Genomic DNA, 49,102 nt, shown 5'->3' with positions numbered 1-49,102 from the left:
CGGCCGCCGCCCCCGACCACCCCGGATACCCCAGCAGGCATGGATCAACGACCCGGCCAAGCGCAGGGAACCCGCACCACAAACCTCATAGCGTCACGACCGTCTCACTGGACTTGAAATCTTCCGGTCCGGCTTCTTCGACAGTCGTGTCTTCTGGCGCAGTGTGGTGCGGCCCGCTGCAGCGTACTCGTAGCGGACCCGGCTGGTGGTCAGGACTCGGGTGCCTTCGTAGGCTCGTTCTCCACGGCCCTCCGCGCGTGCGGCCTGGTCAGGCCACTCGGCGGTGGCCTCGTTGCCGGCGCTGGCTTCTGAACACGGTCCAGGCGGCCGGGAGGGCGTGGGCCGGCGCAGGGATCCGCCAACGGGTCGCGAGCGAGTCATGTCCTACGGGCCGCTCGACCGTTCTCCGCCGGGCCGCAGCGGGGATTGTCGGCCAATGAGCGCGCCGGCCCGCCACGCACGTGGACGTTCGGGGAGGCCGCTGCGGTCCCGGTCGACGACGAGGCCGGCGCCCCGTCACTGTCGTCGGTGCGCCGCCGAGTTCAGTGACGCAACCGTTGCTCGGACCGAGCCTGGCCGGCGCCGGACCGCGACGCCCGGAGCGATGAACAGGAACATGTACCGCATCATGCGCCGTTCTCTCGGCGCTGCCCTGCACCTCGACCACACCGCTCCACTGTGCGATTGTGAAGTGAAACGGACGGGCTTCGGTAACGCCGCCGTGTCGGCACCCCGTGTCCGGCCCGTGGCCACCCGCACGCTCCTGGCCAGTCGGTCCTCGGCCATATGTCGCCCTGTCGGGCAGGGATTGCGCGCTGTGTACCACTTGTCGCCGGCGTCGAGTGCTGACTAGGCTCCCGCTCGACTTCACGCTTCAAGCACATTTTCGACACACGGGGGTTCGCCGTACCCGCCGTACGGCGTGGCCTCCCAGCCGTACGGGGGGTGGGAAGCGTCGACGCGTCATCGATCCGCCGGCCTTTCGGCCGGCCCGCGCCGTCACAGGACGAGCACGCCCCCGGCGCCGAGCCGCAGCGCAGCGCGGACCGGCCGGACCGGCACGGCGATCCGCCCGGCCGGGCACACCGGGACCTCAGGGTCCTTTGGTGGGTCAACGCGATCGACGGGCTCGGCAGCCAGGCGTCCGGGCTGGTCCTTCCGCTGCTGCTCCTGGAACTCGGGCACAGCCCCGGTACGGCCGGTTCGCTGGCCAGCGCGGCCGCGCTGACCGGGGTCGTCCTCGGACCGCTCGTCGCGATACCGGCGGACCAGGGACGGCGGCGGCGACTGATGACGGCTTCATCGGCGCTCGCGGCTCTGGGAATGGGGGTGCTGGCCTTGACCTGTCTGGGCCGCCCCGCGTTATGGGTCGTGGTGACGCTGGCCCTGACGGAACGCTTGTGCGCCGTGGCCTACGAGGCCGCGTCACGCGGCGCCCTGGTCCACCTGACCACCACCGACGAACTGCCCCGGGCGGCAGCCGGGATGCAGGTGGGCGACCAGGTCTCGCTCATCGTGGGCCCGGCGCTCGGCGGTGCCCTCTTCCAGCTCGCCCGGCCCGTGCCCTTCCTGGCCGACGCGCTCTCCTACGCGGCGGCCGCAGTGGGTGTGCGGGCCATCCGCACCCCCCTGGACACACCGGCCGCCGGCCAAGGAGCAACGCCCGGCACCGGTCCCCGCCCGCGTGGGAAGCGGTCCGAACTGCTCGGCTCCGCGAGAGACGGGGTCGTCACCCTCGCCGGATCACCGGTCCTGAGACTCGTCCTGGTCTGGACCTCGACGGCCGGGGGCGCGCTGACGCTGCTGTTCTACACCGCCTTGTTCCGGCTGGGCTCCGACGCGCGGGGCGCGGCGGCCGGTCTGGTCCTCGCCGCGTCCGGAGCGGCCGGCCTGCTGGGCTCGCTGGTGGCGGCCCACGCCGTACGACGGCTCGGTGCGACACGGCTGCTGACCCTGGCTGCCTGGCTGCTGCCCGTGCCGTGCGGTTCACTGCTGTGGGTGGACGGCGCGCTCGGCTGGGGAGCGGCGTTCGCCGGGCTGTCCTTGCTGGTGCCGCTGATCACCGTGGTCCTGTCCAGCGTCGCCATCGCGTGCACACCGGCAGCTCTGCAGTCGCGGACCGCGAGCGTGCTCGGCTCGGTGTCCGCGCTGGCCGCGGCCGGTGCGCCGGCGCTCGCCGCGGCCCTGGTGACGGCCTGGAGTCTTCGCACTCCGGCGCTGCTGTGCACCGTACTGTTCGGCCTGCTGGCCGTGTACACACAGGTGAGAGCCCCCGGTGTCCTGCGTGCGGGCGCCGCGGCTGTCGCCGGGCGAGGGAACGCCGATGAGTGACGGCTTCCAGGTCTTCCTCGGCGTCCTGCCGGAGGTGTGCCCGCGCGACGGGCGCCGCATGGTGCTGACGGCTGACGCCGACGGCCGCTGCGAGGTGTTCGCGTGGGACGCGGCCACCCGCACGGCGCGGCAGGTCACCGAAAGCTCCGAGGGCACGGTGCACTGTGCGATCGACGCCGAGTCGTACGTGTGGTGGTTCGACGAGGACGCCGACGGCCGAGGGCACTGGTGGTTCCAGCCGTTCGACGGAGGCCCCCGGCTGCCCGGCCTGCCGGGAGCACCGGCCGGGCGGCCGCGCGGCCTGGCCGTGACGGACGACGGGACGGTCGCCGCGGCGCTGGCACTCCCGGGCGGTGGCACGAGTCTGCTCCTGGGCCGACGGAGCCATGTCCCTCACGAGGTGTTCCGCGTCGCCGGGGAGGGGAGTCTCGGCGGCATCACCCCGGAAGGCGATCTGGTGGCTCTCGCGACGGTGTCCGACGGCGCGGTGACCGTCACCGTGGTCACTTCCGGCGGCCGGGTCGTCGCGACGCTGCCGCACCCGGACGGCCCCGGCGGCAGATTCTGGTGCCGGGGCTTCTCGCCACGGCCGGGCCGATCGGAACTGCTGCTGGTGCACGAGTTCGACGACCGCTACGAGTTGGCGACGTGGACGGCACGCCGCGGTCTGGTCACACACTCCTGGTGCCGCTTCGACACCGAGATCACGGCACGCTGGTACCCCGACAGCGACGAGGTGCTGGTGCGTCAGGAACGCCACGGCCGGTCGCTGCTGCACCGGGTGTCCCTGCGCGGCCGCACCCGCCGTGCCGTCCCCACTCCGGCCGGGAGCCTGCTGGACGCGGCCGCGCGTCCGGGCGGCGGTCTGCACTACCTGTGGACCGACACCGCCCACCCGCCCGTCCTGCGCGCGACCGACGGCGTCGCCCTCCCGGCCCCCGGACCGCTGCCGCAGGTGCCCGGGCACCACACCGACCTGTGGACCCCGACGCCCGACGGCCCCGTCCACACCCTGCTCAGCCTGCCGCGCCCCCTCCACAGCCGGCTCACCGAAGCCGAACGCGGTACCGGCCCCCCTACCGAAGCCGGTGCCGCTCCACCGCCCGCCGTGTTCCTGGTGCACGGTGGGCCCGCCGACCACGACCGGGACGCCTACGACGCCACGCTGCACACCCTGGTGGCCTCCGGCTATGCCGTGGCACGCGTCAACTACCGCGGTTCGACCGGCTACGGCCCCCGCTGGCGGCGGGCCCTGGAGGCAGGTGTCGGCCACCCCCAGGTGGCCGATCTGGCCGCGGTCCGAGCCGATCTCGTCCGGCGCGGACTCGTCGACGACCGGGCCACGGCCCTGTGGGGGGTGTCCTGGGGCGCCTATCTCGTCCTGCTCGCCCTCGGTACCCGCCCGAAACTGTGGCAGGCCGGTGTCGCGGTGAAACCCGTCGCCGACTGGGTGACCGCCCACCGGATGACCACACCGACGCTGCGTGCGCTGGACGTCCGCTGGTTCGGCGGCACTCCGGAACAGGTGCCGGAACGTTACGCCGACAGCTCGCCCCTCACCTTCGCGGCGCAGGTGAGGGCACCCCTGCTCGTGGTCGGCGCGGACCGGGACGTCAAGTGCCCACCCGAGCAGATCCGCAGCTATCTCACCGCGCTGTCCGCCGCGGACGTCGCCCACGAGCAGATGTGGCTCGACACCGGACACGACGGCTACGACGGCGCGGCACACGTCGCGGTACTGCGCCGCTCCCTGTCCTTCCTCCAGACGCACCTGCCCGCACCGCGGCCCGCCACCCCCTCACGTCCCCCGGCACGTCCGGGAGGACCCCGGTCCCGCTGACAGACACAGCGGGACCGGGTCGTGCACAGCACAACCCGCTCGAAGACAAGCCCTGAATCCGAGAAGGAGGACGACCGTGCAGAAGGACATCATCCACAACGACCCGCTCGCCGGCGACGAGGAGAACCGCAAGCCCGGCATCGGGATCACCATCACCATACCGTTCCGCAACGCCGCCGAGAGCGACGACGAGGAGTGACCCACAGCCCGGCCGACCCGACCTGATACGGGCCGGCCGGGCCCCTCCACCGCGCCTCCCACCCCGTCGGCCGCCCGCGCGCAAGGAGCCCACCGTGCGTGTTCTTCTCGTCAACATGCCCTGGTCACCGATCGACCTGCCCTCACTGGCGCTCGGCATCCTGAAACGAAGCGTCGACGAACACGTCCGAGACGCCACGTGCGAGGTGCTGCACGCCAATCTGGAGTTCACCGACTGGATCACCAGCCGCACCGAGTTCACCGCCGAGGACTACGACTACTACGCCCTCTCCTCCTACTTCCTCGGCTGCGGTGACTGGGTCTTCTCCTCGGCCCTCTACGACGACCCCGAGTGGCGGGAGCCGGAGTTCGTCGAGGTGATGACGCCGAAGCTGCGCCGGTCCCGGATGCGGATGACCCGGGAACTGCACCGCCTCGTACCGGAGTTCGTCACCGAAGTGGCCTGCCGCGTCGTCGACCAGCAGCCCGACGTGGTCGGGTTCACCTCCACCTTCCAGCAGAACACCGCTGCCCTGGCGGCGGCCCGGCACATCAAGCGCCTCGCCCCCCACGTCGTGACCGTCATGGGCGGTGCCAACTGCGACGCCGAGCAGGGCGCCGCGGTCCACCGGAACTTCCCCTTCGTGGACTACGTGGTCCGCGGCGAGGGCGAGGACGCCTTCCCGCGGCTGCTGACCGCACTGCGGGACGGCGACCCGGCAGCCGCAGCCTCGATCCCGGGCCTGTGCCACCGCACAACGGACTCCGCGCACACCGCCAACCCCATGCCGGCCGGACCGTTGCCGCCCGCGGCGATCCTGCCCCCCGACTACAGCGGCTACTTCGAACGTCTCGCGGCGTCCGTGGCACGCAACTGGGTCGAGCCGAAGCTGGTCGTCGAAGGCGCGCGCGGCTGCTGGTGGGGAGAGAAGCACCACTGCACCTTCTGCGGACTGAACGGTTCCTTCATGGAGTTCCGCAGCAAGAGCCCGGACACCTTCTACCGCGAGATCATGGATCTGGCCGAGCGCCACCAGGTGCTCGACATGTACGTCGTCGACAACATCCTCGACATGCGCTACCTGTCCACCGTCCTGCCCCGCATCATCGACAGCGGCTACGACCTGCGCATGCACATCGAGATCAAGGCCAACATGCGGCGCCCGCAGCTCCAGGTCCTGGCGGACGCCGGACTCATCTACGTCCAGCCCGGCATCGAAAGCCTCAACAGCCGCGTCCTCGACCTCATGGACAAGGGCGTCAGCGGCTGCCAGAACGTCCGCATGCTCCGCGACGCGGCGGAGACAGGGCTGTCGGTGTCGTGGAACTACCTGCACGGCTTCCCCGGCGAGACCGCCGAGGACTACGAACCCGTGATCCGCCAACTCCCCGCCCTGGAGCACCTCAACCCACCGGTCGATTTGTCCGCGCGCATCGCCATCGAACGGTTCAGCCCGTACTTCAAGCGCCCCGAACTGGGCTTCACCGGACTGCGGCCCGAGGAGCACTACCTGTTCACCTACGAACTGTCCGAGGCGGAACTGCACGATCTGGCCTACGTCTTCCAGGCCCCGGAGCGTGGCATCGCCGAGCCCACGGTGACCGTCCTCAACGACGCTATCGCCGCGTGGAAGAAGCACCACGCCGACGCCCGCCTGACCCACACCGACCTGCGGGACCGGATCGTGCTGGTCAGCCGGCGGCCGTCCTTCGGCTGGCGGACCATGGAGCTAGCCGACCCGCTGGCGACCGCGCTCTTCCGTCTCCTGGACCAGCCGCACACCGTCGTGGCGATGCACCGCAAGCTGACGGCGGCCGCCGAGTCGTCCGGGGGCGCCCGATGCACGCCGCAGGACATCGAGGCCCTGCTGGAGGAGTGGGTCGCGCACGGCGTGGTGTTCACCGACGCGGGCCAGTACGTGCACATCGCCCCCGCCGCCGTGAACCAGGACCTGCTGCGTCTGGACTACATGCGGCACACCCACGCCCGCGACGAGACCACGGCCGGAACCGAGCCCGCACCCGCGCCCGCCTTGACCTGAGGGCCGGTCTCAGCGCCTCCCAGCCACGCGACTCCCCGACCCGGAACGAAGGACGGCAGATGACAGCCACCACACCGGACCTCGCGATACGTGCCTGGCGCGACCTCGACCCGCAGGCCCGTGACCTGCCGGGCATGTCACTGGGCCGCCTGCCGGTGACTCCGGTGCCCCAGGACGCCGACCGCCTCTGGGCCCTCGGCGTACGTCACGCCGAACTGGACACGGCCGTCGACCTGTCCACCGACGATCCCATGGCCCATCGGCGGGCCGTCGACCGCCTGTGCCTGGTCCGCGACCTCACCGCACGGGCAGTCTCCGTCGATTGGGATCTTCGTCTGTCGCCCCAGCAGTCGGATCACCAGTGGAAGGTCTTGTCCCACCTGCAGCCGCCCCGCTCGATCGCCGGTCTCGAGGAGGCCGGGGAGGCCCTGCACGCCTGGCGGACCCGGCACTACCTGTGCAAGCTGGTCTGGCGCCAGGGACCTGGGTTCGTCCAGATCCGTGACCGGCGCTGGGGGGACCTGCGCCGCTTCACCGCCGACGAACCCCGTTACCGGGAGGCCATCGCCGTTCTCGACCCGGGTGTGCACCACGCCGAGGTACCCGCCGACGTACTGGAGGAGTTCACGGCCGAACACCTCGTCCTGCGCGTCGGTGACCTCGCGTGGTGGCTGCCCTACCGCGTCTCCCGCTGGCTCCAGGAGGCCATGGCCGTGTGAGGTCGCGGCCCTCTCGCACCGGTCCGTCCGAGGCCGGGATCCATGGGCGGGCGTGCACAGCGGGGTCGACGGCCCGTTGCGGGTACGGGACGCGGCCCCGGGGCTCCAGCGTCCGAAGGCGGGGGAGTCATTCCCACGGACGGCTCCGGCTGCTCCTGCCAGTGCTCGGGGCGGGGGCGACGCCGGCATGAAGTGCGTCTACATGGCCCTGATGCCCCTGGCCCCCACCGGTACGGGCCACAAGCGATGGACCCTCCGTACGGGGTGCCCGACATCCCGCACGTACCCGCCACCTTCTCGGCGGTCAGCTGCAAGGTGCCCCCACCCCGGTCGGATCGATCTCGATGCGCGCTGCGGTGGTGTTGGTGACCCGGACCGCGCTCCGGCGCCTCCAGCCGCCACTGCCACCATCTCGGCCGTGATGCCGTCCGGGTGTGCGGCTGGAGCCCGGCCGTCGCGCTCGTGCCGTGAACCGACCGCCCAACGTGTAGGTCACGCCCGCCGGTTCCCTCCTCACAGCCGACCCAGGCCATACTGCGGTTTGGTCTCGGTTGGATCAGTACGTCTGTCGATGAGGGCGGCGAGGCCGTCGAGGACACGGCTGAGGCCGAATTCCCAGGCGTGTTCGGAGCTGTAGGCGGCACCATGGGCGGTGCCCACTGCCGTGCCGACGCGGGCGGCGGTGGGGTAGGCGCGTGGATCGAGGACCTTTTCGAGCAGGGGGCATTGGCGGCCCACCACTGCTCATCGTCCATCGCGCTGTCCTGCCGGGCGGCGTGCGCCTCGGCCGCGGAACGGGCGTTGGCCTGGACGAAGGCGACCAGGTAGGTCAAGGCGGCATCCATCTCGATGTCGTCGAGCCCGAGTCCGTCCAGTGCCGCCAGTTCGTGCTCGTACTTGGCCATCGTCCCCGGCCCCAATGGTGGCCGGCTCGTGGAGATCGCCGCTGCCCACGGGTGCGCCTCGAAGAGCGCCTTGTTCTCTTCGGCCACGGCGGTCAGCCGGGCCCGCCAGGGCTGACCAGTGGTGTCGACCCGGGGCATCTGGGCGTAGGCGGCATCCAGCATGAGATCCAGCAGCTCGGCCTTGCCCGGCACGTAGGTGTACAGCGTCATCGGTGCCACCTCGAGTCGCTGCGCGACGTGGCGCATGGTGGCCGCGTCCAGGCCGTCGGCGTCCGCCACGCTGATCGCGACGGCCACGACCGTGTCGATACTCAGCCGCTTTCCAACTATCCCTCCGGTCAAGGTCTCCACAGGAGGAGGGGAGATGCCGTTGGCGTGCCGCCGGGACGGCGGCGCAGCATGTGGTCTCTCCGGCCTCGGATGTTCCAGGGGGCGGTCAGATGGTGTCGCTCGCCGGGCCGAGGTGGACGTGGGACGCCCACAGGAGTGGCGCGCGGAACGAGGCCCAAAGTCGCCGGGTCGCCGTGTGCACGGCCTGGGCGACCTCGAAGGGGGGTTCGGCAAGCGCTGTGTAGGCGTGGTCGGCGAACGCGTAGGCCGCCTCGTCCGACACCGGCCACAAGGTGGGGCGAAATGCCCTCCGAGCTGGGAATTGAGGCTGGCCGAAGGTCTCTGTCATCCCAGCAGGAAGGCATCGTCGGTCGTGTACACGACCGGCCGGGTCCGGCTGGTCGTCCGGCCGCTTCCGCCCTCGCAATGGCTCGGGCCGGAGCGGACGGACGACCTCCCACTCGGCATCGGAGGTTCATGACGGCGTTCGCCGACTGTGTTCCACCAGCCGAGATCACTTGACAGCGCCTACCGGTTCCCGGCGGGTCAGGCCAGCGGGCGGCACAGCAGGGCGTCGGGGGCGCCGTGGTGCAGCCACTTCCAGGTGTAGGCGACGCCAGCGAGGTATTCGTTGTCGGCGCACTGGCCCTTGTAGTGGCCGGGTGCCCAATCGCTGCCTGTGGATCCACCGGTGGCGGGCCGGTTGTCGCCGCTGTCGAACCATATGTTGTGGCCGTTGGTCGTCAGCTGTCTCGAAGAGGGTGCGCAGAGCAGAGCTGACATTGCGTTGTCATGAACGCTGTACCCCACGGCGAAGGTGTTGTCGGGGCATTGGAGCTTGTTGTATCCGTCGGCCCAGTCGCCGTGGCTGACATAGCGTTCATCGGTGACGGTCACCCAGTCGCCGACTCCGATGGTGGGCTCTGCGGCGTCGGTGCACAGGCCTCGGCTGTTGCCGCGTCCGAGCCCCACCAGGCGCTGGCCGTCAGGACAGTTGCCCTTACGGCTGCCGGGGGACCAGTCAGGTTTGGCCAGCATGGTCCTGGAGACGTTCTGGTCGCCGAAGTCGAGGTCGAGCATGTTCCAGTGGTCGACCTGAGGTGTGGGGCCGGTCTTGGCGGGGGCATCGATCAGTTTGTTCCAGTCGGTGGCGCGCCAGTCGCCGGGATCGCTGAGGCTCAGCCTCGTGCCCCTGGCATCGTAGGAAATCAGGGCCCAGTTGTCGTTCGGCACTCCCTTGGCGTCGCTCCAGCCGACCAAGGGCCAGATTGCGAAGTCGGTGTCGTTCTTGGCCAGGATGTCGGTGAACCGGTGGAACCAGCCCATTTCCCTGTTCTCGGTCTGGCCGCGTCCGGCTGCGCCGAACTCGCTGATCCAGACGGGGGCGGTGAAGTGCTGGCCGGACCGGGTGACGAACAGGGCCTCGTCGTTGACGGCCTGGATGAGCTGGTCAGGGGTGAGGTCCCGGTAGCGGGGGTCGTTGGTTTCTCCGTTCTGCCAGCCGCCACTTGCGCCAGTGTGGTTGGGGCCGGTGAAGCCGTAGAAGTGCGCGGAGTAGACAAGTTTTCCGGAGCTGATCAGGGTGTTGGAGAGGTCGCGAACCGGAGTGAGCATCGGACGGCCGTGGCTGAACGGGCCGAACGGGATGCCCTGCCAGTTGATACCCTCCATGATGATCAGCATGTCGGGGTCTGCCTGGAGGATCTTGTTACCCGCCTCCTGGAAGGCGGCGTATTCGTCCTGGGCGTTGCCCCATCCCCAGTTGGGGTCGTCCCAGGTGTCGCGGCGGACCTCGTTGCGCAGGTCCGCGCCGACGACGCGCTTGTTGTGCTTGTACCGGTTGACCAGGAACAGCCAGTCGTCCTCCCACTGCTGGGTGGACTGGCCACTGTTCCATCGTTCGTTGCCGTCCAGGCCGCAACAGAAGCGGTAGCTGGTGGTGTGGTTGTTGAGGATGACCGCGAACCCGTCCGCGGTCAGTGCGGCGACCACCTCGTCGTAGACCTGCAGCGGGGTCTTGCTGCGCAGCTGTGGGTTGGCGGCCACCGCCGAGACCGGCACCGTAGTGGTGTCATGGATCATGGCGTTGGCGAACGGCAATCGGACGCTGTTGATCCCCAGCGCGTGAAAGTCGGACATGATCTTGTCGATCGGGGCGCGGTCCAGGCCGAGCGGGATGTTGTTCGATTTCTGCTTTGCCTGGTGGTTGTTCACGTCGTTGACGTCGCCGCTGCCCTCCCATGTGCCTTGGGCGCCGGACCAGTTGCCGGCCTTCAGCTTGAAGCGGTTGCCCGTGGCGTCGACGATGTACCGGTCGCGGGTACTGAGTGGTCCGGTCCAGGTCGCGGCAAGCTGCGGCCCGGTCAGCGCTGCCGGGGCAGTGGGGCTGGCTGCGGTGCCGGTGAGGGGTGTTGCGTCAGACTGGAGGGCCAGTCCGAGGTTGAACCAGGTCAGGGCCGTCGCGAAGGCCGAGACCCGCACGAGCAGCCTGCGGCCGGCGTGGGTCGGTCTGTTGGATCTCATGAAGGTTGCCTCCAATAGGGTTGAGGGGGGTGGGCAACTATCCGGTCCAGGACTCACAGTGAGGTTTCCGGGGATCCTGGTCGTGGCCGTGGTGTTGCAGGGCCGCGTGAGGGGATCCCCCTTTCCTGTACCAGGGCCCCTCAATGCGACCGCAGCTTTCGTACGCCACCCGCCGGAGCGAGGCTTCGTACGGGGCCGCGGCGGCTTCAGTCTGCCGGCCGCGCCGCCCGCGGCACGGCTCGGGGCGCAGCCCTGCCGGACCAGGGAGACAGATGCCTGCGCACCGTCTCCCGACGATGTCCGGAGACAGCTGGTCTGGAACAAGGAGCCGCCGCCCGGTGGGCCCGGCGCGACCTGCTGTCGCTGACGCGCTCCACCGCCTGACCGCTGCTTCGGGGAGCCGGGGCCCGAAGGCGGGGGCTGGCCCGCCCCGCCGGGGTCGTCGGCGGGGCGGGCCAGCTATCGGTCAGGACGCCGCGCGCACCAGGCCGGCCATGACCCGGACGTCCTCGCCCATCTCGGGGTGCCACTGGACGCCCAGCACCCAGGACGTGCCGGGTAGCTCGACGGCCTCCACCGTCCCGTCCCCGGCGTGCGCCGACACCACGAGCCCCTCGCCGAGACGGTCGACGGCCTGGTGGTGGTACGTCGGCACGGACGACTCCTCCGGCACCAAGGAGGCGTACAGCGTCCCGGGCACCGGGGTCACCGCGTGCTCCCCGAAGACCCCGACGGCCTTCGCATGCCCGTCGAGGTGCTGGACGAGGGTCCCGCCGAGGGCCACGTTCAGCAGCTGCATGCCCCGGCAGATGCCGAGCAGCGGCGTCCCCGACTCCAGCGCGGTGTCTATCAGGGCGAGTTCCCAGCCGTCCCGCTCGCGGGCCGCGGGACCGGTGCGCGGATCGGGCTCGGCGCCGTACCGCACGGGTTCCACGTCGGGGCCGCCCGCGACGACCAGTCCGTCCAGCCTGGCGACCACGGACGCGGCACGCGCAGGGTCGTCGGGCGGGAGCATTGCGGCGAGGCCCCCCGCCCGCTGGACCAGGCGCGGGTACCCCTCGGGGAGCAGGGCGGCAGGCAGTTGCCACACTCCCCAGGAAGCCCGGTCGAGGTAGGTGCTGACACCGATGAGCGGCTGGGTCACGGCTTGTCCGTTCCTTGGGCCGAAGGGGGAGTCAGTCGCGTTCGAGCTCGGCCTCGGCCTCGGCGAGTGCCGCGAACTCCTCCTCCGGCGCACTGGCCACGAGGTGGTGCCGACTGTAGAACGCGAAGTAGGCGAGGGCGACGCCGTACACGACGAGGGCGATGAGGGCCGCGTCCTTGTCCACCAGGAACGTCGCCACCAGGGCCGACAGGGCGAGGACGAGGGCCACGGACGAGGTGAGCACGCCGCCCGGGGTGCGGTACGGCCGCGGCAGCTCCGGCTCGCGGCGGCGCAGCACGATGTGGGACAGCGCCATCAGGGCGTAGCTGATAGTGGCGCCGAACACCGCGATGTTCAGCATCCGGGCGCCGTCCCCGGTGCCCGCGGCCAGCGCGAAGCCGATCGCCCCGGGGATCAGCAGCCCCAGGTACGGCGACTTGCGCCGACTGGTCAGGGAGAGGAAGCGGGGCAGGTACCCGGCCCTGGACAGGGCGAACAGCTGTCGCGATCCGGCGTAGATGAGCGAGAAGAACGACGCGACGAGGCCCGCGAGTCCGGCGTAGTTGACGAAGCGGCTCAGGGCGGTCGCCTCGCCGTCCCCTTGCAGGGCCACGACCAGCGGGTTCCCGGCGTCCTGGATGGCGGCGGAGCCGCGTGCCCCGGTGGACGCGAAGAACGTCAGCGCCGCCAGCAGCACCAGGATGCCCATGGAGATGGAGAGCGCCTTCGGCATGGACCGGACCGGGTCCTTCGCCTCCTCGGCGGCGAGCGGCACGCCCTCCACGCCGAGGAAGAACCACATGCCGAACGGGAAGGCCGCCCAGATGCCGAGCAGTCCGAACGGGAGCCAGGAGTTGGAGCCCAGTGCGTGCTTGTCGACCGGGATGTCGTCGAGGCCGCTCACGTGGAAGTCGGTGAACGCGCCGAACGCGAAGATGAGCAGCGCGGCGACGGCGATGGCCGTCACGACCAGGCTGAAGCGCAGTGCCTCGCCCACGCCCCACAGGTGGATGCCGATGAAGATCGCGAAGCAGGCGAGGTAGACCGGCCAGCCGGACTCCAGACCGAACAATCCCAGGGATTCGACGTAGTCCCCGATGAAGATGGAGATCGCGGCGGGCGCGAGGATGTACTCGATGAGAATCGCGGTGCCGGTGAGGAAACCGCCCCAGGTGCCGAGGGCACGGCGCGCGAAGCCGTAGCCGCCGCCCGCCGTCGGCAGGATGGCGGAGAGTTCCGCGAGCGCGAAGACGAGGCAGGCGTACATCAGCCCCATGAGCACGGTCGCCGCGGCGAGACCGCCGAAGCCGCCCTTGGACAGGCCGATGTTCCAGCCGGAGAAGTCTCCGGAGACGACGTAGGCGACGCCGAGCCCGGTGAGCAGCAGCCAGCCCGCACTGCCGCGCCGCAGGGTCCGGCGTTCGAGGTAGTTGTCCGATGGTGGGGTGTTGCTCCCGGTGGTGTCTTCCAGCGTCATGGTAGAGCTCCCGCGTCGGGCCCAATGGAATGGAGCCATACCTTTGCGGTGGGGGAGGGCAAATGCAAGACCCTTGCGTTACGTTCGGATCACGTGAGGAAGCCGCGCAGGAGCGCCGCCGTGCCCGCGCAGTGCTCGCGCATCACCTCGCGCGCCGCGTCCGCGTCCCTCTCGAGGACCGCGTCCACCAGCGCCACGTGCTGCTGCTGGGAGTGCTCCAGGTTCCGCACGAGCAGCGGGATGCAGTCCAGCAGGTCGTTCACCGTCGCCCGAACGGCCGCGTACTGCGTGGTGAGGGTCGGGGACCCGGACAGCTCGGCCAGCGTGAGGTGCAGCAGCGTGTCACACCGCCGGTAGTCGTCCAGCGGGGCGTCGCGGGTCGCCGTCAGCGCCGTGCGCAACCGTGCAGCGCCCTCCGCGGCGAGCCCGTGGGTGGCGCACACCCCGGCGGCCCCGACCTCCAACACCTCCCGGAAACGCAGGGTGTCCTCGACGTCGATCGCTGCGATGCGGCGACGCAGCTCGTCCTCGCTCCCGGTGCCCTGCCGGTGTATGACGAACGTCCCGCCGTAGCGCCCGCGACGGCTCTCCACCAGGCCCTCTTCCTGGAGGACCTTCAGCACCTCGCGCAGGGTGACCCGGCTGATCCCCATCCGCTCGGCAAGCTCGCGTTCGGCCGGCAGCCGTTCGCCGCCGGGCACCAGCCCGAGCCGCACGACCTGGAGGATCTGCTCCAATGCCTCTTCGAAGCCGTTGCCCCCGCGCACCGGCCTCAGCACGGACGTCAGCCGGTCCGCGGACTCGCTCTTCTCCGTCACGTTGTGGATTCCCCTTCCCAAGCAATGGTCTTCGGCAATACCTTATGGCTCTCCGGCTGACCTTAGGAGGCAGATCCCGTGGCAGACCGCACACCCCCGCTGACCGTCGAGGAGCTGAGGGCTCTCGTCGCGAGCGGTGAGATCGATACCGTAGTCCTGGCCTTCCCCGATATGCAGGGGCGGCTACAGGGCAAACGGTTCGCCGCGCCGTTCTTCCTCGACGAGGTCTTGGAACACGGCACGGAGGGCTGCAACTACCTCCTCGCCGTCGACACCGAGATGAACACCGTCGACGGCTACGAGATGTCCTCGTGGGACCGCGGCTACGGCGACTTCGCGATGCACCCCGACCTCGCCACCCTGCGTCGTGTCCCGTGGAACGAGGGCACCGCGATGTTGATCGCGGACCTCGCCTGGAACGACGGCAGCCCCGTCGTCGCCGCCCCCCGGCAGATCCTGCGCCGCCAGCTCGACCGCCTCGCCGCCCACGGCTACACCGCCCAGGTGGGCACGGAGCTGGAGTTCATCGTCTTCAAGGACACCTACGAGCAAGCCTGGGACCGCGACTACCGGGGCCTGACCCCCGCCAATCAGTACAATATCGACTACTCGGTGCTCGGCACCGGCCGCATCGAGCCGCTGCTGCGCCGCATCCGCAACGAGATGGCCGGTGCCGGACTGACCGTCGAGTCGGCCAAGGGCGAGTGCAACCCGGGGCAGCACGAGATCGCCTTCCGCTACGACGAGGCCCTCGTGACCTGCGACCAGCACGCGGTCTACAAGACCGGCGCCAAGGAGATCGCCGCGCAGGAAGGCGTCTCGCTCACCTTCATGGCGAAGTACAACGAGCGCGAGGGCAATTCCTGCCACATCCACCTCTCGCTCACCGACGCTGACGGCCACAACGTGATGGCCGGCGACGGCAACCACGGGATGTCCCCGGTCATGCGGCACTTCCTGGCCGGCCAGCTCGCAGCGCTGCGCGACTTCTCCCTGCTGTACGCGCCGAACATCAACTCCTACAAGCGCTTCCAGCCGGGTTCCTTCGCCCCCACCGCCGCCGCCTGGGGCTACGACAATCGCACCTGCGCGCTGCGCGTCGTCGGCCACGGACGTTCGACGCGTTTCGAGAACCGGCTCCCCGGCGGCGACGTCAATCCGCACCTCGCCGTCGCCGGTCTGGTCGCCGCCGGACTGTACGGCATCGAGAACCGGCTGGAGCTGCCGGAGGTCTGCGCCGGCAACGCCTACAGCGGTGACTACGCACACGTCCCGACCACCCTCCGGGAGGCCGCGGAGCTCTGGGAGAACAGCCCCCTTGCGAAGGCCGCCTTCGGGGACGAAGTCGTCGCCCACTACCGCAACATGGCGCGCGTCGAACAGGAAGCCTTCGACGCCGCGGTGACCGACTGGGAGCTGCGTCGCTCCTTCGAACGCATGTGAGGCACCCCTTGTCACAACCGTACGAACTCGATGTGCTGAACCCGGCCACCGAGGAAGTCATCGCCACCGTCCCCGGCGCCGTCGCACAGGACGTCGACGCCGCCGTGGCCAGGGCCGCCCGGGCCCAGCGCACCTGGGCCGCGGCGTCACCGGCGGACCGCGCCCGGCACCTGCGCCGGTTCGCCGCCGCCGTCGACGCCCACGTGGAGGAACTCGCGCAGCTGGAGGTGCGCGAGGCGGGGCACACCATCGGCAATGCCCGCTGGGAGGCAGGCAACGTCCGTGATCTCCTCGACTACTCCGCCGGGGGAGTCGAACGGCTCACCGGCCGCCAGATCCCCGTACCGGGCGGGATCGACCTCACCATCCTCGAACCGCTCGGCGTCGTCGGGGTGATCGCCCCGTGGAACTTCCCCATGCCGATCGCGGCATGGGGCACCGCCCCCGCCCTCGCCGCCGGCAACGCCGTCATCCTCAAGCCGGCCGAGACCACACCGCTGACCGCGCTGCGGCTCGCCGAGCTCGCCCTGGAGGCCGGTCTCCCCGAGGACCTCTTCCAGGTGCTGCCGGGCCGCGGCGACGTCGCGGGGGACGCCCTCGTGCGCCACCCGGGTGTCGCGAAGATCGTGTTCACCGGCTCCACCCGGATCGGCAAGCAGATCATGTCGACCTGCGCGGACCGCGTGAAACGAGTGACCCTCGAGCTCGGCGGCAAGAGCCCCAACATCGTCTTCGCCGACGCCGACCTCGAGACCGCAGCGGCGGCCGCTCCCATGTCCTTCCTCGACAACAGCGGCCAGGATTGCTGCGCCCGTACCCGCATCCTCGTGCAGGCACCGGTATACGAGCGGTTCGTCGAGCTGCTCGCCCCGGCCGTCGAGTCCGTCGTCGTCGGCGACCCGGCGGACGAGAACACCCAGATGGGCCCGCTGATCTCCAAGACCCAACTGGAAAAGGTGCGTTCGTACGTACCCGGCGACCTTCCCGGCATCCGCGGGACCGCCCCCACCGGTCCCGGCTTCTGGTTCCCGCCGACCGTCCTCACCGGCCTCGAGCCGCAGGCGCCGGCCGCTGTGGAGGAAGTCTTCGGGCCGGTCGCCGTCGTCCTGCCGTTCGACGACGAGGACGATGCCGTCCGGCTCGCCAACGCCACCGACTACGGCCTCTCCGGATCCATCTGGACCCGGGACGTCGGCCGAGCGCTACGCGTCTCCGGAGCCGTCGCCGCCGGGAACCTGTCGGTCAACTCCCACTCCAGCGTCCGCTACTGGACCCCGTTCGGCGGCTACAGGCAGTCAGGCCTCGGCCGCGAACTCGGCCCCGACGCCCTCACCGCATTCACCGAGACCAAGAACGTCTTCATCGCCACGGAGGCCTGAACGCCATGACCACCGAAACCCCTGTGTGCCGTCGCCTCGTCGGCCGTACCGCCGTCGTCACCGGCGCCGGCAGCGGCATCGGACTCGCCACCGCGCGCCGCCTCGCCTCCGAGGGGGCGAACATCGTCTGCGGCGACATCGACGAAACCGCCGGCAAGTCCGCGGCCGAGCAGGTCGGCGGTACCTTCGTGAAGGCCGACGTGACCGACGCCGACCAGGTCGACGCCCTGTTCAAGACCGCCTTCGACACCTACGGCAGCGTCGACATCGCCTTCAACAACGCGGGCATCTCGCCCTCCGACGACGACTCGATCCTGGATACCGGCCTGGAGGCGTGGAAGCGGGTCCAAGAGGTCAACCTGACCTCCGTGTACCTGTGCTGCAAGACCGCCATCCCCTACATGCAGCGGCAGGGCAGGGGGTCCATCATCAACACCGCGTCGTTCGTCGCACGGATGGGCGCCGCCACCTCCCAGATCTCGTACACCGCGTCCAAGGGCGGTGTCCTCGCGATGTCCCGCGAACTCGGTGTGCAGTTCGCCCGCGAGGGCATCCGGGTCAACGCGCTGTGCCCCGGTCCGGTCAACACCCCGCTGCTCCAGGAACTGTTCGCCAAGGACCCCGAGCGGGCCGCACGGCGCCTGGTGCACATCCCGCTCGGCCGGTTCGCGGACGCGGAGGAGATCGCCGCAGCCGTGGCGTTCCTCGCCAGCGACGACTCGTCGTTCGTCAACGCCACGGACTTCCTGGTCGACGGCGGCATCTCGGGTGCGTACGTCACCCCTCTGTAGGAGGCGCGGAGGCCGCCCCTGGGGTGCCCGGATGAGCATGACGACCCCGCCCGGCTGGTAACGCCCCGGCAACCGACCGCCGAACGCCGGTGGGACGGCACACCCGGCCCGCCCGCCCAGCCGCTCGCGGGCGGGATGAACCGCCGGGTTTGTTGATCACCTGGGGGGCTGGCCGTGGAGACCGGGGCGGTGGTGTCGTACAGGGGGTTGCGATTCCCGGCGGAGGTCATCTCCCATGCAGTGTGGCTGTATCACCGCTTCCCGCTCTCTTTCCGAGAGATCGAAGAGTTGCGGCTATGACAGTGCCGGGCGCCTCGACTGGACGTGGGACGATCTGACCGGCTACGGCATCTGGCACGACTTCGACGCGGCGGGCCGTCCGCGCCTGGAGCAGTACGTCACCGAACCCGACGGCGTCAAGGGTAAGCGCACCTATTCCTACGACAGCCTGGGCCGCCTGACCGGCGACAAGGTCACCAGCCCGGACGGTACGACGACCGTTGCATCGACCACGTACGGCTACGACCTGGACGACAACCTGACGTCGAAGAAGACGGGGGTACGGCGGGAGCCGGTGACAACACCTGCGGCTACGACGAGGCGACCCGCCTGACGTCCTGGACGAAGAACGGCACCACCACGGTGTACGAGTGGGACGCGGCGGGCAACCGCACCAAGGCGGGCTCGACGACGGCGACGTTCGACGCCCGCAACCGCCGACTGACCGACGGAACGACGAAGTTCACATCCACCCCACGAGACACGCCAGCGGCTCCAGAACGACCAAGCACTCGCAGCGTAGAAGAAGAGTGTCCAGGATCACGGGGAAACTTCAGCCGGTGGCCGGCCCCTCGCATTCGACAAGGCGCAGTACCGTCGTCGCAACGCGGTCGAGCGGTGTGTGAACAAGTGGAAGCAGTTCCGCGCGGTGGCCACCTGCTACGACAAGCGCGGCTACGTCTTCAACGGCACCCTGACCGTCACTGCGATCCTCAGGTCGGTGATCGTGCGACCTCATCCTCGGCAACACCCCCTCGCTCCGGTGACAGCGGAGTTCCACCGGCATCGCTCGTGAGCGGCCCGGTGACGGGGCCGGGGTGCTCCTCCGCCCCGTCCGGCTGGTGCGCTATCCGCGTCGTCCGGTGACAGGCGCGTCCCTCCGGCCGCGGCCGGAGGGACAGCGCGCGTGCTGCCTGGGTGCCGAGTGCGTGCGCTGAACGCACTCGGCACCGCCTCGTGTCTTCGGGGGAGTGGAGTGATCAAACGTCACGAGCTCCGGTTCATCACGAAGAAGAAACTCTCGGAGTTGTAGTAGTTGGGCAGTTGGGCGAGATACGACCCCCTCCGGGGCGGGTTCTCGCTCCACCAGTCCTCCGGTCCGAGAAGGTGCGAGGAATAGTCGCTTGCGGGGACCGGGGGCACGAAGTACAGGCGGAAGGCTCCCGCATCCGCCTGGGGCTCGATCATCCACAGCTGGGTGGACTGGCGGTCGCGGCAGTCGTTCTGGACGACCCTGACGACGTTTCCGCCGCCGCTGGTGCCGTCGAGGCATTTGTTCGTACCCACGTTGCGGATCCGGTACGCGCCGTAGCCGGCCTCCACGGTCTCCCATCGCTGCCGGGCGCCCGCGCCGCAGTCCTCCAGGCGCAACGTCGCTCCGGCGGCTTCGCTCTGCACGCCCACGCAGAGGCCGGTGCTCCTGTTGACGAGTTGGAAGCCGGCCGGTGGTCGGGTCGGTGTGCTCCCGGCGGGAGCGGCGGGCGCCTTGGCCTTGGCAGCGGTGGCCGGCCCCGAGGTGTCGGCAGGAGCGGCCGAAGTGGGAAGGGATGTCGCCGGCCCGGAGGTGGCGGCTGCCGACCGGGAAGGAGCGGCCGACACGATGGCTGACGGCTCGGCGGCTGGGAGAGCCGACCCCGGAGGCGTGACGGTCGCGAGGGCCAGGGGCCTCCTGGCGCCCTCGGGGTGGCGCGGCAGGACGACGACAGCCGCCGTGAGCGCCGTCACGGTCACTCCTGCCACGGCGGCGGCACGCAACGGCGAGGCCGCCACCAGCGCCCGCAGTCGACGGGTACGGCCCGGTGCGCGGGTCCGCTCCGCGGACGCGGTGGTGCCCGGCGCCGGCTCCCCGGGGGCCGGGCGGTCCTCGTCGCCGTCCGCCGCCTGCACGGCGACCGCGGCAGCGCTTGCGGAGTCGACCAGAATTCTGTTGAGGACGCCCGCAGCGGCGCTCTGCACGGTGGTGAGTTCGGCGCGGACGCGAGAACAGCTCCGGCACGCGTCGGCGTGGAGATCCAGGTCCTGGGAGCGGTGGGAGACGCCGCCTCGCACCGCGTCGTCCATCACGGCGGTGAGGTGACGGCAGGTTCGGCTGGGGGCCTCGGCTGCGTAGGACCTCACATACGCCTCGCTCAACTGTCGTCGAGCGGAGGCGGCGCTGATGCTCCTCGTCTCGGCCCCGGAAGCCGATGCGGCGTCTTCCGACGTCTCGGCCAGTTCGGGGCACAGGGCCGCCTGCGCGGCCGGATGCAGACTGCGGAAGGCACGCAGGAGTAGGGAGTCGTCGGCGGCCATCGGGGTTACGTGCTCCTCGTGCATGTACACAAGCGTTGGTGCTTGCCTTGCCTGTCTTGCCTGTGGGAGGGGGAGGGCACGTCAGCCGGGCCCGATGGGTTGCTCACTGAGGCGGTTGTCCTGAGGAGGAGATGACCGGGCCGATGCTGACCTCTCTGTCCCGAGCAATGACTGCGGTCTCTTCTGAGCTCTTCGGGATGGAATAGTGGAGGTCAGCCATACGTGGCGTCAAGTGCCCAGGCCTCTGCGCAGATATGAGGAGAAGCGCCCTGCGTCGTCGGCGGCCCGGACGGAGCGCGGCACGCACGGGACGGAGCCCCCGCGCGGCAGTCTTCTCGCGGGGGGCGTTGTCTGTGCGGCGAGTGGTGGTCGGTTGCCTGCGCCGAGAGGGGGCGGGTCGATGGTGTCGGTGATGGCTTCATGAAGCCGCGGTCAGGGACCTCGTGGCGGAGTACCGGTGCAGCGGAACGCTCGACCGTGGTGCGTTCGGAGTCGGAGGGGCCGACCCGGGCGCCTCAGGGATGGAGCTTCTTCCCCTCGGCGAGCATGGCGACGAACTTCTCGATGCGCGCCGCCCGGGTCTCCGCCTTCTTGGCGTCCTCCAGTCGGTGCAGGATCGCGTACCGGTTGCGGCCGTCCAGAGCGGCGAAGAAGTCGCGGGCTGCCGGTGCCGCGTCCAGGGCGGCCTGGAGGTCGTCGGGTACCGTCGCCTTGCTCTGCGCCGTGTGAGCCGCCTCCCAACGGCCGTCAGCCTTGGCTTTCTCCACCTCGCGCAGACCGGCGGGCCGCATCCGGCCCCGCTCGATCAGATCGGTGGCCTTCTCCCGGTTCACCTTGGACCACTTGCTGCCCCGTCGTCGCGGGGTGAACCGCTGCAGCCAGTGCTCTTCGTCGAGATGCTCGGCGGCCCGGCCCGCTACACCGATGAACTCGGCGGATTCATCGCGCTGCTGCGGGCCCACGTCGGGTCCGCCTCAGCGGCGCGATCGCCGAACGACTGGGCGGCCGGTGAGGTGGTCGCGACGATCAACGTGGGTGAACCCGAGGGAGGACTGGGCCGAACCCGACGGTGCCGGACTGCCGCCCACTCAGCTTGACTCTGACGCGTGAACAATTTGCAGGTAGGAGCCGCTGGGCAGGGGCGTCGGCCGGCCGATGCCATCTCCGCCGGGCTTTGCCGCATCCGTTCGTCCAACGGCATGCAGCGGGTCGAGGGGGACGCCGTAGCCGGGTTCGTTCGGTCGGGACACCGCCCGGCGTGCGGCCCGCTCGGGATCCCGCCGGGCGAAGTACCTGCCTCCGCGCTCGTGGTAGGGCATGTTGTCGTTGAGCATGTGTCAGAAGCGGTGATGATCGAGTGTTCGACCTGGAGGGCGGCCAGCCCCCGGACCGGGATGCTCAGCGGTGTCCTTGCAGGACGCCGGCCGCCGCGCCGGCTGCTTGGAGAGGCCCCGCCTCGCGGACGTTGAGCACGTGGAGTTCGACCTGTGGCCACCCCGCGCCGATCAGCCGGTGAACCCGGGTTTCCCCTTCATCGGCGCGGGCTCCGGTCCTTCGGGGTGCGAACTCGCTGACGCACAGGGGTGGTTCGGGTTCGGCATCCGGGCTGTGTCAGTCAGCGAGAAGAGCGGACAGCTGCGGCGAGTACGTCGAGTGCAGCACGAGGGCGGCACCACCCACCACCGCGGCGTCTGTGCCGAGGGGGGAGGCCTTCACCTCGGCGACCCGGATGCTGCGGGACAGCGGTCTGGTTGCCAGCGCAGAGGCGACGATGTCGACGTACCGCGACTCCACGTGCTGGATGCCGTGACCGCCGAGAACGATGAGATCCACGTCGATGAAGTTGACGACGCTGACCGCGACCGAGGCGACGTGTTCCGCGGCTTCGTCGATGACAGCGGCGGCGACGGGGTCGCCGGCCGCGGCGGCGAGCCGGATCGCGGCATGGTCGACCGAAGCCGGGTCCCGGTCGAACGCCTGCAAGAGCTCACTGTCGCCCGGGGGCCGGCCGGCGAGTCGGCGATGCACCTCGGCCACGATCGCCGAGGGATTGACCAGCCGCTCCAGGCAGCCCCGGTTGCCGCAGTAGCACTCCGGCCCGTCGGGCAGCACGGTCGAGTGGCCGAACTCTCCCGCGTTCAGCGAACCGCCCCTGTACACCTGGTGGTCGAGGATCAGGCCACCGCCGATGCCGGTGCCGAAGAAGAAGTACGCAAAGTTCGCCGCGCCCTTGCCCGCGCCGGACCAGCGTTCGCCGACCGCAGCGGCGGTGGCGTCGTTGTCCATGGTCACCGGCAGTCCGGTGGCATCGCTCAGCATCCTTTGCAGAGGCACCCGGGTCCAGTGCGCCAGTTGGGGCGGTGCGACGATCATGCCGAGCTCCAGGTCGATCGGTCCTGGGGTGGCGAGGCCCAGGCCGAGCACCTTGTCACGCGGGACGTCCGCTTCGGCCAGCACTTCGGCAACCAGCTCGGCCATGGCCGTCACCACATGGGACGGGTCGGTGCCGGGCGGGGTGGGGCGCTTCCTGACGACCAGAGGGCGTCCGCGCAGGTCGACCACGGAGCAGGTCAGCTCGATCGGGTCGAAGTGCAGTCCGACCGCACTGCCCGCCTCCGCGTTGACCCGCAGCGTGGTGCGGGGCTTCCCGCCGCTGGCGACCCGGCTGGCTCCGTCCTCCCGGACGATGCCCTCGTCCAGCAGCCGGCGCACGATGCCGGAGACCGTCTGGGGGGTGAGACCGGCCCGCTGGGCGATCTCCACCCGGCTGATGCCATCGGCAAGCTGGATCTGGTCCAGGACCACCGCCCGGTTGTACCGCCCCACTTTGGGGAGGTTCGTTCCTGCCTGCCGCACGCGCCGGTCCTCTCTGGTTGGCTGCGTGACAAATATATCGCCTGGCCATTGACTTAGTAAAACAAATTGATTTAATGTCCCGCACGCAGTCGTAGCACCACGGAAACGAGGCACCGAGCAGTGTCATCGGAGGCAAGTTGATGTCCACGAAACCCCGTATCCCCGAAGGCTCGGCCGTGAGCGCTCGACGTGGCCCGAGCACAGCGGAGCCCTGCCCATGACTGAGGCCTCGACCCTGCTGGAGATGCGATCGATCACCAAGTCCTTCCCCGGCGTCAAAGCGCTCGCCGATGTCAACCTGGTCGTCCGAGAGGGCGAGATCCACGCGATCTGCGGGGAGAACGGTGCCGGCAAGTCCACTCTCATGAAGGTGCTGAGCGGCGTTCACCCGCACGGCAGCTACACGGGCGGGATCGTCTACCGCGGCGAGCAGATGCGGTTCCATGGCATCCGGGCCAGTGAACAAGCCGGGATCGTCATCATCCACCAGGAGCTTGCGCTGGTGCCGGGCATGTCGATCGCCGAGAACATCTTCCTCGGCAACGAGCCGCGCAGGCGGGGCGGGATCGACTGGAAGGCCTCCCGGCGCCGGGCGTCGGAGCTGATGGACCAGGTCGGGCTCCGGGAGGATCCCGACACGCTGATCAAGGACATCGGCGTCGGCAAACAGCAACTCGTGGAGATCGCGAAGGCGTTCGCGAAGGATGTGAAGCTGCTCATCCTCGACGAGCCCACTGCCGCCCTCAACGAGGACGACTCCCAGCACCTGCTCGACCTGCTGCGCGGCTTCCGCGAGCGAGGCATCACCTCGATCATCATCTCGCACAAGCTCAACGAGATCGAGGCGATCGCCGACAGCATCACGATCCTGCGCGACGGCCGCACCATCGAGACCCTCGACGTCAAGGCGGACGGTGTCAACGAGGACCGCATCGTGCGTGGCATGGTCGGCCGGGAGCTCAGCAGCCGGTTCCCCGATCACACGCCCGACATCGGCGAGGTCTTCTTTGAGGTCCGTGACTGGACGGTGCAGCACCCGAGTTCCGCCGAGCGGCTCGTGTGCAAGGGGTCCACCTTCCATGTCCGGCGCGGCGAGATCGTCGGTTTCGCCGGCCTCATGGGCGCCGGACGCACCGAACTCGCGATGAGTCTGTTCGGGCGCTCCTACGGCACCTACCTGTCCGGCCGGATCTTCAAGGACGGCGAGGAGATCCAGCTGAAGTCGGTGGCGGACGCCATCCGCCACGGCCTCGCCTATGTCAGCGAGGACCGCAAGTCCATCGGCCTGAACCTGCTGGACGCGATCAAGACCTCGATGGTGGCCGCCAAACTGTCGAAGATCACCAGGCGCGGTGTCATCGATCCGGTGCGTGAGTACCGCATCGCCGAGGAATACCGCACGAGCCTGAGGATCAAGACACCCAGCGTCGACGAAGGCGTCGTCAAACTCTCCGGCGGCAACCAGCAGAAGGTCGTCCTGGCGAAGTGGATGTTCACCGACCCGGACCTGCTGATCCTTGATGAGCCGACCCGCGGCATCGACGTGGGCGCCAAGTACGAGATCTACGGCATCATCCAGCGGCTCGTGAGCCAGGGGAAGGGCGTCATCGTCATCTCCTCGGAACTACCCGAACTCATCGGACTGTGCGACCGCATCTACACGGCGTTCGAAGGCACCATCACCGGCGAGGTCACACGCCGCGACGCCGACCCCGAAGTGCTGATGAAGCAGATGACCGCGATGAAGAAGAGCCCGACCTCATGAGCCGAATCAAAGACCTGCAGAAGAACCTCTTCGGAGGCACGGCCTCCAATGCCCGCCAGTCCGGCATGATCTTCACTCTCGTGGCGATCGTCCTGCTGTTCCAGATATGGACCGGGGGACTGACGCTGACCTCCGGCAACCTCATCGCGGTCGTCAGCCAGTACTCCTACATCCTGATACTCGCCATCGGCATGCTCATGGTGATCGTGGCGGGGCACATCGATCTCTCGGTCGGCTCGGTCGCGGCGTTCACCGGCATCGTGGTCGCCAAGGCGATGGAGACCTACTCGCTCCCGTGGCCCCTCGGCATCGCCCTCGGCCTCATCGTGGGCGCATCGATCGGCGCATGGCAAGGCTTCTGGGTCGCCTACGTAGGCGTGCCCGCGTTCATCGTCACCCTGGCCGGGATGATGCTGTTCCGCGGCGGCAACCAGTACATCGGCAACGCCGACACGGTGCCGGTTCCCAGGGACTTCCGCGAGATCGGAGCAGGCTTCCTACCCGACGTCGGGCCGGACACCGGATACAACAACCCGACCCTGCTGCTCGGACTGGTGGCCTGTGCGGGCATGGTGTGGCGCGAGTGGAAGGCACGGCAGACCCGCCGCGAGATGCAGGCCGACGTGGCACCTGTGTGGATCACGGGCATCCGCCTCGCCGTGATGCTGGGCGCCATCGTCTTCGCGACGCTGCGCTTCGCGGGTGGCCGCATCGGCACCAGCCTGCCGATCTCCGGCATCATCCTGATCCTCCTGGTGCTCGCGTACTCGTACTACACCCGCAACACCATCGGCGGCCGGCACATCTACGCCGTCGGCGGCAACGCCCGCGCGGCCGAACTGTCCGGTGTGAAGCTGAGGCGGGTCAACTTCGTGGTCATGATGAACATGTCCGTACTGGCTGCCCTGGCCGGCATGATCTTCGTGGCGCGGTCCGCGGCATCCGGTCCGCAGGACGGCCTGAGCTGGGAGCTCGACGCCATCGCGGCGGTCTTCATCGGTGGCGCGGCGGTCTCCGGCGGCCTCGGCACCGTCAGCGGCTCGATCGTCGGGGGCCTGGTCATGGCGCTGCTCAACAACGGCCTGCAACTGGAGGGGGTCGGCTCCGACATGGTCCAGATCATCAAGGGGCTGGTCCTCCTCTTCGCCGTCGCCTTCGACGTCTACAACAAGCGGCAGGGCCACTTCTCGATCATTGGGTCGCTCATGCGTCCCTTCCGTCGGGAGGAACCCCCCGGCCCGGCCGGCCCGGCTTCCGACCCCGACAAGACGCTGGTCGCAGGCTGACCGCCACTTCACTCGCGGGCCGGATCCCGCGGCATAGCACCCCCCGGTAACAGCAACACCGCACGAAGGGTTCAACTCACCATGCGCAGAATCATCACCAGAGGCATCGCCTCGGTCGGCGCCGTCGCACTGCTCACCCTGGGCACGGCCTGTTCCAACGAACGCGAGGGCTCCACCGGTACCGGCGACTCCCAGGCCAAGGGCTTCGCGAAGGACTCCCTCGTCGGTGTCGCGCTGCCGTCGAAGACCTCGGAGAACTGGGTCCTCGCAGGTGACCTGTTCACCAACGGCCTGCAGGAGGCGGGATTCAAGGCCGACGTGCAGTACGCGGGTGCCTCGACCACCGTCGCGGACCAGCAGTCGCAGATATCCGCCATGATCACCAAGGGCGCCAAGGTGATCGTCGTCGGCGCCACCGACGCCTCGCAACTCGTCACGCAGGTGGCACAGGCCAAGCAGGCCGGGGTGACCGTCATCGCCTACGACCGCCTCATCACCAACACGCGCGACGTCGACTACTACATCGCCTTCGACAATTTCAAGGTCGGCCAGCTGCAGGGGCAGGCCCTCGTGGAGGGCATGAAGGCCAAGAAGCCCAAGGGCCCGTGGACGATCGAGCTGTTCTCCGGCTCGCCCGACGACAACAACTCGAAGGTCTTTTTCGACGGCGCGATGAGCGTCCTCAAGCCCTTGATGGACAAGGGTGACATCGTTGTCGGATCCAGCCAGACGGACATCAAGCAGACCGCCATCCAGGGTTGGAAGGCCGAGAACGCCCAACAGCGCATGGACTCGCTGTTGACCTCGACCTACGCCGGCGCCAAGAAGCTCGACGGCGTCCTGTCGCCGAACGACACTCTCGCCCGCGCGATCCTCACCTCGGTGAAGGGGGCCGGCAAGCCGATCCCGATCGTCACCGGCCAGGACTCCGAGGCCGAGTCGGTGAAGTCGATCATGGCCGGGCAGCAGTACTCCACCATCAACAAGGACACGCGCAAGCTCGTCGCCGAGACCATCAACATGATCAAGTCTCTGCAGAAGGGCGACAAGCCGCAGATCAACGACACGAAGTCGTACAACAACGGCTCCAAGGTCGTCCCGGCCTACCTCCTCCCGCCGATCATCGTGACCAAGAAGAACGCGGCCGAGGCATACGCCAACGACCCCAAGCTGGCCCCGCTCACCAAGTAACCCATGTGACCGCCGATTCGCAACGTCGCGCGCGCCGGGGAGTGCCCCGGGGCGCGCGACGTCGCAGAAGCCCCGTGGGCGGGCAAGAACAGATGACTCCCACCTCGGCATCGTCAGCACGGACCCGGCCGACGCCGCGACCGGGACGGGCAGCCCGATCAACATCCCGGCCCGGCACGCCTTTTCACCCGTGGACCGGATACGCGGCGCATCCTCGGGCCCTACGCGGCGTGGAGCACGGTGAGGTGGGGGACGCGGTCGTGACGGCCGCCACGGCCGCCCGCGTCGAACTCGACCGGGTCGTCGTGGCGGCGGTGGCGCCCGGGCCGACGCGCTGCTTCCCGCGCCCCTCCGCTGCCACCGCGCCGATCACGCCGTACTCGGCTTCGCCCCCGCGCCTGCCCGACGTGCTCGCCGACTGCACGACGGACACCGGCTTCATCGCAGTGGCCGCCGTCGCCGGGCTGCCGCCCCCGGGACACGGACGCCCCAACTGCCCGCCGCCCGCCCGTAGCCGACCGGAGCCAGGATCCCGTGGACCTGCTCACCACCATCCAGCCCTACGGCTGGGGTTCCACCACCGCCCTCGCGGAGTTGATGGGCGTACCGTCCACCGGCAAACCGCAGGCCGAGCTGCGGCTCGGCGCACACCCTGCCGCCCCGTCCTACGTGGACCGGGACGAGGACAACTGGCATGGCACAACTTGCTCGCCGACAGCCCGACGGCTGAACTGGGACCCGTCCTCGCGCGCCGGTTCGGCCCGCGGCTGCCGTTCCTGCTGAAGGTGCTGGCCGTCGACACCCCCCTGTCCGTCCAGGTCCACCCCGACCTCGCCCAGGCCGCAGTCGGCTTCGCGCGGGAAGACACCCTGGGGATCCCGCTCGGCTCTCCGCATCGGACCTACCGGGACGACCAGCACAAGCCCGAGATGATCGTCGCCCTGACCCGGTTCCGGGCCCTGTGCGGCTTCCGGGCTGAACGGTGCGGCGACCTCCTGGAACTCCTCGACGTCCCCGAGCTGAGGCCGTATGCCGCCGTGCTTCACACCCGCCCGGGGGAGGCCGCCCTTCGACAGGTGCTCACCGCGTTCCTGGCGCCGCCCGCCAGACTCCTCCCCGCCGTCACGGAGGCCGTGCGGCGCGCGTCCATGGGCGGCGGGCCGTACGGGGCGGACCTCGCCGCATACGCAGCCATCACTCGCGCCCACCCGCACGATCCCGGCCTGCTGCCCGCCCTGATGCTGAATCACGTGGAACTGGAACCCGGGCAGGCACTGTTCCTCGGCGCGAGCACCGGGCACGCCTACCTGTCCGGCCTCGGCGTGGAGATCACGGCGAATTCCGACAACGTGTTGCGCTGCGGGCTGACTTCGACGCACGTGGATGCGACCGAGCTGCTGGAGATCGTCCGTTTCACCATGCTCCCGGTCCGAGCGGTCGCCCCACGGCGGGACGCGGCGACCGGGGAGCACGTGTACCCGGCCCCCGTCGACGACTTCAGACTCTCGCGGTTCGACCTCGTGCGAGGAGACGCACCGCGCGCACTCACGGTCGACGCACCCCAGATCGTGCTGTGCGTCCGCGGTGAAGCGACCGTCGCCTCGGGAGGGCGCTCGGTGGAACTCGGTCCCGGCCGCGCCGAGTACGCTCCCGCAGGCAACCCGCTCCGGCTCGGCGGAGAGGGAACGGTGTTCCGCGCCACGGCCGGACTTGCTCATTAGAGGACCATCCCTTCTGCAGCCCTCACGGGTAGGGTTGTGACCTCTCGGTCCCGGCGGGTGCATGGCCTGTCTTGCGTGCCGTTCGACGGCCTGCATGAGTGACGCCGGCCCTGCCGGGCCGAGGCCGTCTGATCGGCTTCAGGGACACGCCCCGCAGAGGGCCGATCGATGAGCTCCCGGCAGACGACCTCACCACCGGGCAGGTGCTCCTGGAACGGCAGTGGAGTACGACGCACGTGTTCATCGGATGGGACTGGGCGAGCGAAACTCATGACGTGACCGTCATGGCCCCCTTCGCCAAGCGCATCGACCGGTGGGAACTGGCCCACACCGAGGAAGGGTTCGCCAGGACCCTGGCCCGCTTGCGCAGGCACGGCGACCCGGCCGACCTGCCCGTTGCCATCGAAACCACCCGGGGCCTGGCCGTCGACCGGTATCTGGCCGCCGGCCACCCGGTCGTACCGGTGCATCCCCATGCCTTCCACGCCATGCGGGCGCGCTGGGGCGCCTCGAAGGCCAGGACGGACGCCGGTGACAGCATGAAGCTCGCCGACTACCTGCGCACCGACGGCCACCTGCTGTCCCGCCTGGAGCCGACCGAGCGGGCCACTCTCGGTCTGCAGGCGCTGACCCGGCAGCGGGCAGACCACATCGAGGCCCGCATCGCCGCCGTCAATCAGCTCGCCGCGTTGCTGGACGAGCACTGGCCCGGCGGCAAGGCGGTCTTCGCCGACCTGGACAGCGACATCGCTCTCGCGTTCCTGGAGCGTCATCCCACCCCGGCCTCCGCCGCGAAGCTCACCGCCGGACGGCTTCAGGCCTGGTGCAAGCGCCGCGGCTACTCCGGCAAGAAGCCCGGCAGCGTCCTCATGGAGCGCCTGCGCGCCGCCCCGAAGGCCGCCTCCCGCCTCAGTGACGCCGTCGTCGAGCAGCTGGTACGTGTCCAGGTCCAGCTCGCGCAGGGCATACGCGCGACCCTCCGCACCCTGGACAAGACCATCGCCGAAGCCACCCGAACCCACCCCTACGCACCGCTGTTCGCCACCGTGCCCCGCATCGGCACGGTCAGCCTCGGACAGGTCATCGGCGAGATCGGCCCGATCCTGGAACGCGCCCAGACCTGCGAACAGCTCATCGCCGAAGCCGCTGTCGTCCCCGTCACCCGTGCCTCGGGCAAGTCCCGCACGGTCTCCTTCCGCTTCGCGACCAACCGTCGCGCACCCGTCGCGCTGACCACCTTCGCGGACAACAGCCGCCACGGAAGCGACTGGGCCGCCAAGATCTACAACGACGCCCGGGCCCGCAAGAAGCGACACCCACACGCCGTCCGCATCCTGGCCCGCGCCCGGCTCCGCGTGATGTGGGCCTGCTGGCGCGACGGCACCTGCTACGACCCCGCCATCCACCAAGCCAACAGCAAGATCAACACACCCGCCGACGAGCCTCTGGCGGCCTAGAGGTTGACTCAGGAAACTCATGCGATGCCCCGAGGACCCGACTGTCCGAGGTGCGGTGGGGCCGGGCCCGGTGCCGATCTCCTCCCAGAGCAAGGTCCAGCCGTAGTCCTCGGCGCTGTCGCCGAGGCGGGATCCGATACATCCGCAACCCTGCCCAAGCCCCGACTCCCGTATCCGGCGACGCGATTGCGCCGAGGCGTACTCGCAGGCACGAACGCTGCGCAAGGCGCAGCCGGGCTCCGGTCCGGTCCGGGCGTGAGCCATGTCGAGTGCGGCCACGACGAGTTCGGCGCGGTGGTGGTCGGGCCGTGGCTGGCCGACGGCCTGGTGGGCCGTCAGGTCCGGCGGACAGGCGTGGCGGTGCCGGCCTTCGGTGGTGGGCAGGTGGGTGGTCGCCGACCAGCCCGGTGCCATGCCGGGTCGGCGAGTGGCTTTCCTCACCGGGTCATGCCACGCAAGTCTCGCTCGCCTGTCAGCCGGGCGGTGCTCCTGCGGTTCACCCGCCCTGCTCGGCGACGCAGTTCGGCGCGGACGCGCGGGACGCCCTTGCGCGCCCGGTGACGTACCTGACACGCGAGACAGCGCTACGTGCCCGGTGATGTCCCTGACGTCCCACGCCTGCGCCGGGCTCCGCGGCGGGGCCGCCCGCACCGTGGAGGACGGCCCCGCCGCGGAGCGACGAAATCCTGCGCAGGCACACCGCAAAGGACGACATCGAGTTCGATCTGCGTCCTGGGGACGACGCGCGGGGCGTCGGCGTCCGCGTCAGGTCATCGACGACCGACGGTTCGTCCGAGCATGGGCTGGAGAGGACCGCGTGTGGACGGACATCGTCGACGAGTTCGGCACCCCGTCCATGCTGTTCGGCAGCAACAACCCCTACTTCGGCAAGACCCTCGGTTCCTCTTCGGGCCTGTTCGGGGTGGCGGATGGCGGCGCTCCGCGCCCAAAGCGGCGGAACCGTACACCTGGATCTCGACGAGTAGACCCTGACGGTCGAGTCGTTGCCCAAGACGCTGCCGGGTCCCGAGCCGGAGCCCTCCGTGGCGGCCGACCGCTACTCGGAGGGGAACGATCACTCTCGTCATAGGAAACGATCTTCAAGCTGCTGAGTCGTGCCTGATCCGGTCGACTCGTGAACACCCCACCGCGGCGCCGATCTTGAGCTAGCTCAGGGTCGGTTGTCGAAATCCCGCTTGATCTTCGGATCGGGCGGGATTTTCGTCGTTTGTGGGGTGTGTTCGAGGGTGTTCGGGGTGGTGGGTGGCGATGGGCCCAGGGCGTGGACGTGTACGGGAGCGCTCTATCGCCGCGTTGTGGGCGGCACGGCTGGCCCCGGCATCAGACCGGAAGCGATCGACGCAACGACGAGTGCGGCCCCGAGCAGTTGCAGCGGCGTGAGTGTCTGACCCAGGACTACGAGGCCCAGCAGGCTGGCGGTCAGCGGGTTGAGCAGACTGAGGAACGACGCGGCGGCGGCCGGGACGAGATCGAGGCCCTTGAACATGAGCGAGTACGCCAGGGCGGTTCCGAGGACGCCGATGTAGGCGTACCCCGTAATGTTCCCTGCCGTCAGGTGTGGGACTGGGCCCTCGAGGAGCAGCGAAAGGGGCAGTAGAACCAGTCCGGCCGCCATCAACTGCCAGGCGGTGAACAAGAGGACGGGAGCGGGGCGGCCCCAGCGTTTCGTCATCACCAGGCCCGCCGCAAAGGTCGCTGCTCCCCCGACAGCGGCGGCCAACCCGATCGGATCGAGCGGCGTCGATGCGTTCGCGACGAGCAGTCCGACACCGCCGAGGCCGCCGAGGCCGCCGAGAATCTGGAACCACCTGGCGCGCTCACGCAGCACCAGCCAGCCGAGCCCGATGGTGAAGACGAGGTTGATTGTGCCGATGGTTGCGGCGGTCCCGCCGGGGATGCGGTACGCGGCAACGAACATCAGCCCGAAGAACAGTCCGAAGTTCAACATCCCCAACACGGGAACCCGCCACCACCACGCCCCACGCGGCACTTGTCGATAGGCCAGCGTGATGGTGAGACCGGCAGGCAGGGCACGGAGTGCAGCCGCCAGCAACGGCCGATCCGGCGGCAGGAACTCGGTGGTGACGAGATAGTGCGACCCCCAGATCACCGGGGCGATGCCCACGAACACGAACGCGGTTGCCCGGCTGCGGCTGCGGCTGCGGGTGTCGTCTCTTGGGCGCTCTTGAGTCGAGGTAGCTTCCACGGAAGATAACTATACCTTCTGGGGAAGGTATCCTGGAGCCTGTGGACGATCACGTAGACGGCATCGTGGACGCGTGGGTCCGGGAGCGTCCCGATCTGGACGCCACGCCGGTCCAGGTCTTCGGCCGTATCTCGCGACTATCGCGTCAGGTCGAGAACGAGTTGGCACAGGTCTTCGAGCGATACGGACTTGATCGCGGTGAGTTCGACACCCTCGCCACTCTGCGCCGCGCCGGCGCCCCGTACGCACTCTCGCCCTCGGCGTTGATGCAGGCGACGATGATCACATCGGGCGCGGCAACCAAACGGGTTGCACGTCTCGAACGCGCGGGCCTGGTTACCCGCAGCCGTGACCGTGCAGACGGGCGCGGGCGACGCGTCCGCCTGACAGCCAAAGGCATGGCGCTCATCGATCAGGCCGTCGCCGAACACCTCGGCACTGAGGCGCGGCTCCTGAAAGGACTCTCCTCAACAGAGGCCCAACACCTCGCATCCTTGCTTCGAAAGCTCGGCAACACTCTGATCTGAGGAAGTGGGCATCCGGTCGATGCTCAGTTGACAGCTTCCTCGAGCGAGGAGGAGCACCCGAAGCACTGCGTCACGAAGGTCCTGTCCTGCAACAGCTAGTGATGGCGGAAGGCTGCCGCGCGGGAGGAAATCGCCGAACTGCGGTCCGGATCGAAGAGTTGACAGGGCGTCTTGCTGGCCGAGAGGAGAGGCTGTCCCGGCTGGAGATCACACGGGAGACGATGACGGAGACCTGTCTGGCGACGGGGCGGTGACGGTGTCCATGGACGAGTCCGCGGGGGAGTCCCGGTGTCGGCGGACCGAGCCGGGCGGGATCGTCGGTCGGGGTGCGGCCGGTGCCGCAGCGGGAGCCGGGGCTTGAGGCGGATGTGCTGCCGCGCTCCTACCGGGACGTCGTCGGGGTGTTGCAGGACGCGGTGCATCCGATGCGGGCGCATCATCTGTGCGCCACGCTGGGGTTGTCGACGGACAAGAACAAGGTGGAGGGCTTCCGATCGAAGCTGAAACGGCTGGTGGAGCGGGGCTGGCCGGCCGAGGGCGAGCCGGGCCTGTTCGCGTGGGGCGGTGCGCGGCGGGCGGGCGCGGGTGCGCCGGAGCAGGAAGCTGCGGCCGACGAGCGGCGTCGCGCCGGTGTGGGGCACTCACCGCGACGCATGAACAGGGCGAGGCCGTCGTCGAAGCGGGCTCCCGGGAGCTGGGGCGACTGCTCCTGCAGGTCCATCTCGAGTGGCGGGCCCGCCACGAGAAGGACCACCTGTCCGCCCTCGATCCGCATGAGCGGGCTGCGCCGGCCGGCGGCCGGCGCCGGCAGGAGAAGGGCCATCATCGGCAACTGGCCACCGTGCTGGGGCCGGTGACCGTGACCCGATGCGCCCTACGCGGCGCGGGCATGACCAACCTCTATCCCACCGACGCCATGCTGGGCCTGCCCCCACGGCCGGCACAGTCTGGGACTGTGCCGGTGCGGCCGCCGGGCGGGGCGAGGGCCGCGGCCCGCAGGTCGTGCTGATTGACGGCGCCACCCACCAGCGGGAGTTGATCCAGGCCGAGGCCGCCCGCCGCGATGTCACGGTCCACGTCGTCCTCGACATCGTTCACGTGATCGAGAAGTTGTGGGCAGCCGCCCGCTGGGCCGCCCGGATCCTGGCCGGCGCGGCCCACGACATCCGCGCCGAAGCCGACCGCCGCCATCTCACCGACGACCAGCGCACCGCCGCCGGCAAAGCGTGCCGCTACCTCGAGAACAAGCCGACTTCCCCGAAGCACTCGACGCCCGGCGCCACTGAGGTGAACGGGCAGGCGGGCGTCGAGGCGCCCGGGACGCATTCCGGCCACACCCTTGCACGGGCATGCGCGCCTCGACAGGATCGGCCCCCATGGGCCGTGTTTACGATGATGAGCGACGTGCCGGCGCCTACGAGCGCGGCAACGAGATGCCCGAGAGCTCCGTGCGGGCCTGGGAGGAGCTGATCGGTACCTACCTGCGCTCTTCGAACCCCTGGATCGTCGAGATCGGCGCCGGGACGGGCATGTTCTCCGCTGCGATGGCGCACTGGCTCGACGTGACCGAGGTGCTGGCTGCGGACGCCTCCGAGCCGATGCTCGCCGAGGCGAGGCGCCACCATCCTCATCCCGCCGTGCGCTACGTATCCGGTGCGGCAGACGCTGTACCCGCTGCCGCCGGCACGTTCGACCTCGCCTTCCTCTCGCGGGTGATCCACCACAGGTCTTCACCGTCTGGCCACGGCCGCCCACGCCGAGCCGCCTGCTCATCCTGCACCGGTAATGGAGCCTTATTACGACGTCGCCGTGCTCTGCTCAGCGGGGCCTGAGCCAGAATCGCTGCCACGGCGCCGCGGTCGACGCTCCGCTCGAAGTAGTCCTCGACAAAGCTGACGTACGCGTCCGCGCTGCCGTCGGTGAGAAGCTCGAACAGCCAGTCGGCCCGTCCGACTCATCAGTAGTGCGCAAGCGACGCGGGCAGACCGTCGAGAAGACCAGGCCAGTGTGCACGGGGCGACTCTCGCCAGGGAGTGGCATCACTCTCGTGATCGAACCCGTAGAGGAACACCCCGGCCGGATCGAACACGACGGCGTACTGGTCACCAGAACCGTTGTCCGTGAATGACAGGTCGACGCCTCGCGCCAGTTGGAGACGAACGAGTGGGCGGGAGCGTCAACTGCCTGCCACTGACCTCGGCCCTGCCTTCAGATCCGGGAAACGATCAACCGTCGGGCGGGAAGCGATCCCCAACCGGAGTCTCATGGACCTGGTCAGGGGCACTCGTGAACACCCCGAGCTGGGCGCCGCACCGCGCACAATAAGAAGAGCGTGGAGCTCTTCTTCAGGGAAGGGCTACACCCAATGGCGATGGCCCGCCGGTTTGGTCGGCTGGGCCATCGGAGACGGGCGTTCAGGTCACACGTCGGGTGCGGTCCTGGAGATGGTCCAGCGTTCGTCCTGTGCGCTGTTGCAGGGCCATTGGACGAGCTGGCTGCCCTTGGTGGCGGCGGCGCCCAGGCCCAGACACTTGCCCGAGTAGACGTTCCGCACCTCGTGGGTGGTCGAGTCGTACCACCACTTCTCGTCCACCGCGCCGTTGCAGGTGTACTGGATCATGCCGGCGCCGTCGGCGAGGCTGTTGCCGGTGCCCATGCACTTGCCGGAGTAGGTGTTGCGGATGAAGTAGGCGAGGTTGCCGTTGTTGTCCTCGGTCTCCTCGAACAGCCAGCGCTCGTCCTGGGCGTTATTGCAGCCCCACTGGATGACCGGCATGCTGTTGTCGATCTTGCTTCCGGCACCCGCGCACAGCTTGCTGTAGTCGTTGTACAGGTACTGATAGTTGTCGGCCTCCCGCGGCAGCAGGGAAAAGACGACGCGCTTGCCGTTGCGTTCGTTCATACCCCACAGGCGGCCCGAGGAGAACGAGTAGGACAGGTTCTGGGTGAGGGGCGACGCACGGGTGAGGATCGATACAGGCCCCCCGGCTTGGCCTGCCAGATGCAGTAGTAGGCGTCGCTGTTCGTGGGGTCGGCAACCCCCATGTAGCCCGTGTCGCACATGGCTGACAGGTAGTAGTACGTGCCATCTGTGGCCACGCCCTGCAAACCGTGGACGGGAGCAGAGTAGGCAGCTGTCGCCGTGATGGGGGACGTGCCGCCTTCACCGATGTATTCGAGCGGCCAGCGGATCACGTCCAGCGGCTCGGTTCGTTCGGCATTCCCATAGCGTCCGGACACCAAGCGCGGCGGTGACACACTGCGGTCCAGGCTCAGGGAGCTCAGGCATGCAACGGCTCCGTCGCAGTTCATGTTGGAGCGCTTGTCCGGGGCAGCCGCGTCCTGCTGGGCCTTGGTGCGGTTCGAGTAGCGGGCGACCATGGGAAGGGCCCACTGGTGGTACTCGGCCGCCGACGTGCCGCCCGAGATGCCCGACCCCCCGGAGATCGAGTTCACCTTCCACAGGTGGTTGAGGTCGTAGATCTGCAACTCCCCACCGTTGGCCACAAATAGCCTGTTCCCGTACCAGACCATCCCATCGGCGTGAACGTCACCGACCGAGGTGAACTGGGGATTGGCCCGGCTGCCGGTTGGCCTGACGAGCAGTACGTGTCCGTAGGTCCATTCCGTGCCGGTCGATTCAAGGATGGAGACGCGCGCCTTCTTGTTGCGGTCGTCTCCCGAAACGCCGTAGTACCAGGTCGCCATGTACAGGTGGTGACCGTCGATCGTGCCACTCGGATCCGCATCGTGGGAGGCGGTAAGGCCCTGAGGGTGCCAGCCGTTGGACCAGGCGCTGGTGTTGTCGTCCGTCTCGTCCCAGCAGAACCCGTTGTACTTGAATGTGCCGTTGATGCCGGTCGTATGGCACAGGCCTCGGCCGATGTGCTGCTTGGACTGCGCGACGCTCAGCGAGGAAACCCGCGTCACAACGCCCTTCGCCTCGGCCCCCTCGATCACCGACCGTGCCCTCTGTCCCTCGTCAACACCCGGCATCTCACGCGGATAAAGAACGAATCCGGACGCGCCCTTGCTCGTGAACAGTTTGCCCGTGTCGTTGATGGTCGGGCTGTCGGCAGCCACCGCCTGCTGGCTACCCCATATCAATGCCGCCAACGAGGACAGAACAACCAACATCGCCGTGTTCCGTCCCCTGTGGCGACCTCGTAGCTTCGAGATCATGTGACCAGACATTAACTGATCAAAAAACGAAACGATCGAGATCCGGCTGCTCTGATCCTCGATGGGTGTAGCTCTCGGCTCTTACTAGATTTTCGTAGTCGATGATCGTCCACGGGTCGTCGGCTGGCTCGGGGCGTGATCTGCGTAGCTGTTCAGCACGGCTGACAAGTCGCTGGTCAGAGCATCCCGAGATCGATAACCTGCGGGTCGTGGAGTCCGGGAGCGAGCGGTCGGTCGAGGGGCTGAACCTCCTGCTCGCGGCGAAGGACGCCACGAGCACCGCGCAAGCCGCCCTGATCGAGCGGCTCGCTGCGTGGGTGGAGGAGTTGGAACGGCGGCTTGGCCGGGACTCTTCGAACTCCTCGAAGCCGCCGTCGTCCGATCTGCCGTTCTCCAAGCCCGCACCGAAGCGATCCTCGCGGGTCCTGTCCGACAGGAAGCAGGGCAAGCAGGACGGTGCGCCCGGAACGACGTTGCGGCTGGTCGAGGGCCCGGACCAGGTTGTCCGCCACGAGCCCGCCGCCTGCTGCGGCTGTGGTGCCGACCTGGCTGACGCTGCGATCTTCGACGAGCGTCGCCATCAGGTGTTCGACACCCCGCAGCCACCGCCGCGCCCGCACGTAACCGAGCACCAGATCGTCGCGAAGACCTGCGCTGGCTGCAGCACTACCACCATCGACGAGGGTCCGATATGGGCCAGAGGCAGGGTGCAGTACGGGCCCCGGCTCGCCGCCCGCGCCGCCTGGCTGGTCTGCGCCCACCACCTGCCCGTCCGCCGCGCCGCGGGCATCTTGAAGACGCTGCTCGGCGCGGACGTGTCCACCGGCTTCGTCGCCTCCGTGCGCGGACGCGCGGCGCGGCTGCTGGAGGCCGCGTTCCTGCCGCGGGTGCGCGAGTTGATCGTCGCAGCACCGGTCGCACACGCCGACCGCGATGCACGTCGGCGACCGCACGGTGGAGACGATAGACGCGGGCGGGATCTGGCCCGCCTTCGACGGGGTGCTGGTCCGCGACGGCTACAACGGATACACCCACCTCGACCACATCGCGCACGCCTGGTGCGGCGCCCACCTGCTTCGCGGCCTGCGCAGCGTCCATGAAGGCGATCCGGCGGGCCAGCTGTGGGCCAAGGCCATGGCCGATACCCTCCTGGCGGCGAAGCACGCCGCTGAACGAGCCCGCGTCGACGGGTGGGACGCGCTGCCCGCGCATGAACTGGCCCGGATCCGAAACCGCTACCTCGGCGCGCTGTCTCTCGGCCGCAGTGCCAACCTCGGCAAGCGCGGACCGCTCGTGGACGAGGCGGGAAGGCTGATCCGTAGGTTCGAACGCTACGAGGACATGATCCTGCGCTTTGCCACGAATCTCGCGGTGCCCTTCAGCAACAACCTCGCCGAGCGCGACCAGCGGCCGGTCAAGGTCCAGCAGCGGACCTCCGGCGGCTGCTGGCGCACCCTGGCCGGCCTCGCGGACTTCGCAATCGTCCAGTCCTATCTGTCCACCGCCGGGAAGTGGGGACACGACAAGCTCGACGCGCCGGTGGAGCTCTTCACCGCCGGCGCGTGGCTTCCGCCTGCCCCGACACCGATCCGTCCCTGAACTCTCGTCACCTTGCGCGGCGGGCCCGTGCCCATGCCGCCTCGAACTCTGCGGCGGTGATGGTCTCCGCGTGGAACTCCTCCTGAGAGTTGATCTCTTCCAGGTCCGGGAACGGGGCCTCGCCCAGGCCAATCGTGTCCGTGTCCCGGCTGGCATCGGCCCAGTCAAGCCGTCCATCCCGGTAGACCTCGACCTTGCGAACCTCGTAGCGGTCATCGCCGAGCTCGCTGAAGACCTCCACCGGTTCCTCCGCGAACTCGTGGTCCCAGCGCACCTTCACGTACGACGTCATCAGTTCTGCCCCCAGCTCACGATGCGGTTGCTCACGTCAAGGGGACCCTAGTTGGGGACCACGAACACATTCGCCCGTCCCTCGATCACTTCCGGGCCGGTCACGTCGACCTCCAGGTAGTGGCTGAACCGGGCGCCCAAGAAGCCCATCCTCACGAAGCGATGCGCGAGCTGTCCATTGCGCAAGGTTCCCGGCGCGATGTCCGACAAGTACTGTCCGTCACCATCAGCTGGATCCCGTTCGAGGACCAGCAGGACTCAGGCACCATGCGGGCCAACGACCCCACAGAGGTCTCGCCGGGCCGCGGCACGTTGACGATCGCCGTGTGCCCGCACGACGCCCACCATCCACTGGGACTCGTCAGCCAGTGATGCCCGCGACGAGACGAAGCACGCGGGGATCACAGGGAGTCCCGGCGCATGCCACGACCACCCTGCGCGGCGCGGGTGCTGGTGTTCCAGTATCTGCGGCCTGGTTGCTCATGGCGCAACTGTACGTCCATCGCCATCGTGGGTGTGCGGCGAGAGATCGCGGCGACCGGGTAGGGGCCGGTCGGAATCTTGGCCCCGACTGCCTCTGTGCGCACCAGGGCTGTCGGTGTGTCAACAGAAGACGACCGTGCAGCTGTCGTTGACCAGCACACGGTTTTCGCTGTGCCACTCGACGGCGCGGGCGAGTACCCGGCCTCTACGTCGCGGCCGATGGTGACCACCTCAGCGGGGTCGCGCGAGTGATCCACGCGGACGACGTCCTGTCCGATGATCGGACCTTCGTCGAGGTCGGGCGTGACGTAGTGCGCCGCGGCACCGACGAGCTTCACCCCGCGCTGGTGTGCCTGGACATACGGCCGGGCTCCCTTGGCGCAGGAGCCGCCAGGACTTGAGGGTGGTGACGGCCTGCTCGGCGAGGGCTCGGATCTGGCCAGGCCCTGGCCGTGCTCCGCAGCGGCCGGGCGACCGGAGGCACCCACCCGCCTCCGGTCGGCGGGCGTTATCGGCGGGCTCGCTCCAGTGCCCGCTCCGCCCGACGGCGCAAGGTCAGGACGGCGATCGCCGCGACCGACAGCGACAGCACGGCGCCGAGCGTCATGAGCTGGCTGCTGACGTGCCTGAACGCCTCCCAGTACGCCTCGCCCGAGAGCCCCCAGCGCCAGAGGGCCGAGGCCGTCACCGAGTCGAAGACGGTGACGGGGAGCTCGGTCGCCACCCACAGACCGGTGCCCAGCAGGACGGCCGCGGGGCCCAGTCCCGCGAACGAGACCTCCGCGAACGCGGTTTCGGCGAGGACCGCCAGTGCGAGCCCCGCTCCCGCGCCCGTCAGGAGCAGCAGCGGCACCGTGATCCAGTCGCTGTCGTACCCGGAGGGACCGAGCACGAGAAGCCCGACCGACAACGACACCGATCCGGCCACCACCGTTGCGGTGGTGCCGAGGCGCCTGCGCAGCAGCGGTGCGAGCAGCCCGCTGAGGAGCGCCGACAGCGGCACGGGCAGGAGGTGGCCGAGTACGGCCCCGGCGGCTTGGAAGTCCAGGTTGCTGCTGTAGACGGAGAGGAACAGCGGCATGCTGACGATGGCGGAGACCACGCCCGTCATGGCGACCCAGGCGCCGGTGAACCGGCGCCCGGCCAGCAGGCTGTAAGGCGTGCGGGCCCCGCCGCGCCGCCGGCGGGCCAGGATCGTCCATCCGACACCCGCCACACACGCGAATGCGATGAACAGCCACCCTGTCAGATCTTCCCAGAGGGACATCCTCATCCGGGCCAGGCCGTGGACCAGGCTGGTCGCCAAGAGGGAGACGGCGACGGTGGCAGCCCACAGGCGGCCGGAGGACGCAGCCCGCGGGTACGGGTCGGTGGGCGCCTCGGGATCGCTGACCCCCTCGACAGGGTCGGCGCGGTACCAGCCGAGGGCGGCGAGCAGGACCGTCAGCACGGCCAGCCACACGGACCCAGTCGTGTACTGGTCGGTGTGGACGAGCCACCAGCTGAGTACCAGGCCCAGGGCGGGACCGGCTGCCGTGGTGGCGCCCCAGAGGCCGACGGCGATGGGTCTGCGAAACCTTCCGACGACCAGGGCGACACCGTTGACGGTGGTGAAGGCCGCACCAGCGCCCTGGAGCGCCTGGGCGGTGAGCAGTACCGCCCCGTGGGGGACGAGCGCACCCAGCGCATTGGCCCCGGTGAAGAGGACCGTTCCGCCGAGAAAGCCGTTCCGCCGCCCCCACTGGTCACCGATCCGTCCGGCGAGCGGCAGGGAGGCCGCGAGGGCCAGGAAGAAGGCATCACGGATCCAGTGGTCGTGGTCGATGGCGACGCCCGCGTCCCTGCGCAGGCTCGTCACGAGCCGGTTGGCAGACGCCCAGGCTCCCACGAGGAGTTGGCAGGCCAGGACGGCGGCGATCCCGAGGCTGTGCCACCGGGGCAGCGGGCGGGGTGGGGGAACCCGCGGCGCTGGCCGCACCGGAGCTGCGGCACCGGGATCGGGCCAGGCGGGGACGACGGGCGCGGTGGGATGGCGGGGCGAGTCCGGAGCGCGGCGGCGTACGAGGGCGAGGTCTCCGGCGTTGTTCACCACCCGGCGCTGGGGACGGGGAAAGCCGCCGAGCGCCAGGTCGTGCCGTATCTCGCCGAAGACCTGGTCCAGGCTGAGCGGTTCGGGTCTCCGCAACGCCGTCAGCAGGGCCCGGTGAAGGCCGTGTGCGCCGCGCCCCTCGGTGCGTAGGACACGGTGGTGGCCGAGGTGGAGGCCAGCGTGTACGTCCCGGCGATGTCGATCTGGCCGGAGATCTCGCCGTCCGGGCCGCCCATCGCCTCGATGGCCCGGCCGGAGAAGCAGCAGTCCAGGATCAGCACGCGGATGACGGCGGGGCTGTCGAGCAGTTCCTCGCGGAGGGTATCGAACGGTAATGAACTCCACCTGGGTTGTCCCGGCTCAGTCTGCGGCAGGGCGAGGTGCAGTCGGCCCCGGTCGTCCACCAGGCCGTGGCCGCTGTAGTACACCAGCAGCAGGTCGGTCGCCTGCTGTGCCGCGCAGGCGAGGACGGCACCGGCTTCGGCGGGAGTCCCAGGGTCGGCGGCAGTGACACAGTGCTCCGGGGGCAGGACGCCGGTGTCGGGATCGGTGAGCACCGCGCGCAGTGCGGCGAGGTTGGTATGGACGGCGGGGAGATCGGTCAGACCCGAGCCCTCGGTGTGCGAGCCGGTGCCGATGAGCACGGCCCGGGAGCGGCCCGGATCGGGGAACTGCGTCACGATGGTTCCCCGCCCGCCTCCTGGTCGCCTCGGTCGAGCAAACGCTCGACGTCCTTCGCCAGGGAGCGCGGATCGACGCCCTTTGCGTCCACCTCGATGGTCCGTCCGTCCCTGGTGCTCAGCGTGATCCGCACGTCCGACCGGCGCTGGGAGATCCAGGCGGAGAGACAGTTGGCGAGGACCGCCCCCATGCCTCCGGAACCGACCGCCACGGCGAGCGCGTCCAGCGCGCCGCCCATTTGGCCTTCGCCGAGCGGTGCGTGTCGTGGGTGGACCCCTCGGCGCAGCGCGTCCTCGCGGCGCAGCCAGTCGAGCAGTGACGGCAGATGGGCGTCCGGATCCGGTACCCGGATCCACAGTTCGTTCTCTCCTTCGTTCAGCACCCTCCCATCCTGACCCACGGGTTCCCGTTCTGGATGTTCCTTGCTCAAAATCGATCATCGTCCGTCTGCCGCTCCTCGGCAGCCGCGTTCTTGTCAGAGGTGTTTCTCGCTGGCGTCGCCGGCGCCATGCGCCGTCCAGCAGGACTGGTACGCCCTGCACGAGCAGACCCGCCACCGCGGGGTTCATGTCTCCGACGTGCCCCCGGGCTCCCTCCAGACGCCGGCCTTCGCGACCGCCCTCATGGAGCAGATCACCCGCTTCCAGGGCACCCCCGACGACGTCGCCGAAGCCGTAGCCGCCCGCGTCGCCCGTTCCCGCTTCCTATACGAGGGCGGCCACCGCTACGTCGTCCTCGTCGAGGAATCCGTCCTGCTACCGCACCGCTGGCCACGAGGCGATGCGCGGGCAGTTGCGTCACCTCCTGGCCGTGATGTCGCTCGCGTCCGTCTCCCTGGGGATCATCCCGTTCACCGCGCAGCGCACCGTGTGGCCGATGGAGGCGTTTTACGTCCACGACGACACCACGGCCGTAGTGGAGAACCTGACGGTACACCGACGCCACGATGGCAATGAGCCACCTGCCTGCAGCCAGCTGATCGCGGATGCAGGCAAGGCAAGCGGATCAAGGGGCCCGACGAATGCCGCGTGCGCGATCTCGCACAGGAGCCGGTGCCCACGAGCGGCCCGATGCGTCACTTCACCTGGCGCCGAGACCAACGGCAGCGTCCTGGCCTGCAGTTACTGACCAGCACCGGCCGTCACCACGGCGCGGAGAGCCAGGGGGAGAGCTCGGAGTGCTCCGAGAGCGCGACCGCGCAGGTGATGGGGACGTCCTGGCGCACGGTCGGGGCGATGGTGGAGCGGGTGATCGCCGAACGCGACCGGGCGGCCGACCGGCTGCCGGGGCTGAGCCGGATCGGCATCGATGGGGTCGGCCACCGCAAGGCAGAAGGACATGACGGACGCACCGGACCACGGCACCGCGAGGGCGGGTGTGGATGCCGGCCCAGGGCGGCGGCCCGGTTCTCGGCGATCAGCCGGTATGTCAGTTGCCGAGGTGGGGGCTGTAGAGGACGGAGAGGAACCGGGCGGCGAGTTGGTTCCGGACGGTGGTGGGGAGGGCGTCGAGGAGACGGTTGACGGCGGCCATCCGGCCGGTCGACGTGCCGGTCAGCTCGATTCCCGTTGCCGGGAGGAGTTCGGCGAATGTCGCGTCGTCGAGGGCGGCGAAGTCGAGCTGGTCGAGCAGCGCGAGCAGGTCCGGCTGCGGGTCCGTGGTGCCGTGGGGGCGGACCGCCTCGGCGCTGTCCCTCAGCGCGGCCAGCAGGCCGTCGACCCCCTGCTCACTGACGCCGGTGAGGGTGAGGTGAAGGCTGGCCGGCAGGCCGTCGATGCTGAGCTGGGGCTGGAGGAAGTAGCCGCGGGCGCGGGATTCGTCGGCCAGTTCCCACAGGTCCAGTGGGGCCTTCGGGTCGGTGCCGAGGGCGACGAGGGTCGCATCCGGCTCGCCCAGGACTCGCAGGCCCTCGATCTGGGCAACGCCGGCGATGAGACGGCGGGTCGCCGCGAGCGCCGCGCGGCCCAGCTCCTGGTAGCCGTCGGCTCCGAGGGCCTGCAGGGTGGCCCAGGCACCGGCGAGCGGACCGGCACCCTTGCTGCTCTGGACGGTGGAGTTGACGACGGGGTAGCCGGGCCACTGGGCGCACGCGTAGTAGGCGGTCAGCCGCATCGCCTGGTCGCGGAAGAGCAGGACCGAGGCGCCCTTGGGCGCATACCCGAACTTGTGCAGGTCGCAGGAGAGCGAGGTGACGCCGGGGACGGACAGGTCGAACGGCGGGATCTGCGCTCCGGCTTCCGTGAGCCAGGGCAGCAGCCAGCCGCCGACGCAGGCGTCGACGTGGCAGGGGATGCCGCGGGCCGCGGCGTTCGCCGCGATGCCGGCGACGGGGTCGACGACGCCGTGAGCGTAGCTCGGCGCCGAGGCTACGACCAGTACGGTGTGGTCATTGCAGGCGGTGGCTACGGCCACCGGGTCCGCCCGAAAGGTGCGGCGGTCGACGGGGACGGTGACGACGCGTACCCGCAGGTACCGGCCGGCCTTGTGGAACGCGGCGTGGGCGGTCACCGGGACGACGATCTCGGGCTCGGCGATGTCGGGCCGGGCGTCGCGGGCGGCCTTGACGGCGAGGATGATCGATTCGGTGCCGCCGCTGGTGAAGATGCCCGGGGTGGCGTCGTCGCCACCGAGGCGGGAGGCCACCGCGCCGATCACTTGGCGCTCCAGGGCGACGATGCTGGGAAAGGCCGTCGGGTCCAGGCCGTTGACGTCGAGCATCGTCATGTACGCCTGCACGGCTGCTTCGCGCACCTCGGCCCGGCCGGGGTCGTAGGTGTACGCGGTGGTGCGGCCGCCGCGGGTTGGCAGGTCGGCCACGGTGAGGGCCCTGAGCTCGGTGAGCAGGTCGTCGGCGGTACGGCCGTGGGCCGGCAGGCCGGGGTGGTGCGCGGTCATCGAGGACTCTCCGGTTCGAGGTCGGAATCGGGCGGTGCAGCCGGGGCCGGCGCCGCGCCAGGGGAGGCCGCGCGGTGACGGCCGTAGGCGCGCAGCGCGGGCAGGGACAGGAGCATCAGGACGGCGGGGACGATACTGAAACCGAGAAGTACCCCAGTGCGCGCGGCCGGGGTCTGAGCCACTGGTTGGTGCGTGGTCGAGGCCACGAACCCCGCGCAGGCGAGGGCGAGGGAGAACACCCCGGGCCCCGCCGCCAGCCCTAGGGTCTCCCCAGCGGTCCAGAGCCCGGTGAACGCGCCCGACTGCAGACGTCCCGTGCGGGCGGCGTCGGCGTGGACAGTGTCGGGAAGCAGCGACAGCGGCAGGACCTGGAGGGCGGCGTAGCAGACGCCGAGCAGCGCCGACAGCGTCAGGGTCGCGGCCATGTGCGCCGGCCCGGGGCCGACCGCCGGCCACAGGCTCACGGCGCCGAGCGCGAACCCGCAGGCCGCGACGGTCAGGCAGCGCAATCGGCCCCAGCGGGCGGCAGCCTTGCCCCACAGCGGCACCGCGACGGCGCTCGGCGCGACCAGGCAGACGAACAGCAGCGAGGTCAGCTGGTAGCCGCCGAGCCAGTAGGTCGCCGTGTACGGTACGGCTGCCAGCATGATCGCAACTGCTGCCGCCTGGACGACGAACGCGCCCAGCAGCGCGAAGAACGCGTGGTTGCCACGCGCGCAGCGAAGCGCCCCGGCAAGCGACAGCGGCTCCGCTCCCGCCCGGGAGGGCACCCGGCGGGCGGCGAGCGTCGGGATCAGCAGCGTCACCACGAGGACCGCGCCGATCGCCACGCCCATGACGCCGTATCCGCCCCGCCCACCGCCGACCAGTGAGACCACGGCCGGCGCCACACTCCCGGCGACGAGGATGCCGATGGTCAGACACACGATCCGCCACACCATGATCCGGGTCCGGACCTCGGGCCGTTCGGACATCTCGGCCGGCAGGGCCACGTACGGGACCTGGAACAGCGAGAACGCGCTGGACGCCAGCACGAAGGTGATGGACACCCAGGCGGCGGCACCAACTCCGGTGAGCGGGGAAGCGAACATCGCGGCGAAGGCCACGGGCAGGGCCAGCGTCCCCGCCATCAGGATCCTCGTGCGACGTCCGGTGCGCAGCGCCTCGCTGTCGCTGGCGGCGCCCACCATCGGGTTGAACACGGCGTCCCAGGCCTTCGGCAGCACGACCACCAGGCCCGCCACGCCGGCCGGGACGCCGAGCGCGTCGGTCATGAAGTACAGGAGCAGCAGGCCGGGCACAGTCGAGTAGATGCCGGTGCCTATGGAGCCGAGGGCGTACGCGGCCAGTTCACGGCGGCCGGGCTCGCTGGCGCCCACGGTCAGTCACCCGGGTCGGGCCGCCGTCCCTCGTCCGGGCTCCGTTCGTTCGGGGCCGTTTCGTCCAGGCGCAGTTGGCACAGGACCAGGCCCCGCAGATGCACCCGGAACCGAGGCACCTGCTCGTGGATCACCGAGCGGCAGAATCCATGGGTGGTCCACAGCACGGTCCAGACGGCGAGTTCCGCCTCGTTCGCGGTCAGGTCGGGCAGGGCGGTGACGAGGGCGTCGCGCACGGACTCCAGCAGCGGCCGCGTGTAGCGCTCCTCCAGATCGGCGAATTCGGCAGCGTCGGCGAGCCAGCGCCGCATCCACAGCGCAGGGATGTGCGGTTGCTCCAAGCAGAAGTCCAGGTAGTGGTCGGCGAAGGCGGCTGCGGCCCGCGCAGGGTCTTCCACGGCGTCGCGTGCGAAGGCGTCCAGCGCGGCGCCGACGGCGGCACGCTCGGAATCGTGCGCGACCCGCATGACCTCGCGGTACAGGTCCGCCTTGCCGCCCACGTGGTAGGCGACGGTGGCCATGTTCAGTTTCGCCTCGGCGGCGATCCTGCGGACCGTCGTGCCGTCGTAGCCGTACTCGGCGAACAGCGTGGTCGCGGCGGCGATGATGCGACTGCGGCTCGCATCAACCGTGGACTGGGGCTCGGACATGCCGGAAGAGTACGCAGCAATCGCCTCTCAATCAAGCGCTTGATGGGGAGATTCTCCGACGCTGCGGCCCTCGGCGACGTGGCTGCGCCGCGCCTGATCGCCGGGCCTGCGGGTGCCGACAGACCAGGCCCTCCGTCGGATCCACGGGTCTGGGGCCGTGCGGTGTGACTGCCTGTCAGGCTGCGCGGTGGCCGCCGAGGCTGAGCACGGCGAGGGCTGTGAGGTCGCCGGGGTCTCATCGCGTCCGTGGCCGCGGTGGCGGGTGCGGTGTCCGAGCGGGATGTCGGCCCGGGCGGTTCGCGCAGGAGCGCCGCGAGCTTGGGATGATTGTCCTTGATCGGCGTGATGTAGTGGGGCTTCTCCGTCTGGACGAGGTAGCGGGCGTGCTCGTGCTGGGAGTGCAGCGCGTCGAAGGTGACGGTGCGGCCGGTCAGGTCGAGGTCGGCCGGCAGCGGCTTGAAGGTGGTGATCTCGCCGCTCTTGTCCGCGACTCGGCGCTGGTTCAAGGTCAGTCTGCCGTTGTGGGTGATCACGGACACGAGGTGGAGCGCGCGCTGTTCGGCGGTGTGCGAGCCGCGGGCCTTGCTGTCCAGGGCCACGGCCTCGCCGGGGTCGGCAAGGTGGGTGAGCCGGGCGCCGACGGCCGTGTCGAGGGCGTCGCCGTCCAGGCGGGCCAGCAGGGGGCCGAGGGCGCTGGCGCGGGGTGCGGCTCGCAGCCCGAGGCGTTCGTGCAGGTGGGGTGTGAGTTCGGCGGTATGCGGGCGATTGCGGCGAGGGTGCACAGCGCGAGCATCGGGCCGAGGCGGTAGCGGCGGCCCTGGCGGCGCCGGGGATCGGGCAGGCCGTCCAGGACCTCGGCGAGGTCGACCGCCTGGTCAGGGTCGGCGGGGTCGAGAGAGGCGACCGCATTGTGATCGTGGTGGCGCAGGAGTGCGGTGATCGAGGATGATGGCATCGGAAGCGCTTGTTGTTGATGAGGCGTCAGACACCTTGATCATCAACGACCGCATCCGCCGTTCTCCGACCGGCGTCCCTCTATCACCGGCGAACTCACCGCCGACCCAACTACGACAAAGTGGGCGCCAAACCACTCCGAACTGGATGAACCGCAAGCTTACGCGTGCCAGTCCGGTCAGGTCGTAGTTGAGCTGGGTGAAGACTCCCTCGTCGCGCCAGGCGGCGTAGTGAACCGCCCCGGGTTCGGTAGAGATCTCAGATTGTGGTGATGACCTGGGGTTTCTTGAGTTCGGTGTAGTAGTTGGCTTCGTATTCGACGGGCGGGATGTGCCCTATCTCACCGTGGAGTCGGCGG

The 49,102-nt window shown here is 69.6% G+C and carries 39 protein-coding genes and 9 pseudogenes; 22 read left to right on the top strand and 26 right to left on the bottom strand.

Features of this window, described 5'->3' with window-relative positions; all coding sequences use genetic code 11:
* Positions 1-945: 945 nt before the first annotated feature.
* The 5 genes from JS756_RS32490 to JS756_RS32475 all read left to right on the top strand — a co-directional run bounded on the left by JS756_RS32490 (position 946) and on the right by JS756_RS32475 (position 7,130).
* Positions 946-2,331 (top strand): MFS transporter, encoded by a 1,386-nt coding sequence (locus JS756_RS32490; RefSeq protein WP_205386852.1) that lies wholly within the window; start codon positions 946-948, stop codon positions 2,329-2,331.
* Positions 2,324-4,171, top strand: a complete 1,848-nt coding sequence (locus JS756_RS32485; RefSeq protein WP_205386851.1) for a S9 family peptidase — start codon at positions 2,324-2,326, stop codon at positions 4,169-4,171. Before JS756_RS32490 ends, JS756_RS32485 begins: the two co-directional genes overlap by 8 nt.
* A 76-nt stretch (positions 4,172-4,247) precedes the next feature.
* Positions 4,248-4,370: a hypothetical protein gene (locus JS756_RS37710; RefSeq protein WP_266720057.1), complete on the top strand. Its 123-nt coding sequence runs from the start codon at positions 4,248-4,250 to the stop codon at positions 4,368-4,370.
* A 94-nt stretch (positions 4,371-4,464) separates the two neighbouring features.
* Positions 4,465-6,411, top strand: a complete 1,947-nt coding sequence (locus JS756_RS32480) for a RiPP maturation radical SAM C-methyltransferase (protein ID WP_205386850.1) — start codon at positions 4,465-4,467, stop codon at positions 6,409-6,411.
* 59 nt (positions 6,412-6,470) lie between these two features.
* Positions 6,471-7,130: a DUF5825 family protein gene (locus JS756_RS32475; protein WP_205386849.1), complete on the top strand. Its 660-nt coding sequence runs from the start codon at positions 6,471-6,473 to the stop codon at positions 7,128-7,130.
* A 513-nt stretch (positions 7,131-7,643) separates the two neighbouring features.
* On the opposite strand, the gene JS756_RS38615 is transcribed toward JS756_RS32475, so the two are convergent.
* The 7 genes and pseudogenes from JS756_RS38615 to JS756_RS32445 all read right to left on the bottom strand — a co-directional run bounded on the left by JS756_RS38615 (position 7,644) and on the right by JS756_RS32445 (position 14,327).
* Positions 7,644-7,871, bottom strand: a complete 228-nt coding sequence (locus tag JS756_RS38615; protein ID WP_438817363.1) for a hypothetical protein — start codon at positions 7,869-7,871, stop codon at positions 7,644-7,646.
* Positions 7,872-7,897: 26 nt separating this feature from the next.
* Positions 7,898-8,281 (bottom strand): annotated as a pseudogene (locus JS756_RS38610) (TetR/AcrR family transcriptional regulator C-terminal domain-containing protein); the annotation flags it as partial.
* Positions 8,282-8,471: 190 nt separating this feature from the next.
* Positions 8,472-8,648, bottom strand: a complete 177-nt coding sequence (locus JS756_RS32465) for a hypothetical protein (RefSeq protein WP_205386848.1) — start codon at positions 8,646-8,648, stop codon at positions 8,472-8,474.
* 263 nt (positions 8,649-8,911) lie between these two features.
* Positions 8,912-10,888 (bottom strand): glycoside hydrolase family 5 protein, encoded by a 1,977-nt coding sequence (locus JS756_RS32460; RefSeq protein WP_205386847.1) that lies wholly within the window; start codon positions 10,886-10,888, stop codon positions 8,912-8,914.
* A gap of 466 nt (positions 10,889-11,354) precedes the next feature.
* The gene (locus JS756_RS32455; protein ID WP_205386846.1) at positions 11,355-12,032 is read right to left on the bottom strand and encodes a gamma-glutamyl-gamma-aminobutyrate hydrolase family protein; all 678 of its coding nucleotides are present in this window, start codon (positions 12,030-12,032) and stop codon (positions 11,355-11,357) included.
* 31 nt (positions 12,033-12,063) lie between these two features.
* Positions 12,064-13,509 (bottom strand): ethanolamine permease, encoded by a 1,446-nt coding sequence (gene eat, locus JS756_RS32450; RefSeq protein WP_205386845.1) that lies wholly within the window; start codon positions 13,507-13,509, stop codon positions 12,064-12,066.
* Positions 13,510-13,598: 89 nt separating this feature from the next.
* Entirely contained in the window at positions 13,599-14,327 is a 729-nt protein-coding gene (locus JS756_RS32445) for a FadR/GntR family transcriptional regulator (protein ID WP_205386844.1), read from the bottom strand.
* A 78-nt stretch (positions 14,328-14,405) separates the two neighbouring features.
* Here JS756_RS32445 and JS756_RS32440 point away from each other — a divergent pair, with 78 nt between their 5' ends.
* The 5 genes and pseudogenes from JS756_RS32440 to JS756_RS32420 all read left to right on the top strand — a co-directional run bounded on the left by JS756_RS32440 (position 14,406) and on the right by JS756_RS32420 (position 18,553).
* Positions 14,406-15,770, top strand: coding sequence for a glutamine synthetase family protein (locus JS756_RS32440; protein ID WP_205386843.1), 1,365 nt, complete (start codon positions 14,406-14,408; stop codon positions 15,768-15,770).
* Positions 15,771-15,778: 8 nt separating this feature from the next.
* Entirely contained in the window at positions 15,779-17,149 is a 1,371-nt protein-coding gene (locus JS756_RS32435; protein WP_205386842.1) for an aldehyde dehydrogenase family protein, read from the top strand.
* Between the two features lie 5 nt (positions 17,150-17,154).
* Positions 17,155-17,940, top strand: coding sequence for a 3-oxoacyl-ACP reductase (locus JS756_RS32430; RefSeq protein WP_205386841.1), 786 nt, complete (start codon positions 17,155-17,157; stop codon positions 17,938-17,940).
* A 174-nt stretch (positions 17,941-18,114) separates the two neighbouring features.
* A pseudogene (locus JS756_RS37960) lies at positions 18,115-18,231 on the top strand (IS6 family transposase); the annotation flags it as partial.
* Positions 18,176-18,553 (top strand): hypothetical protein, encoded by a 378-nt coding sequence (locus JS756_RS32420; protein WP_240204692.1) that lies wholly within the window; start codon positions 18,176-18,178, stop codon positions 18,551-18,553. The pseudogene JS756_RS37960 and the gene JS756_RS32420, both read left to right, overlap by 56 nt.
* Here the strand turns inward: JS756_RS32420 and JS756_RS38605 are convergent.
* Positions 18,531-18,704: a hypothetical protein gene (locus JS756_RS38605; RefSeq protein ID WP_240204691.1), complete on the bottom strand. Its 174-nt coding sequence runs from the start codon at positions 18,702-18,704 to the stop codon at positions 18,531-18,533. The two genes, JS756_RS32420 and JS756_RS38605, sit on opposite strands and share 23 nt — an antisense overlap.
* A gap of 68 nt (positions 18,705-18,772) precedes the next feature.
* Between JS756_RS38605 and JS756_RS38600 the strand changes: the two are divergent.
* Positions 18,773-18,931: pseudogene (locus JS756_RS38600) on the top strand (IS5/IS1182 family transposase); the annotation flags it as partial.
* 275 nt (positions 18,932-19,206) lie between these two features.
* Here the strand turns inward: JS756_RS38600 and JS756_RS32410 are convergent.
* The 3 genes and pseudogenes from JS756_RS32410 to JS756_RS32400 all read right to left on the bottom strand — a co-directional run bounded on the left by JS756_RS32410 (position 19,207) and on the right by JS756_RS32400 (position 23,367).
* Positions 19,207-20,535 (bottom strand): RICIN domain-containing protein, encoded by a 1,329-nt coding sequence (locus JS756_RS32410; RefSeq protein ID WP_205386840.1) that lies wholly within the window; start codon positions 20,533-20,535, stop codon positions 19,207-19,209.
* Between the two features lie 491 nt (positions 20,536-21,026).
* A pseudogene (locus tag JS756_RS32405) lies at positions 21,027-21,431 on the bottom strand (YdeI/OmpD-associated family protein); the annotation flags it as partial.
* A gap of 691 nt (positions 21,432-22,122) precedes the next feature.
* A complete protein-coding gene (locus JS756_RS32400; protein WP_205386838.1) occupies positions 22,123-23,367 on the bottom strand; it encodes an ROK family transcriptional regulator in 1,245 nt (414 codons plus the stop codon).
* Between the two features lie 217 nt (positions 23,368-23,584).
* Here JS756_RS32400 and mmsA point away from each other — a divergent pair, with 217 nt between their 5' ends.
* From mmsA to JS756_RS32375, 5 genes and pseudogenes are all read left to right on the top strand, one after another.
* Positions 23,585-25,132, top strand: coding sequence for a multiple monosaccharide ABC transporter ATP-binding protein (gene mmsA / locus JS756_RS32395; protein ID WP_205386837.1), 1,548 nt, complete (start codon positions 23,585-23,587; stop codon positions 25,130-25,132).
* Positions 25,129-26,418 (top strand): multiple monosaccharide ABC transporter permease, encoded by a 1,290-nt coding sequence (gene mmsB, locus JS756_RS32390; RefSeq protein ID WP_205386836.1) that lies wholly within the window; start codon positions 25,129-25,131, stop codon positions 26,416-26,418. Before mmsA ends, mmsB begins: the two co-directional genes overlap by 4 nt.
* 81 nt (positions 26,419-26,499) lie before the next feature.
* Positions 26,500-27,609: a substrate-binding domain-containing protein gene (locus JS756_RS32385; protein WP_205386835.1), complete on the top strand. Its 1,110-nt coding sequence runs from the start codon at positions 26,500-26,502 to the stop codon at positions 27,607-27,609.
* 534 nt (positions 27,610-28,143) lie between these two features.
* Positions 28,144-29,330 (top strand): annotated as a pseudogene (gene manA, locus JS756_RS32380) (mannose-6-phosphate isomerase, class I).
* 98 nt (positions 29,331-29,428) lie between these two features.
* Complete coding sequence (locus tag JS756_RS32375) at positions 29,429-30,787, top strand: IS110 family transposase (RefSeq protein ID WP_438817362.1); 1,359 nt, start codon at positions 29,429-29,431, stop codon at positions 30,785-30,787.
* Positions 30,788-32,090: 1,303 nt separating this feature from the next.
* On the opposite strand, the gene JS756_RS37955 is transcribed toward JS756_RS32375, so the two are convergent.
* On the bottom strand, positions 32,091-33,014 hold the full coding sequence (locus tag JS756_RS37955; RefSeq protein ID WP_307791301.1) for an EamA family transporter: 924 nt from the start codon (positions 33,012-33,014) through the stop codon (positions 32,091-32,093).
* 41 nt (positions 33,015-33,055) lie between these two features.
* On the opposite strand from JS756_RS37955, the gene JS756_RS32360 reads away from it, so the two are divergent.
* Both JS756_RS32360 and JS756_RS32355 read left to right on the top strand, forming a co-directional pair.
* Positions 33,056-33,541 (top strand): MarR family winged helix-turn-helix transcriptional regulator, encoded by a 486-nt coding sequence (locus JS756_RS32360; RefSeq protein ID WP_307791299.1) that lies wholly within the window; start codon positions 33,056-33,058, stop codon positions 33,539-33,541.
* A 335-nt stretch (positions 33,542-33,876) separates the two neighbouring features.
* Entirely contained in the window at positions 33,877-34,398 is a 522-nt protein-coding gene (locus JS756_RS32355) for a hypothetical protein (RefSeq protein ID WP_205386833.1), read from the top strand.
* 43 nt (positions 34,399-34,441) lie between these two features.
* Here the strand turns inward: JS756_RS32355 and JS756_RS32350 are convergent, their stop codons facing one another.
* Complete coding sequence (locus tag JS756_RS32350) at positions 34,442-34,639, bottom strand: hypothetical protein (protein WP_205386832.1); 198 nt, start codon at positions 34,637-34,639, stop codon at positions 34,442-34,444.
* A 278-nt stretch (positions 34,640-34,917) separates the two neighbouring features.
* On the opposite strand from JS756_RS32350, the gene JS756_RS32345 reads away from it, so the two are divergent.
* Complete coding sequence (locus JS756_RS32345; protein WP_205386831.1) at positions 34,918-35,373, top strand: class I SAM-dependent methyltransferase; 456 nt, start codon at positions 34,918-34,920, stop codon at positions 35,371-35,373.
* A gap of 587 nt (positions 35,374-35,960) precedes the next feature.
* On the opposite strand, the gene JS756_RS32340 is transcribed toward JS756_RS32345, so the two are convergent.
* Complete coding sequence (locus JS756_RS32340; protein ID WP_205386830.1) at positions 35,961-36,443, bottom strand: RICIN domain-containing protein; 483 nt, start codon at positions 36,441-36,443, stop codon at positions 35,961-35,963.
* On the bottom strand, positions 36,440-37,678 hold the full coding sequence (locus JS756_RS32335; RefSeq protein ID WP_205386829.1) for a hypothetical protein: 1,239 nt from the start codon (positions 37,676-37,678) through the stop codon (positions 36,440-36,442). The genes JS756_RS32340 and JS756_RS32335 overlap by 4 nt, the downstream gene beginning before the upstream one ends.
* Positions 37,679-37,932: 254 nt before the next feature.
* Between JS756_RS32335 and JS756_RS32330 the strand changes: the two are divergent.
* Positions 37,933-39,322, top strand: a pseudogene (locus tag JS756_RS32330) (IS66 family transposase).
* A gap of 7 nt (positions 39,323-39,329) precedes the next feature.
* On the opposite strand, the gene JS756_RS32325 reads toward JS756_RS32330, so the two are convergent.
* Together JS756_RS32325 and JS756_RS32320 are read right to left on the bottom strand one after the other, a co-directional pair.
* On the bottom strand, positions 39,330-39,614 hold the full coding sequence (locus JS756_RS32325) for a DUF6881 domain-containing protein (RefSeq protein ID WP_240204690.1): 285 nt from the start codon (positions 39,612-39,614) through the stop codon (positions 39,330-39,332).
* 47 nt (positions 39,615-39,661) lie between these two features.
* Positions 39,662-39,799, bottom strand: coding sequence for a hypothetical protein (locus JS756_RS32320; RefSeq protein ID WP_240204698.1), 138 nt, complete (start codon positions 39,797-39,799; stop codon positions 39,662-39,664).
* Here JS756_RS32320 and JS756_RS32315 point away from each other — a divergent pair.
* Positions 39,776-39,985: a hypothetical protein gene (locus JS756_RS32315; RefSeq protein WP_205386858.1), complete on the top strand. Its 210-nt coding sequence runs from the start codon at positions 39,776-39,778 to the stop codon at positions 39,983-39,985. The two genes, JS756_RS32320 and JS756_RS32315, sit on opposite strands and share 24 nt — an antisense overlap.
* Positions 39,986-40,216: 231 nt before the next feature.
* Here the strand turns inward: JS756_RS32315 and JS756_RS32310 are convergent.
* The 4 genes and pseudogenes from JS756_RS32310 to JS756_RS32295 all read right to left on the bottom strand — a co-directional run.
* A pseudogene (locus JS756_RS32310) lies at positions 40,217-40,473 on the bottom strand (formyltransferase family protein); the annotation flags it as partial.
* Positions 40,474-40,604: 131 nt separating this feature from the next.
* Positions 40,605-42,281: an MFS transporter gene (locus JS756_RS32305; protein ID WP_205386827.1), complete on the bottom strand. Its 1,677-nt coding sequence runs from the start codon at positions 42,279-42,281 to the stop codon at positions 40,605-40,607.
* Positions 42,282-42,286: 5 nt separating this feature from the next.
* Positions 42,287-42,865 (bottom strand): caspase family protein, encoded by a 579-nt coding sequence (locus JS756_RS37300; RefSeq protein ID WP_205386826.1) that lies wholly within the window; start codon positions 42,863-42,865, stop codon positions 42,287-42,289.
* Positions 42,862-43,248 (bottom strand): effector-associated constant component EACC1, encoded by a 387-nt coding sequence (locus JS756_RS32295; protein WP_205386825.1) that lies wholly within the window; start codon positions 43,246-43,248, stop codon positions 42,862-42,864. The genes JS756_RS37300 and JS756_RS32295 overlap by 4 nt, the downstream gene beginning before the upstream one ends.
* Before the next feature lie 133 nt (positions 43,249-43,381).
* On the opposite strand from JS756_RS32295, the pseudogene JS756_RS37295 reads away from it, so the two are divergent.
* Positions 43,382-43,796, top strand: a pseudogene (locus JS756_RS37295) (Scr1 family TA system antitoxin-like transcriptional regulator); the annotation flags it as partial.
* Positions 43,797-44,007: 211 nt separating this feature from the next.
* On the opposite strand, the gene JS756_RS32290 reads toward JS756_RS37295, so the two are convergent.
* The 5 genes and pseudogenes from JS756_RS32290 to JS756_RS38145 all read right to left on the bottom strand — a co-directional run.
* Positions 44,008-44,172: a hypothetical protein gene (locus JS756_RS32290; RefSeq protein WP_205386824.1), complete on the bottom strand. Its 165-nt coding sequence runs from the start codon at positions 44,170-44,172 to the stop codon at positions 44,008-44,010.
* Between the two features lie 122 nt (positions 44,173-44,294).
* A complete protein-coding gene (locus JS756_RS32285) occupies positions 44,295-45,761 on the bottom strand; it encodes a pyridoxal phosphate-dependent decarboxylase family protein (protein ID WP_205386823.1) in 1,467 nt (488 codons plus the stop codon).
* Entirely contained in the window at positions 45,758-47,140 is a 1,383-nt protein-coding gene (locus JS756_RS32280) for an MFS transporter (RefSeq protein ID WP_307791295.1), read from the bottom strand. The genes JS756_RS32285 and JS756_RS32280 overlap by 4 nt, the downstream gene beginning before the upstream one ends.
* A gap of 2 nt (positions 47,141-47,142) precedes the next feature.
* A complete protein-coding gene (locus tag JS756_RS32275; RefSeq protein WP_205386822.1) occupies positions 47,143-47,790 on the bottom strand; it encodes a TetR/AcrR family transcriptional regulator in 648 nt (215 codons plus the stop codon).
* 359 nt (positions 47,791-48,149) lie between these two features.
* Positions 48,150-48,572 (bottom strand): annotated as a pseudogene (locus tag JS756_RS38145) (ISAs1 family transposase); the annotation flags it as partial.
* Positions 48,573-49,102: the final 530 nt, after the last annotated feature.

Origin of the sequence: Streptomyces actuosus (assembly GCF_016921115.1) — a bacterium.
GTDB classification, from domain to species: Bacteria; Actinomycetota; Actinomycetes; order Streptomycetales; family Streptomycetaceae; genus Streptomyces; species Streptomyces actuosus_A.
The sequence above is the reverse complement of the archived record's forward strand: the minus strand, read 5'-3'. Positions and strand labels throughout refer to the sequence as shown.

What these genes read in the sequence shown, in the direction of transcription:
- JS756_RS32420 (WP_240204692.1), top strand. Translation starts at nt 18,176, where the DNA reads ATGCAGTGTGGCTGTATCACCGCTTCCCGCTCTCTTTCCGAGAGATCG.
- JS756_RS32285 (WP_205386823.1), bottom strand. Translation starts at nt 45,761, where the DNA reads ATGACCGCGCACCACCCCGGCCTGCCGGCCCACGGCCGTACCGCCGAC.
- JS756_RS32315 (WP_205386858.1), top strand. Translation starts at nt 39,776, where the DNA reads ATGCGCGAGCTGTCCATTGCGCAAGGTTCCCGGCGCGATGTCCGACAA.
- JS756_RS32275 (WP_205386822.1), bottom strand. Translation starts at nt 47,790, where the DNA reads ATGTCCGAGCCCCAGTCCACGGTTGATGCGAGCCGCAGTCGCATCATC.
- JS756_RS32485 (WP_205386851.1), top strand. Translation starts at nt 2,324, where the DNA reads ATGAGTGACGGCTTCCAGGTCTTCCTCGGCGTCCTGCCGGAGGTGTGC.
- JS756_RS32345 (WP_205386831.1), top strand. Translation starts at nt 34,918, where the DNA reads ATGGGCCGTGTTTACGATGATGAGCGACGTGCCGGCGCCTACGAGCGC.
- JS756_RS32460 (WP_205386847.1), bottom strand. Translation starts at nt 10,888, where the DNA reads ATGAGATCCAACAGACCGACCCACGCCGGCCGCAGGCTGCTCGTGCGG.
- JS756_RS32325 (WP_240204690.1), bottom strand. Translation starts at nt 39,614, where the DNA reads ATGACGTCGTACGTGAAGGTGCGCTGGGACCACGAGTTCGCGGAGGAA.
- mmsA (WP_205386837.1), top strand. Translation starts at nt 23,585, where the DNA reads ATGACTGAGGCCTCGACCCTGCTGGAGATGCGATCGATCACCAAGTCC.
- mmsB (WP_205386836.1), top strand. Translation starts at nt 25,129, where the DNA reads ATGAGCCGAATCAAAGACCTGCAGAAGAACCTCTTCGGAGGCACGGCC.
- JS756_RS32290 (WP_205386824.1), bottom strand. Translation starts at nt 44,172, where the DNA reads ATGCCGATCCGGCTCAGCCCCGGCAGCCGGTCGGCCGCCCGGTCGCGT.
- JS756_RS32430 (WP_205386841.1), top strand. Translation starts at nt 17,155, where the DNA reads ATGACCACCGAAACCCCTGTGTGCCGTCGCCTCGTCGGCCGTACCGCC.
- eat (WP_205386845.1), bottom strand. Translation starts at nt 13,509, where the DNA reads ATGACGCTGGAAGACACCACCGGGAGCAACACCCCACCATCGGACAAC.
- JS756_RS32410 (WP_205386840.1), bottom strand. Translation starts at nt 20,535, where the DNA reads ATGCACGAGGAGCACGTAACCCCGATGGCCGCCGACGACTCCCTACTC.
- JS756_RS32475 (WP_205386849.1), top strand. Translation starts at nt 6,471, where the DNA reads ATGACAGCCACCACACCGGACCTCGCGATACGTGCCTGGCGCGACCTC.
- JS756_RS32340 (WP_205386830.1), bottom strand. Translation starts at nt 36,443, where the DNA reads ATGAACGAACGCAACGGCAAGCGCGTCGTCTTTTCCCTGCTGCCGCGG.
- JS756_RS32385 (WP_205386835.1), top strand. Translation starts at nt 26,500, where the DNA reads ATGCGCAGAATCATCACCAGAGGCATCGCCTCGGTCGGCGCCGTCGCA.
- JS756_RS32335 (WP_205386829.1), bottom strand. Translation starts at nt 37,678, where the DNA reads ATGTTGGTTGTTCTGTCCTCGTTGGCGGCATTGATATGGGGTAGCCAG.